This is a genomic window from Methanoculleus caldifontis, from assembly GCF_032842345.1.
In the GTDB taxonomy this organism is placed as follows: domain Archaea; phylum Halobacteriota; class Methanomicrobia; order Methanomicrobiales; family Methanoculleaceae; genus Methanoculleus; species Methanoculleus caldifontis.
In genome coordinates this window covers 1113400-1169222 of record NZ_WBKO01000001.1, presented here as the reverse complement: position 1 = coordinate 1169222, position 55823 = coordinate 1113400, and the positions used below count along the sequence as shown (strand labels likewise).

Below are 55823 nucleotides of genomic sequence, written 5' to 3'. Positions count from 1 at the left end.
GAGTTTCTGCTCCTGCTCCATGAGTTCGGTATCGGAGAGCTGCTTCACTTCCTTTGCGCGAAAGATTGCCATTTATCTCTCCTCCGCATACTCAGCACGGGCGTTCTCCTCGAGAACTTCCTCGAACTCCTCGCCGACCTCTTCAGGCTCCGGAATCTCGGCCGGAGCCTTCTTCGGCTCGGGTTTGAGGACCTCGAAGGTGTCGGGCAGCTTCGCATCCGGCGGGACGATCTTGACCTGGACACCGATGGTGCCGAGTTTCTTGATCGCGATCGCGTAGCCCTTCTCGACGATCGTCTCGCTGGGCTCGCCGGAGTGCTTGACATACCCCTCGGTGAACTTCTGGGTCCGGGCCCGGGCGCCGGTCAGCTTCCCGGCGACGATAACCTCGCAGCCGAGAGCGCCGGAGTCCATCACACGGCGGATCGTACTCGATCCGGCCTTCCGGAAGTACCAGCCGCGTTCGAGAGCGTTCGCCAGCCGCTCGGCCATGATCTGGGCGTTGAAGTTGGGGTTCTGAACCTGCTGGACTTCCACCTGGGGAGACTCGATATCGTAGGTGGTGGCGAGGTCCTGCGTCAGCTGCCGGACCTGCTTGCCACCCTTTCCGATAACGATGCCGGGCTTCTCGGCAAAGATGGTCACCTGGGTGCCGAGCGGCGTCCGGGTCATATCCATGCCGCCGTAGCCTGCCCGCTTGAGTTCCTTCGTGAGGTACTTCTCGACGCAGACCTTGCGCACACCGTCAGTGATAAATTTCTTCTCAATTGCCATTACGCCACCTCACTCACAACGATCTCGATGTTCACGGTCTCCCTGCGTTTCGGGGTGGCGCGACCCATCGCACGCGGGAAGAACGCCTTAAGGCCACGGCCGGCGTTTGCGGCGACGTGATCGATCCGGAGCTTTCCAGCGTCAAGGCCGATGTACTCGGCGTTCTTCTCGACGGAGTCGAGGAGCCTGATGTAGGCCTCGGCAGCCTTGACCGGGTACCGGCCTGCAGGCCACTTCTGAAGGCCGCGCTTGTGGGCGACGTTCCGGTTGAACCGCTTGAAGGGGATGGCCTTCTTGAGCGCCACCACGTCGTTGAGGTATGCCTTTGCCTCGACGGTGGTCTTGTTCCGGATGAATCTGGCAATCTCGATCGAGTGCTTGGGAGAGACGGGAAGCTCGTTCGCTTTTGCGCGAGCGACGTTCTCGCCCTCAATTTTTGCTGAATACTCTGTTCGTGCCATAGCCATCACTTCAGCGGTACGTACTTACTCGACCGGGTCGCACCGATACCGGCGCTTCCGTGGGAGACCCTCCTGCGGGTCAGTGCAAATTCACCGAGGTAGTGGAAGACTGCCTCGGGCTGGATCTCGACCTTCTGGAACTCTTTTCCAGTGTGGATCTCGATCGTCTTCCCCACCATCTCGGGCATGATGATCATGTCGCGGAGATGGGTGCGGATGTTGTCGCCTCCCGACCGGACGTCAGCGAGGAGTTTCTCGTGCTCCCGGGAGAGGCCGCGGTCAAATTTCCTGCGTGCCCGGGCAGGCATGAGCGGCAGCAGCTCGGAGAGAGCCATCTGCTGCAGATCCTCGACGGAGTAGCCATGATAGGTGAACTCCTCGCGCCGCCGCGGCATTCGCTTCTGTGTCTTCTTTGCCATGCTTCACCCCTCACTTCTTCCACTTACCGGTTCTCCGGGCGGCAATATGTCCGACCTTTCGCCCTGGGGACGTGCCGTGGGATACGGTCTTCGGCCGTCCGCAGTGCTGGTGGCCACCGCCGCCGAACGGGTGGTCGATGACGTTCATGCAGACACCCTTGACGCGGGGCCACCGCTCGGCGGAGGACCTGACGTGGAAAGCCTTCTTTCCTGCCTTGACGAACGGTTTTTCGCCCCGTCCGCCGCCGGCAACGATACCGACGGTTGCCATACAGACACCGTTGAACCACTTGTTCTTGCCGCTGGGCATCCTGATGCCGACTCTGCCGTCGTCTGCCTTGCCGATGACAAGGGCCTGGACGCCGCTCGAGCGGACGAACTTGCCGCCGTCGTTTGGCCTGGCTTCGACGTTGCAGACGTATACACCGACCGGAACCTCCCGGAGCGGCAGGGTGTTGCCGTTCTTCACGGCACCGCCGGGCCCCCAGGAGATCTGCTCGCCGATACCGAGACCTTCGGTGGCGAGCATGTAGACCTTCTCGCCGCTCTCGAGCTTGACGAGGGCGATCGGCGCGTGGCGAGCGGGATCGTGCTCGATATCCACGACTTTCCCGGAGACCAGAACGGTGTTCGTTCCCAGGTGCTTCAGTTCGGCCTTATACCGGTGCGACGGTGCACGGTAAGACGGGCCGCCCTTACCGCGGCTCTGTGCTATAATTCGGTGTGCCATCGTCACTCACCTTACATTATTCCCAGCCGGCTGAGGATCTCTTCAGCCGCTTTCGCGTCCGCAAACTTTACAATGGCCTTCTTCTCGCCCTTCATGGTCATCATGGTCCGGACCTCGGCCACTTCCTGATCGAAGAGGGACTCGAGTTCACGCTTGACGTCATGCTTCGTGGCGTCTCTCGTGACGATGAACTGGAGTTTGTTCTCGCCCTCGAGCATCATCGTTGCCTTCTCAGTAACGAACGGGTATTTCAGTATCATGAGAGCTCCTCCAGCCTCCTGATTGCAGACTCCGTCCAGACCGTCAGGCGTCCTGCCTGTGTGCCGGGTGCGAGCAGTTCGGTGTTCAGCTGGTCGACCGCGACGGCATCGACGCCGGCGAGGTTCCGGGCTGCCCGGAGCGGCTCGTTCCCGGTGACGATGAGGACGCTCTTGCGCTGCTTGTAGCGGCGGCCACGCATGGTTCCGCGTCCTGCACGGACCTTCTTGCTGTCCTTCGCCCGCTCGACGTCGGCATAGACTCCGAGAGCCGTGAGTGCCGCGATAACGTCGCCCGTCCGGGTGACCCCCTCGAACCGGTCCTCAAAGACCAGCGGGAGGCTGCCTGCGACCTCGTAGAGGTGCCCGCGTCCCTGGATGAGTTCGGCAGACGTGCTGGCTGCAACGGCAGAGCGGAAAGCCTTCCTCTTCTCCTTGCGGTTGATCTCCTTGACGAGGACCTTCTCGACCTTCGGGGGGTGCGCTGCACGCCCGCCGGTTGCCTGGGGCACCCGGGCCACCCTGCTGCCGTTCTTCAGACGGGGAACCTGAGCGACACCGCGCCCGCTACCCCAGGACTCTGCCGAGGTGCGGATGCCGGCGTAGGGGTCGGTCCCGTGCGGCTGGAACCGGGTGCTCTGGAGCGCGAGGACTGCCCGCTTAATCAGGTCGGGTCTGTATTCTTCCGTAAAGATTTCCGGGAGATCGATCTCGTGAGCGACCTCACCTGTCAGTGTTCGAACCTGTGCCTTCATCGCTGCTCACCCCTGCATGCTCTGCGTGCTGACGAAGTTGATCGTCGGCGCGCGGACGGTTTGTTCACCCTGCCGAATTGCGGGACGGATCCGGATCAGCCGCTTGTTCGGGCCGGGAACGGAGCCCTTGATCAGCACGTAAGGACCGCGCACAAGGCCGTAGTGGAGGAAACCGCCTGCCGGCGTGACGTCGTCGCCGTTCGTGCCGATCTTCAAGATGCGCTTGTTGAACTCAGTGCGCTGCTGGTAGCCCATCTGGCCCATCTGGGGGACCTGCCACCTGATGTGGTGAGGATTCCACGGACCGAGGGTGCCGATGTGACGCTTTTTGCCGCCGCGGGAGTGTTTCCGCTTCCGGACCTGGACACCCCAGCGCTTGACGGGGCCCTGGGTGCCCTTACCGGTAGTGACCGCGGTCACGTCGACGTACTCGCCGACCTCGAGGTTCCCGGTGAGTTCGATCTCTTTGCCGAGGATTCCCTCTGCGTACGCGATCTGCTCATCGAGGCTTCCGCCGGCGATCCGCATCTCCATCAGGTCGGGGACCTTCTTCGGGACACCGGTGAGCTCTGCGGGCCGGGTGTAGGTCAGAGCGTAGAGTTCTGCTACCTTGCCGGCGCCGATAGCGTCCCGGATAGCGAGAATAGCCGCGCTGGTGTCGTGGTTCTTCGGGACGTTGATGCGGCGGGACAACTCCTCGTCGAGGTCGGTCGTCCAAGCCTCGGTCAGCGCGTGCTTCCCGTAGGTGTCCTCGCTGTATGCGCGCACGCCCGCCACTCTCATGGGCGGGACCTCAACCACGGTCACCGGCACCATCACGTCTCTGCCTTCGGTGGGACTGCTCTTGCGGTCGTCCACCATGATGACGTGGGTCATCCCCACTTTGTACCCGGCAAATCCCTGCACAGCCGGGGCTCCCGCGTAGTCCGGCCATGAGCCGTAGCGGGGGATCGGGCTTTTTGCCCGCGTTCTCGGGCTGTACGCAAGAGATCCTCTGCGTGGCCTGTGAATGTTCGCCATGTTTCAATCAACCCTTTCGTGCATTGTAGTCTGATACGTCGACTGCAGCCTGCTGCAGAACGGTGTACGCACCGAACCCATGCCGGACATGCCGGCACGATCGGTCATTCTGGCGAACCCGTAAGGGGCGGGATATCGAACGCCACGCCGGAAAGGCATGGCGTAAGGGAAACAGTTGATGGAGGCAGCGGGGGATAGGGGAATAGAACGGTCTCCCGTCGTCTTCTCCAATTGCTCCACCCGCTACCGGCCCGGAGTGCAATCCGGGTTCATTCCAGTCGTCGCCAATAGATCCTGACTCTTTGACGCTTCCGGGGAGAGAACTCCCGAAACCGGGCGCGCTGCACTGGCGTTGGCCCAGCGTCTCGATCAGATCCAGCTCCTGTCATCCCGTTGTGACGAGCACAACTCCGTATCGACATCGGCCCTCCGTGAGGAGGGTTCGGCCTTCACTCTGTCTGGTACCCGCTTTTACCCGTGCCCCCCCGCCGCATGTCTCCGATCCGCGATTTTTGCGGAACCGGAGAGATTACGGGAATCAGAGGCACGAGACGTGCCTGAAGACTCCCGGATCCGGGCAGAGGAGTACAGAGCGGTTTCTTAAACATTGCAAAAAATGAGATATAAATCTTGTTATATGATTCCCCGGGGATTCTGGAGGGAGAGTGCCTGCTGCAGGTGCGGCACCGGTTCTGCGGCGGGATAGACCGCAAGGATGAACGAAGGGCCTTCTATGCCCCGTTTCATGTTGAGCGGCCGGAGGAGGTCCGCCTCCAGGCCACGCGCCCACCGGCCCGATATCCGCGCGGGCGCGCGCTCGATGACCCCGTCACCCGAAGTACAGGTCGCCGTCCTCGTTGATGTAGATCTCGACGTTCTCGCGGACCTGCCTGCCCCTGAAGCGGTCGGGATTCGTGTCCCTGAGCCTGTTAATGAGCGTTATCGTGTCGTATTTGACCTTCAGCCCCATCTTCTCGGCTTCACTGTAGATCATATCGGGAGCTTTGAGCAGGTCAAGGCCGCCCTGGAGGGTGCAGAGGTGGACGGCATCGAGCGTGTAGAGGAACTCGAGCGTCTCGCGTGCACGCGAGATATTCTCAAGAGCGGCCTTCTCAATGGTGCAGACGTTTGCCTTTGAGGTATGGATGATCTCTGCGATCTGTTGCTGTGTCAGCCCTTTCTTCCGGTAGCGCAGCACTTCCTTCTGGCGGTCGGTAAGCAGACCTTGTTTCATCACCCATATATTGACGGCCGAAATTTAAACACTTTTCCTTAACTCCCTCCCGGGCAGACCTTTCGGAAGGGAAGTCCGGAACCCCCCTGGACACTCGCAGCGTATCCAGAACCGGAGCGCCAATATACCGCTGCAGGAGAGATACGGAGAGGATTGCCATCCCCCGGACCCGCCGGCAGCCACCCCTGCAAGCGCCGAGGCACCGCGCGCCCCCCTCAACCCCAGGTATTTTATGCATCGCTCCGCGATCACCGGAGAACCCCATACGGGCGCCCCTCTCCCGGCAGGGATGCTCCAGGGCGACTTCCAGGGCATTTCAAAACGTTTATATGAGAACTTGGCGATACTATCGTGTTCTCAACTATTGAGAGGTGTTAAAAGTGGTTGTTAAAGTAGGAATTGCGAAACTGGGAAATATCGCCAGCGGTGTAATGGGTGAACTCCTTCTTGACGAGCGTGCCGACCGTGAGGATATGATCACCTTCATGGCGACCTCCGGTACGAAGCTGCAGCCCGAGGATATCGACCGCGTGGTCAGCAACATGAAGGCATGGGGCCCGGACTTCTGTATCGTCGTTTCGCCGAACGGCATCCTCCCCGGACCCGTCAAGGCCCGTGAGGACCTCGCAGCGGCCGGGATCCCCTGCATCGTCATCACCGACGACGTCACCACCAAGAAGGAGCAGTTCGAGGCGCTCAAGGCGAGCAACTTCGGCTACATCATCATGAAGGCCGACGCCATGATCGGCGCCCGCCGCGAATTCCTCGACCCCATCGAGATGGCTGACTACAACGGAAACCTCGTCAAGGTCCTCTCCATCACCGGCGCGTTCCGCAAAATGCAGATGGAGCTCGACAAGGTCATCGACCAGGTCAAGGAAGGCAAGAAGGGCGCAGACCTCGCGCTCCCGAAGGTCGTCATGACCACCGACAAGGCTGTCGAGGGCGAGTTCAGCAACCCCTACGCGCTCGCGAAGGCCCGTGCCGCCTACGAGATCGCACAGTCGGTCGCAGGCGTCAACGTCAAGGGCTGCTTCATGACGAAGGAATGGGAGAAGTACATCCCGATCGTCGCGAGCGCTCACGAGATGATGCGCCAGGCCATGATCCTCTGCGAGGAAGCACGCGAACTCGAGAAGGGCATGGACGCGGTCATCAGGAAGCCCCACAAGAAGACCGGCGAGATCGTCTCGAAGACTGCGCTCATCAGCAAGCCCGAGTAAACCCCAATATCACTTTCTTTTTTTAGCGTCGGAGAGCGCCTTCCATTACACTGCATCACCGCCAGTTCACGCACTGCGTGAGCAAAAGCGGATCTCGAGAAACGCGGGGCTGCGAAGCGAGCTTGAGCCACGCCAGGTGCGAAGTGCGACGGGCCGGAGCATGAGCACCGTCAGGTGCGAAGAATGGAGCATGAGAATACCAATGGCGTTTGAGGCGCAATGGAGGGTAAGCTCACGCGAAGGCGCGAAGCCGCGAAGAGGAGTTACAGGTAACCATAACACCGGTCTTCGCGTTCTTCGCGGCTCGCACCTGCGGTGCTCAAGCTCGCTTCGCTCGCACTTCGCGTGAGACCGTATCGCGCACACAGGCTCTCCGCATCTGGCGCAGGAGCGGGGCCCAATCCCCCAGGGCAGGCCTGCTGTTTTTACGGCAAAAAGACCATCATCCGCTCCTCGGTCATCTCCTCGATCGCGTACTTCGGCCCCTCGCGCCCGATGCCCGAACCCCTGACCCCGCCGTACGGGGCGTGGTCCATCCGGAAGGTCGAGACGTCGTTGACCACCAGCCCCCCGACCCGGAGCTCGGCGAAGGCCTGCGAGATCCGCCGGGTATCGTGGGTGAAGAGGCCGGCCTGCAACCCGTACTCGGAGTCGTTCGCGAGCGCGAGTGCCTCCTCAAACGTCTTGTAGGGGGTGACCGTCACCACCGGCGCGAAGATCTCGGTCCGGTTCACCTCCATCTCAGGGGTCGTGTTGAAGAGGATCGTGGGGTGGAAGAGCGGACCGTCGCGGGTTCCTCCGGCGGCAACCTCCGCACCCTTCCCGACCGCGTCCTGCACCTTCGCAAACGCCGCACGGGCGGCTTCATCCGAGATCATAGGCCCCACGTCGGTGCGGGGGTCGCGGGGATCGCCGACGGCGAGGGCACGGACGCGGTCGACGAGCAGCCCGAGCGCCGTATCGAAGATCGGCCGGTGGAGGTATACCCGCTGCACCGAGATGCAGGCCTGGCCTGCGTTCGAGAATCCACCGGAGACGATCCGATTGGCCGCAAAGGGGAGATCGGCATCGGAGTGGACGATCACGGCGGCGTTGCCGCCGAGTTCCAGCCCGACCCTCTTTCGGCCGGCGATCTCCCGAAGGTGCCATCCGACGGCCGGGCTTCCGGTGAAACTCAGGCAGGCGATCCGGTCGTCCTGCACCATCCGCTCGGCCAGCTCGGAGCGGCAGGGGACGACGCTGATCGCCTCAGGCGGGAGACCGGCCTCGATCGCCATCTCCCCGAGCATCAGCGCGGAGAACGGGGTTGCCGATGCAGGCCTGATGACGATGGAGTTTCCGGCGGCGATGGCCGGGCCGAGTTTGTGGCAGACGATATTGAGCGGGAAGTTGAACGGCGTGATCGCGAGGACCGGGCCGAGCGGGAACCGGCGGAGGCAACCTACCCGCCCCTCGCCGGCCTCGTTCCAGTCGAGGGGGAGGATGGTGCCGTCGATACGGCGCGCCTCCTCGGCGGAGACCTCGATCGTCTGCGCGGCACGCAGGACCTCGCCCTCCGCAAGCCTCCGGGTCTTTCCCGCTTCGAGGACGATCGTCTCCGCAAGCTCCGCGGAGCGGTCCCTGATCTGACCGGCAAGGGCGCAGAGGATCGCCGAGCGGCGATGAGCCGGAAGGAGCCTGGTGACCTCAAAGCCTCTCTCCGCAGAACGGAGGGCGTCCTCGATATCCGCGCTCCCGGCAAGGCAGGCCCGGCCGACCGTCTCCCCGGTGAAGGGGAACCGGACGTCCAGGACCTCATCGCTTCTTCGCCACTCTCCGCCGACCAGGAACTTGCGCGGGCTCGTCATGGTGAAGAGTCGGCGCCGGCATGGAATCAATTTTTCTCCTCAAAGAGTGCGCCCAGGTCTTCAGGGAGTGTCAGGATGACCGGCTCCAGGTGCAGCCGCTCCATGAACGCCGAGTCGCACATGGAGAGGCTGTTCGGGTTTAACCGCGCGATGATGGAACAGAAGGCCCGGTGACCCCGCCCGGCGGTTCCCGGGGCGTCAAAAAAGATCGAGACGTTGAAGGCATACGTGCCGAGATTCCGGTAGAAGGCGATGACCCGGCAGATCCCGTCGGCCAGCGGCTCGATATAGGGCTCAAGCTCGTCGAGCGTCGAGACCGGGAGGATGCCCCGCACCTCCCGCTCGCCGAGCGGGACGGGGTTTGCCGACCAGAAGACCTCGTCCTCGAAGAGGAACCGGCCTGAGCAGCGTTCGCGTTCGATCAGGTCGTCCCAGTAGGGGCGGCCGTGGTCGGCGAGGTAACGGCGGCCGGCGGAGAGGTAGAGGCCCGCGAGAAGGGTGGGCTCCACGTCGGCAATCCCCTGCAGGTGCGGGTGGACGATGCTCGCGCCTGCCGACGGGAGGCAGTTCCAGTTGATGCTCGCGTAGCCGGGAGACCGGGCCAGGCCCTCCGCTGTCCCGGAGATGGCGTCGGCGAGGCAGCGGGGGTCGAACCCGACGGGCGCGTGGTCGCGCGTGATCACCGTGACGACATGGCGCTCCGCAAAGGGGTAGAGGTTCGGGAACGTCACGCTCTCGCCCCACCGGAGACGGCTGCCGTCCGCAAACGTCGGGGTGGAGGAGCCTACGGCACCGGGGCAGAACGGGCAGCCGTCACGAGAAGAAGGCAGATTAGGAGCGGTGTCGATCCGCCGTCCGATCCGGGCGGGACTGATCCGGCACCGGAGCCCCGTGAGGGACTCCCGGCGGTACTGGAGAACCCCCCGTTCTGTCCGGATCTCACGGGTGGTGAACATGGCCTTCGTACTCCGTTTGGCGCGCCGCCCGTATAAAACCCTGTCCGGGCGTCAGGAGAGAACGGATACCTGCAGGATCGATCTCCCGCGAAGCGAGGATGGAAAAAAGGTGATGAGTGTTTTTCCTGCCTTACACGACGTACTTGCCGAGGAGGCGGATGGAGTTGGTCATGTCGGGGCCGAGAGGCGAACCGAAGATGATCTGGGTAACTCCGGACTTTGCGAGGTCCTCGCACTTCTGCTTGACCATGTCGGGGGTTCCGGCGATGGTGAACGCGTCGATCTCCGCGTCGCCGACGAGTCCGCCGACGGTCTTGAAGTCGAAGCGGCTGAGTGCTTCCTTGATCTTCGCGACGTTGTCCAGGTTGAGGTTGTGGCGCTGGAGGAGCGCGGGCGGGGAGCCTGCGGCGATGAACGCGGCCACAATCTTGGCGGCGTTCCGGGCCTTCTTCTCGTTCATGTCGATGGACATGGCGGTGTAGGCGCCGACGTCGAAGGTCTTCTTGCCGGCCTTCTCCATGGCATTCTTGATGATCGGGATGGCGACCTCGAAGTCCTTGGGGTTCGAGGCGTTGATCAGGGCGCCGTCACCGATCGTGCCGGCGAGCTCGAGGACCTTGGGCCCCTGGGCACCGATGTATACCGGGATGCCCTTCTTGCCGGGCAGGTTGACACCGGTCAGCTTGGCACCGTCGTAGTCGAAGAACTCCATCTCACCGGTCTTCTTGACCTCTTCGCCGGCGAGGAGCTTGCGGATCTGCACGACACCCTCCTGCAGGTGGCCGACGGGCTTGACGGGGTCGATGGCGAGCTTCGGGAGGGTGGAGAGGTCACCGGGTCCGATACCGAGGACGGCACGTCCGTCGGAGATCTCGTTTAAGGTAGCCATGAAGGAGGCGATGGCTGCCGGGGTGTCGGTGAACGTGTTCATGATTCCCGGACCCATCTTGATCGAGTCGGTGTTTGCCGCGATCATGGCGAGGGTCGGGTACGCGTGGCGGTTGTTGTAGTGGTTGGTGATCCAAGCGTAGTCGATGTCTTTGGACTCTGCAAGCTTGGTGTAGTTCACCACCTGCTTGACGTTGATTGGTCCGGGCACAAATTCAATTCCATATGTAGTCAAGGCTATGCACCTCATTGAGTAGTTACGTGCCGGGAGTTATATATATTATCATTTTGTGCTCCCCAAACGACACGTACCGAACAGGTAGCTCAAAACGGACGGATGTAACGGGTTCCCCAAGAGATACGGGGAATCCACCCGCTTAACCTGCAGAATGATCCTGCGCGACGGGATAATATCGAAATATTCAAATAAGAAGCGCGTCACGCAAATGCGCGCCCGGTTTCGGATTGTACAGAAATGTATATGATTGCCGGCCTCATATTCATCTGTAGTTTCAGGTGATATCCTCGCTCTTTTCCGCGGCGGAAGTCACTCCGGGCATGCGAGGGTTCACGATAGGGGGTATATACTATGCGGGTGCTGGCGATCGGGTTGGGTGGCGCCGGGTCACGGGTGGTCGACAATCTCTACGACCACGACCGGCGGAGCAGAGTCTGCTGCATGAGTACGGTAGCGATCGACGTCGACCCGAACTCCCTGGTCCAACTGCGCTCCCTCCCGGACCCCGCAAGGATCTTCTTCCCCCGGATCGACGTGGTCGATCCAGACGACATCAGAAACGTGATCGATATCGAGGAGACGATGACCCGGATCCAGCGCATGGATACGCTGGAGATAGACGCCATCCTGCTCTGCTGCGGACTTGGAGGCAGCGTCGTCGATATCGCGCCGCTCATCATCGATGAACTCCGCAAGTCTTACGTGGAACCTATCTTCGCCCTCGCCATCCTCCCGCCCTTAAGCGAAGGGAAGAGGGTCTCGGCCAAGGCCGCCGACGACCTCGATATGCTCCGGGACCTTGTCGACTCCGTCATCCTCTTCGACAACGAGACCTGGTCGCAGAAGATCCGGGCCGCCGCGGCTGCAGACGAGAAGGAGAATACCGGGATCATGGACCAGCTGCGCGGAGGCTCCCGGGAGCTCGACCCGAGAACCCTCTACAGGATGCTCAACGAGCGGATAGCCCGTCAGCTCGGTCTCCTCCTCCGCGCGGGAGAGTTCAACGAGTCCGGGCTCGAGGTCGCCGAGATCGTCCTGGATGCCGGAGAGGTTCTCAACACCCTGAAGGGCAACAGCTTCGTTGCCGTCGGCTACGCTGCCGAGCGCCTGCCTGCAGGATGGCTGGACTTCCTCCACCGGCGCCGGTCGCTGAAGTACTTTATCGAGGGATCGCACGAGAAGGCCGCCAGGATCGTCTCGCTTGCGAAGAAAGCGGTCTACGAAGAGATATCTACCCCCTGCGATCTCACGAGCGCCGACAAGGCGCTGGTCCTGATTGCAGGACCCTCGGCCGAACTCTCGATGAAGGGGTTCCAGACGGTCAGGAAATGGATCGACCGCAACATCGCCGGCCTCGAGATGCGGTCGGGGGATTACCCGGTGAAGAATACCTCGTATGTCGGGATCATCATCGTGCTCTCGGGACTCTCGAACGTCCCCCGCGTCGAAGAGATCCGGGAGATCCGGGCGGAGTATCAGCTTGAGCGCGAGGAAGAGGCATTGAAGGCCGACGAAGAGGAGCGGCTGCGCGCGGAGGAGACCGCAATGGCCGATGAGGCCGGGATGCCGGAAGAGGATGACGGGGAGTTCGCCTCCCCCTTTGAATCGGCATTTTTGGAGGAGAGCGACACCATGGCAGAGCCATCCACCACAGAGAGAGACGAGATGATCGCGATGCCGGGCAGCGGCCAGGGCACCCGGAAGAGCAAGGACGATACCATCGAGATGCTCCCGAAAGCCGGGCAGAAGAAGGACGACGGCGCCGTCATCCTCCCCCCCAGGCAGGGCGGGAGGGAGATCGATCTTGCCGGATCTGCTTCGGTCACTTCGTCCATCCCCGCGCCGAAGAACTCCGCCTTCGGCACGAAAGGAATCAATATCGCAAAGACCGCCCCGAAGGACGACGCCGTAGTCTACTCCGCATCCGTGCAACCGGTGCAGCATCCGAAGGAAGGAGCGTTCTCGGGAGACCAGGTCGCGCTCGACCGGGGGACACAACGCCCCAAGGAAGCAGCGTTCACCGGAGACCGCGTCGCGCTCGACCACGGGACGCAACGCCCGAAGGACGGGGTCTTCGACGAACCCGGTCTGCGCATGCGCGGGACGGCCGCCGTGCCGAGGGATGCACGGCCCGACCAGACCGGCCGGGGGTTCGGCCACTCCGGTCCCCGCCCGAAGGAGGTCGACCCCTCGCGCGGGAAGCTCGAGGTGATCGAGGGGGAGAAGCGATCGAAGAACCAGAAAAACGAGGAGAAGAGGTCGGACGACGACCCGGACGGAAGCGGGATCACCTGGATCCGGTAGCGTCCGCTATTTTATCGAACGGCACCGTACCGGCACCGATCTCGGTTCGGATGGGGTAGCCTCTCTCCATGGCGTTCCCCACCATGTTCATGCCGCTGAACGTGACGACCGGGAGCCGGTAGGGATGTTTCGGGAGATTGAACTCCCCGATGCCTCCCCCGGCCGGAAACCCGAACCCGCTCTCCGTCATCCGGGCGATAATCTCTGCCACCCGGTCCTGCGCGGCCGCAGGCACCGCACGGACATTTGCAAGTGCAACACCAGACCCGGTCGTCGCCAGCCGGCTGATCGAGGTGAGCCCCGCGGATATGAAGAGGTGGAGCGGGTCGACCGACGTTCCCCGGTAGCCGATGAGATCGAGGAACCCCGCAGAGCCGCTCTGGTCGATGGCGATCCTGCCGGCATACTCGAGCCTCGCCGGGATACCCGCCTTCTGGAGAACACCGTCCAGGGTGACACTGCAGGCCGTCATGATCCCGACATGACCGTCGGGTATGCGGGGATCGGCGTCAACGATCCGGTAGGTGTTCAGGAGGCCGTAGCCCGCTCTCGCCACCTCGTCGAAGGCCGCCGTGACACCGGAGAGGTCCTCCTCCCGCACGAAGGTGAGGTTGTAGGCGACGTTTCCCGATCCGGTCTCCGGGTCGAATGTGCTTCGGAACGCAAGCAGTTCAAGCTTCGAGATGATGAAGCCGAGCCGCTCGTCGACCAGTGCCCGCTCGCTCTCGGCGACGCCCGCCTCGGTGAGGATCCGGCCCCGGTTCCCGATCTTCTCCGTGAACCCCATCTCGTCGAGGTACTGGAGGTAGTACTGGACGGCGCGGTCGCTCAAGACGAAACCCCGCTCGCCCATCTTCTCGCTCAGCCGCTTGGCACCCAGGGGTTCGTGCGACTCCGTGAGGATCCGGAGGATCTCGAGATATTTCCGTTCGGAACGCATCGGCGCAGTCATCTCGAATGCACCGCGCCCCGGCTGTCCTGGTACCGGCCCTCATAGAGTCGTCCCCCGTTCAACACTTCCTGCAGGATCATCTGGACGACCCGGTCTCCCGCCGCAAGCGAGATCTCCTCAGAACCGGTGTTTGTCAGGCAGAGCGTCAGCTGGCCGCGGAACCCCGGGTCTACGAACCCTCCGCCGAGGAGGACGCCCCGGCGGGCAAGCGAGGAGCGGCACCGGAGAGTTGCCGCGAGGTCTTGCGGGAGTTCCACCCGCTCGATCGAGGGGACGAGGGTACAGACGCCGCGCGGGAGCGTCATCTCTTCGGCCACCCGGAGGTCGTAGGAGGCAGGCTGCTGGGACGCGCCGTTGTACGGATCGATGACGAGATCGCCGTCATGGAGCCGGCGAGCGATTTCGCTGGACGAAAGGATCATTGTATAGAGTAAGGGCACAAAAACGCTTAATAACTTATGATAGAAATTGATGAGGGGACCCATGGGGTAGAGGACATCCTTTTGGGCTTCGAACCCAAGGACGCGGGTTCAATTCCCGCTGGGTCCGTTCTTTTTCCCGATGCAGACGGTATGCATCCAGAAAAAAGTGTTATACAATCCGGATATATGCCGCCTGCGGCTCTCCGACCCGGATTGGTGGGAAGAGCAGCCAGGATTCAGGCGCATCCTCCGCAGAGGCGCGAACCCGGACCCGGTACTCACCCGGCGGGAGGTTCCCGACATCAAGGGAGGCGACGCCCCCGGTCACGCCGCTCCCTGCTATCGGGCGATAGAATCCTATCCAGGAGAGGCCGCCGTCATTTGAGTAGTCCACGGTCCCGGTGACCGTTCCTGACCCGGTATATGTAAGGTCCCAGGCGGCGGTAAGGAACTCCAGCACCGGCTCCGCGCAGGTGTAACGTGGGTTTGTGAGCGTGAGCGTCGTGGAACTCAGACCGGTGTCGGTGAGGCCCGGCACGGCGGTGATGAAGGTGTCGGGGAGGCCAAGTTTGGCCGCACCGTCGTTGAAGATGATAGCCGAATTCGGGCCGAAGATGTTGATGTTGCCGTCAGCGAGCATCCGGAGGCGATACGTCGCCTCCCAGGTCTGGCCGAGACGGACCGTGCCGACATCGAACTCCAGAGCGTTGTCGTCGTTCCAGTCATCGGTTTGGTTGACGACGGTCAGGGAGATGATCTCATAGCGCCCCGTCACATTGTCAACCCAGCTCCGGATGGCAGTCGAGACCTCGTCGTCAGGGATATAGGCAAACACGCCTCCCCCTTCCCGGTCTTCACCGTTGACCCGGATCGTGCTGAAGTCGAGGTCCACCCGGGTGTTGACGCCGGCCTCGGTCTTGAGCTCGCCTGCGATGCGCTCATAGATATCAGTGAGCTGGCTGCCGCTCTGAGCATGCTCATAGAACCCATCGGTCGAGGATGCAAGCACGTGCATCGTTTCGGTCACCGTCTGGCCGGGCCTATAGGCAAACGTGATCATATAGAGTTTGACCCCGTTGTCGCTGGCAAACCGGGACATATTCTGGTGGGTAAACTCACCATCGTGGCAGGTCCAATAACTCTCCCAGAAGTTCTTCTTGAGAGTACCCCCAAGACCATCGTAATATCGGTACTTATCGGGCTCTAAATTACTGCCGCTGAATGTCGGACTTGAATACGCAGGATACCCTGTCCCGTGCCCGAGCGGGCTCCCGTCGTAGTTCCAGTCGCCATCGGTCATGACGACCACAGCTTTGACGGCCTCGGGTCGATCCCGGTTCTCCGTCTGCATGAGGATGGCCTCATAGATCCCCCGCCGCAACTGTGTGGCACCGCTTGCGCTGAGGTCGTCCAGGTTTGCGGTTACCTCTCCGAACGGATCGCCCAGCCTGTTATCCACCCTTGTGGAGGAGGAGAACGAGACAAGGCCAACACGGTCCCGGTCCGGACTCATCTGGCCGATGAACGTCTTTGCTGCGGTCTGTGCAGCCTTCATCCTCATCTGGCCCACATCCCTCTCCGACATACTCCCCGATCGGTCAATCACCAGCACCACGTCGATCGGTCTCGGCTGGAGCGCCCAGCCGTCGCCCCGGAGGCGGACCGTGACGTCGACCGTCTCATTCACCGCAACCCTCCCGGAGGAGACCTCCGTCTCCACGGAGAGGTAGGGGTAGTTCATCCAGGTCAGGGCAATATCCCGGCTGACATCCCCCCATGTCGCCCGGACGGTCACTGTGCCCTTCGCAGCGGCCTGCTCTCCCGCCATCGGCCGCGCAAACGACCCGGGGCTGAACCTGGCAACAGCGTACCCGTCCTCACCGGTCATGGCTGTTGCCACGACCTGCCCCTCCCTCTCAAGGCAGGGAGCCCCGACCGGGGTCGATCCGTCGATATCGATCGAATCGATATCGATGGCGAACGTCACCCTCTCCCCCGCGACCGGGTTTCCCTTGATGTCCACCACCCTGGCCCTGAGTTCCGAGATAGAACCGGGATTGACATCCCGGCTCGGCATCGACTGCGGGCTTGCCGAGAGGAGCATCTCAACGGGACTGGTATGGGTGAACTCGATCGTCTGCGACGCGGTCACGCTCGCATTGTCCACGGCCGTCGCAGTGACGGTGAGCCTGCCGGTGCTGTCCTTCGGACCGTAGGTGAGGCAGGCGACGCCCGTGCTGTTCGTCGTCAGGACCACCTCTTCATCCGCGAGCGTTGTGAAGACCCGGAGGTCGCGGCCTGCCGCCGGGTTACCCCAGGCATCGGAGAGCCTGCAGGCCAGGGTGAAGGTGCTCACGCCGTCGGCAGGCTGGTAAGGAACCGGATCGGCGTCCGGGCTGACCGTGAGATCGATCCCGGCCGGAAGGCCGGTGGCCAGCCCGTGGATGGAGATGTAGCGGTCGATGCCGCCGGAGGAGGTGCTCATCCGGACGATGTTCTCGCCGATGGTGCGGTCGGTCCTGAGATCGGCATGGACAAATCCCGTTGCATTGACCGTCCATTCGAGTTCGCGCAACGTCGTCCCGTCGTCGCCGGCAAAGACAGCATCATCGGCGACAGAATCGACGCTGAAACGTACCGTCTCGGCGGCCCGACGGCCGTCGACCGGGTTGCCGTGCCGGTCGGCCAGCCCCACGGTGATGGTGGTGGTATCGCCTGCCGTCACCTCATAGTCGTAGTCGAGATATACAATCCGGGAAGGCAGGTCATGGTCGATCTTCTGTTCAAGCGCCCCGGTCGCCCCTCCGGCCCGGGCGGTGATCACGGCGGTGCCGCTCGTCTTGTTGGCGATGAACGTGGCGACGGCTGCCCCGGAGGTACCGGTGGTGACGGTCGCGGGCGTAAGACGACCGAAGGCCGGGTCGACCGAGAGCGCCACCGTGCAGTTCGCGAGCGGCGCCCCGCCCCCATCGAACACCCGGACAGTTATTCCTGCCGAATCGGCGCCGTTCGCCACCAGCCAGGCAGTATCGCTCGAGAGGACGATCTGCCCTGGATCGCCCGCGCTCACCGCAGGAACGATCAGGCCAAGCAGGATCATGAGGATGATTACTTTCTGAAAATTCATGCTGAGATCAGGGGGCCGTGATCCCGCATACTATATATAATTGCTTTCATCTAGCCCCATTCAGCCGACGATCATTTGATTCCTTCCAATTACCCAAATTCCCCAATCCCGGCAACTTAAGCCCAGATTTTTCTATATATCGGATAGTTGGAGATCCGCATGCCGCGCACAACGCTGATATATGAATTTGTATCAGTGTTGTTGCACATCGGATATCATACAGTGGGCGATAATGCTGCCCGGATTCAAAGATTCCCGGGGATTAGAGAGGGTGCAAATAATAACCTCGATTCTGGAGGGGCGGGGCCTTCCGCGAGATATATATACTCGCTCTTGCGGGTCACCGGGTGCGGCACCCGACCCGCAGGCAACGGAAAGAAAAGGAGGAGGGGGGGCAGTCAGAGGCCCTCGGCGGATCACCTGAGCTGGATGTAATCTTTCTGCCGGTCTCCAATCAGGATCTGCCTGCAGGTCTGCCAGGCATCCGGCGCATCCGCCGCCGTGGCATAGACCCGGACGCTGTACTCGCCTGGCAGGAAGTCGCGAACGTCGAGGGAGATCTCCATCGCCCTTGCACCGGGCGGCGAAGTCAGGGCAGCAAGCCGGGTCCACGTGTATCCGCCGTCGCCGGAACAGGAGACCTCCTGCACGGCCTCCGATGTCCCGGTGTAGTTCAGGTTCCAGGTGAGGGGGAGGAACTCTGTGGCCGGGGAGAGGCAGTTGAGGTCGGAGACACTGAGCGACCGGGTATCCAGCGTCGTGTTCTCCTCGGCGTAGGCCGTGATGTAGACGCGGGGGAGCACGACCCGGTCGTGGTCGTTGAAGGTGATGGCCGCTCCATCCCCGAAGAGGCCGATCGTGCCCTCGGCAAGGACTTTGAGCCTGAAGGTCGCCTCCCAGGTCTGGTTGAGCCGGATGGTCCCGACATCGAAGTGCAGTCTCCGGTTCGCGGCCCATGCGGCGGTGTCGTCCCGGGTATATGCGGGGGTGAAGACGGCCGTGCGGTTATAACTCCGGATCAGCGTGGAAACCCCTTCCTCGTAGACATAGTCAAAGACCTCGTCGCCGGATACCGGGGCGCTGTCCACCTCCACGTTCTCGAAGGTGACATCGACGAAGGTGTTGACGCCCGCCTCGGTCTTGAGGTCGTCGGCGATCTGGTCGTAGACCGCGATGAGGTCGGACGACGTCCGCGCGATATAATGCTTCCCGCCCGAAGTCTCGGCGATGATTCGCATGGTCTCGTTGCAGTCCGTCGAGACGGCGGAGGAGAAGGTGATGGTGTAGATCCGGACGTCGTTGTTTGCGGCATACACGGCCATGTTCTCTTCTCCGCCGGAAAGGCCGAAGGGGTACCAGTTGTTGGTCCGCTGCCCGAACTGCTCGGGGTCTTTCGTGTCCAGGTAGGCCCCCGAACGGGCGAGGGGATCCCCGTACCAGTCGTAGTCGCCGTCGACGAGAAGGACCAGCGCCCTCACGGCGCCCGGCCTGCCGTGCTCCTTCATCTCGGTGACTCCCTCGTACAGCGCCTTACGTACCGGATTCCCGCCGCTCGGTACGAGGGTGCTGATGCTGGCCCGCACGTCGCCGAAGTTGTTTGCCGCAGGAGAACTGTCTTTCGGCAGCGGGACGTCCAGGACGGCGTGGTCCGGGTAGTGCCGCCAGTGGTTGCCGGTGCCGGGATAGTGAACGATGTAGTCGCGGTCGTCGCTCTTGTCCTGGTCCACCCCGATGTCGGGGATCCTCGAGTTTGAGATCGTGCATACTTTGTTGTTCTTGGCCAGGTCGACAGACGCGGTGCCGCTATAGCCGAACGACAGCAGTCCGATCCGGTCCCACCCGGGAATCAGCTGCTCGATGAGCACGGGGGCGGCTCCCATGACCGTGACCATGTGATCGGGGTAATCGCTGATCATCGTCTCGGCCCGGTCGATGCAGAGGATCACGTCGATCGGGGTCGGCTTCATCGCCCAGCCGTCGCCCTTCAGACGGATGGTCACGTCGACGGTGTCGTTTACCGTGACGGCCTCCGGGTTGACGTCCGTCTCAGCGGAGAGGTATGGGTAGTTCATCCACGTGAGGGCGACCGGCCGGTCGATATCGCGCCACGTGGCGACGACCTCGCAGGTGCCGCTCGCAGCCGGGCTGTAGCCGGGAGCCTGGTACTCGGTCGTGAACTCACCCGGAAGGAACTCGACGGACGCGATGCCGTAGGTGTTGGTGACGGCGCTCACCGCCGAGAGCGACGGCGGCGCGGTCTGGTTGAAGTCGCCCACGAAAGCGTTCCGTATCGAGAACGAGACCGTCTCGCCCGCGACCGGGTTGCCATACCGGTCGACGACCTTCGCCCGGATGACGGCCGGGCCGGAGCCGGGCACGTCGCGGCTCGGCATCGTCTCGGGACAGGTGGAGAGGACGAGGTTCACCGGGTCGTTGCTGACGAACATAAGAGCCTGAGAGCAGGTGACCGAGGCGTTCTCGACGGCGGTCGCCTTGACGACGACGCCGCCGGTCGTCAGCCGCGGCCCGTAACTGACCTGCACCTGCCCGTAGGCGTTCGTCGTGAGCACCGTCTTCCCATCGCCGCTTGCGTCCGTGGTTATCGCGACATCTCGCCCGGAGGAAGGGTTCCCGTAGCCGTCGAGGAGCGTGTAGGTGAGGACGAACCTGCTCACCCCGTCGACGGTGGCGACAGGCGGGTCGCCCCCGGGCCGGACGTCGACCTCGATCGCGCAGGGCTCCCCGTTGCCCGCGCCGGAGATCGTCAGGTAGCGGCCGGGCAGCGGTTCGGGCAGGCTGACCTGGACGATGTTCTCGCCCGGCAGCGTATCCACGCGGAGCGTCACGGTGGCGTTTCCGGCGGCATCCACCGACGCCGTGACCCGGTCCGTGCCGCCGACGAACGTCGCGCTCCCGGAGGGGGAGCCTACGGCGAACTGCACGGTCTCGGCCGTCTTCCGGTTATCCACCGTGTTCCCGTAGCGGTCCGCCATCCGGACCGCGATCGTCGTCGTCTGCCCGACCGTCACCACCGGTTCGTACCAGAGGCCGGCGACCGCGGCCGGGGCGGCGTGGTCGATCCGCTGGTCGATGCTCCGGGTCAGGGGGCTGGCGAGCCCCTCGTGCGAGACCGTCGCCGTGATCGCCACAGTCCCGCTGGTGGTTGCGGGGGAGAAGACCGCCGTCGCCCTGCCGGCGCCGTCGGTCGTGATGACGGCGGGACTGATGCTCCCCATATTGCTGGCAAACGAGACGGCCGCTCCAGGTATGGGGGTACTGCCGTTGGTGACCAGGACGGTGACGGTCGCGGTCTCGCCGCTCCCGGCCGTCAGCCACTCGCTGCTCGTGGATATCTCAACCGTATCGGGCACCAGGGCGCCGGCCGGGGCCACCAGGAGGAGGAGCCCGGCGATGACTATGTATGCACACTTCCAGCTTCTCATGGACCTTCGCAAGGAGGTCATTTGCACCAAGATATATATAATAATATCCAATTAATTAGATCGCCATTTGATCTTTTTTCTCGATTTGTGCAAAATTTTTGACCTAATAGAAGGATTTCACCATTTTAAGATATAATAATAAATGAACTCCCCCGAAAGTGAGGGTATCCGAAGAAGTTCGTTTCCAGACGCGAATAGATCGTTCCGGGGATTCAGAAAATGCCGTCAGGGAACAGATTGTCATAGGACAGTGCTAGCCGGCATTCTCCGGCCTCTCACCTGCACGGTGAGCGTCTTTCCGGAGAGGCAGAGGCGGCTTCAATCCGATTTACCCGGCTGAGAGACATTTCAGGCCATTATTGGCCGGATGTGTCCGAAAGCATGGGACCGGCCGCAGATCACGCAAACTCATGATGCAGAGGGTACGAAAAAGGGGAGGTTATCCGATCCTGATGAACGCGCCCGAGGTATCCCCGATACGAACCGGTGTGCTGATCGTATCCATCGCCTCAGGGGTATCGAGGGCCGAGGCGACCACGCGGATCAGGTAGTCCCCCGGCAGAAGGTTGCTGGCGTCAAGCGAGGTCGAGTCCTTCTTCCAGGTGTTACCCCCCATCTCGTCATGGGGGATGGTCTTCATCAAGAAGACCGTCCACGAAAGTCCGCCGTCGCCCGAGTAGGCCAGCGCCTCATCGATATCGCAGGTGCCGTTGTAGGTGATGTTCCAGGAGAGGGGAACCGAGTCGGAGAACGCATCCTGCCCGGCAGGGAGGGGGGGCTGGTCGAGCTCCACGCTGATGGTACGGGACGTCATGCCCAGGTTCATCAACCCTTCGACGGCCGTGATGAACGTGTCGGGGAGAGGCAGCGTCTCTTCGCCACCGTTGAAGCTGATGGTCGAGCCCGAACCGAAGACGTTGATGTTCCCCGGCTTTGTCACGTTGAGGCGGAAGGTCGTCTCCCAGACCTGGTGGAGGTGGACGGTGCCGATGTTGAAGTGCAGGCACGGGCTCGCCCCCGCCCAGGACTGCCGGTCGTCGCGGGCATAGGGGTCGGTGATATTTGAACCGTTGTGGCTGAAGTAACTGTAGATCCGGGTCGAGTCGGGCTGTGCATAGACGTAGTCAAAGACCTGGTTGCCGGGCACCGGGGCGCTATTCACTTCAACGTTATCAAAAGAAATGTCCATCCGGGTGTCGACGCCGGCCTCGGTCTTGAGTTCGCCGGCGATCCGCTCATAAATATTGGTAAGCTCCCCGCTGCTCGTTGCATGCTCGTAGAATCCGCCGGTTGAAGTCGCAAGTATGCGCATCGTCTGGTTCACCGTCGGGCCGGGACTATAGGCGAACGTGATCGTATAGAGTTTCACCCCGTTGTCGCTGGCAAACCGGGACATGTTCTGATTGGTGAACTCACCATCATAGCATCTCCAATAATTCGATCCGGAATTTCGTTGGAGTGACCCCCCAAGACCATCATAATACCGATAGTTGTTGGGTTCCAAATTACTGCCACTGAAGGTATAGGCACTTGAAGAATTTTCGGGATACCCCATCCCATGCCCCACCGGGCTCCCGTCGTAGTTCCAGTCGCCGTCGCTCATGACGACTACAGCCTTGATAACGCCTGGTCGATCCAGATTACTCTTCTGCATGAGGATGGCCTCGTAGATCCCCCGCCGCAACTGCGTGGCGCCATTCGCCTGAAGAGAGTTCAGGCTTGCGTTCACCGCTGCAAACGAGTCACCCAGGGCGTTGTTTACCGTTGTGGTGGAAGAGAACGAGACCAGACCGACGCGGTCCCGGGCGGGATCCATCTTACCGATGAACGTGCTTGCCGCAGCCTTTGCCGCCGCCATTCTGGTCGGGCTCACATCCGTTTTGCTCATACTCCCCGACCGGTCGATCACCAGCACCACGTCGATCGGGTCCGGCTGGAGCGCCCAGCCGTCGCCGCGGAGGCGGATCGTCACGTCGACCGTCTCGTTCACTGCAACGGTCTCAGGGGAGACCTCCGTCTCCACCGAGAGGTAGGGATAGTTCTTCCAGGTCAGGACGATATCGCGGGTGACGTCCCCCCACGTTGCCCGGACAGTCGCCGTCCCGGTCGCGGTGGCATCCCAGCCGGGCGCTTTACGGTCGGTCGTGAACGCACCGGGGTAGAAGCCGACGACGGCGTATCCGTTATCATCGGTGGTAGCGGACGTCGTCTCCAGCGCCTGATCCCGGGTCTGGTTGTAGGGTGTTGAAGTGTTCGATACGATCTCGAACGTCACCTCTTCCCCGGCAACCGGGTTCCCTTTGATGTCCATCACCTTGGCCCGGAGTTGCGCGAGCGAGTCCGCCTTGACGTCCCGGCTCGGCATCGACTGGGGGCTTGCGGAGAGAAGCATGTTCACCGGCTCGGTGCTGGTGAACGAGACTTCCTGCGAGACGCTCACGCTCGCGTTCTCTTTGGCCGTGGCGGTGATGGTCGCAACCCCGACGGAGTCCTCGGGCCCGTAGGTGATCATCACCTGCCCCTGGGAGTTGGAGTGCAGGAGAGCGCTCTGGAGCTCCTCAGGCCGGTCCCCCCGCCTCACCAGGGCATCCACGCGAAGGCCCTGCCCGGCAACCGGGTTGTCATGCTCGTCGTACAGGGTGTAGATGAACGAGACCATCTCCTCCCCGTTGGCACGGACCGACGCGCTCGCAGGATCGACGGCCTGGGCGATACGGAACGGGACACCGTCCGCCACGCTGAGTATGGAGATATACTCGCTCTTGACCGGCGCCGGCGGCTGAATCCAGACAAGGTTCTCCCCCGCCGCCGTATCGACCCGGAGGACTGCCGTGGCGTTCCCTTCGGCATCCACCGGAACCGAGACCTTATCCTCGCAGGACGCACCGACCACGAACCCGGCCGGCGAACCCACCGTGAAGCGTATGCTCTCAGGCGTGGTACTCAGGGAGGCCTCCCGCCTGCTGTCCACCGGATTTCCGTACCGATCCACCACCCGGACCGCGATCGTCGTCGTCTGCCCGACCGTCACCTCCGGTGAGTACCAGATGTTTTTGACCAGGTAGGGAGCGGCGTGGTCGACCTGCTGGTCGACGCTCCCGGTCAGGGGCTCTCCCAGATCCCCATGCACAGCCGTCGCCGTGATCGCCGCGGTCCCGCTGGTGGTCCCCGGCGTAAAGACCGCCGTCGCTTTTCCGCTAACATCTGTCACGACGTGAGCGGGTGAAATACTACCATACGTGTTGTTTGCTGCAAAATCGACGGCAACCCCCCGAAACGAGGTATTGCCGGAAACGCTGTTCGAGACCTGCACCGTCAGGGTTGCGGTATCGGAGCCTCCCGCCGTCACCCAGCCGGAATCCGTCTCGATGGTAATTGTATCGGGCACCAGCGCCCCTGCCGGGGCTGCAAGAAGGAGCAGCCCGATGGCCAGGTACGCATACATCCACTGATTCATACGCTATCGCATCTGGTCCTACCACGTCAACAGATATAATACTTGTCATGTAATCTGAATGACAGAAGAACCCCTTTTGAAAATCGGAACTATATCACAAAGCAGGTTGGACAAATTTTTCACCAAATCGGTTCGAAAGCGAATAAAAAGTATTAATTATACTTTGTTCAGAAAAAAATCATTCCGTTGGAGGAGAAGATATTGCTTTACAACGCTCGGGGCTATGAGCACCCCGAAACCATGGAGGGGCCTGAAAAAAGTGGTCCGGAGGGCTTACAGCCCGTCACGGCCCCGCGGTTTGCTCTGGTCCCGCCCGGCCTGCCTGCGTCGCAGGACAAGCACCCCCGCGACGAGGACCACAGCAACAACCCCGATACCTGCCGCGATCATCCATACGTTTAAGCTCTGCTCCATCACGAGCGGGACGGTGAACTCGGTCGAACCGAGCGGGATCTCGACGTCGACCGAGAGGTTTTCGTAGCCGTCACGGGCGGCGGCAACAGCATAGACCCTATCCGTCACAAGCGCCGTCCGGAGACACCCGAGACCGTCGGTCGTCCCGGCAACCTGACCGTCGATGACGATCACCGCACCGGCGACCGCTCTTCGGTCGGCCCCCTCGGCGCGGATGGTCACGCTTGCCCGATCGTACTTGAGCTCGGCGACGATCTCCTCCCCTTTTCCAGAGACCTGGCGCGTTCCGGCCCATTCCTCGTACCCGGGCGCACGTACCAGGAACTCATACGTGCCGGCGTGAACCTCGGAGAGCGCGAATCGACCGTAATGGTTGGTCTTCCCCTGGAATGTTCCGTTGAGGTAGACCTCCGCCCCTTCGATGAACTTCATCGCCTCGTTCGTGGCTGTTATCGAGAGCGGGTATGTCGACTTCGAGAGGCCTACGTGAAGGAGCACGACATCCGCGTCGAGGTAACGCTCCTCCTGATAGGTCTGGTAGTCCGGTGCCGTGACCCTGAAGGAGTACCTCTTCTCCCGCTGCAGATTGAGCGGCAGCTTCCCGTCAGCGTCGGTCGTCCCGGCACGCGTACCGTCGATAAAGACTTCCGCACCTGCGATGGGAGTGGAGGTAGTGCTGTCTTTGACCTGAACCGCAAGGAGATCGCTCCTGAAGAGCCAGTACTGGACGACCTTCTTGCTGTTCTCCACCTGCACGGTCTTCGTTAACTCATAGTATCCCGACGTGCGGACTTCGACGTTGTAGAGCGCACCGGCCTTCACGGAGAATTCAGTGCTCCCGGTGCTACCGGTTGTCCCCGAAGAGGAGACCCCGTCACCCTCGATACGCACCAGGGCGCCGGCGATCGGCTTCAGGGTTACCGCATCGTAGAGCTCGAACGTAAGGATCTCATCTTTGCGCACCATATTGACAAAGACGCTGGTCCTGTCGGCATCGACATACTCCACCCAGTCCTTGTAGCCCGTCCGGACCACCTTCACGCGCAGATCTTTCTTCCCGGTGTGATAGTATGAGTACGTGCCATCGGATGCGGTGCTTCCCACATAGGTGCCGTCGATGTATACTGAGGCATCGGCGAGCGCACCACCGGTCTTCTCGTCGGCCACGCTGACCCGCAGGGTGACCGCCTGCGCCGTGCAGCAGAGGAGACAGCAGAAGAGAATCAGAGTTATGATGATACGACGCTTTAACATGCTGGAGTATACTGCGGCCAGAAATTTGAGTGCATCGGTTTATCTCTTCAGGTAGGGTTGAAGAGACAAAACGGGAAGACCTCCCGCGCGAGTAGAAGAACAGGAGCGGCACTCCGATGTCTGGTTCACGTCTGCTCCACGGGGCTATCCTTCTGCGTGCGAGGATACCCCGGACCGCGACCGGAACAGTGCGGTCAATCACGGCCCCGTGGACGGGTTACCGGACGTTCGCCGGAGATCTGCGAAAAACAGGTATGAGGGTCCCGGAGACCCAGGAGACTTGCAGGGAGCCCTCCGCATGAGAGGGAGGTAGTTACACCCAGCGCTCGGGCGGAATCCGCTCGAGGACCATCCCTTCCACGACCACCGGCATCAGCGTCCGGCCGACCTCGATCGCACGCTCAAGCCGCCATTCCCGCTCGGCATAGATGGTGAAGATGGGATCGCCCTTTTTGACGCGGGTCCCCTTCTTCGCGTGGATCTCAAGCCCGGCACCGTGATCGTACGGCGAGCCGGCAAGCCGGGCGAGCGTGACGAGCGCGCTGTTATTCAACTCGATGACATAGCCGTCGTGCGGTGCCCTCACGTCGAACCGGTACTCCCCGGCGACGATATCGTCGGCCTTCACCACCGGGTCGCCGCCCTGGATCTCGATGATCTGACGCATCTTCTCGAGAGCCTTGCCGCTCCGGAGAATCTCCGAGGCAGCCTGATACCCCTGTCCCTGCGCAGCCTTCCCGGCCATCTCGAGCGCGATCCCGGCGAGAGAGAGACTCTTCTGGATCAGGGAGTTCGGCGCGGCCGCTCCCTCGAGGACGGCAAGCGCCTCGCGCACCTCAAGGTTCGGACCAATGGTGTGACCGACGAGCGATTCCCCGTAACTCAGCGCACACTCGACCCGCATACCAAGACGTTCCCCGAGTTCGATGAACTCGCGGGCGAGTTTCCGGCCGTCCTGGACCGTCGTGATCTTCGTGTTCCGGCCGACCGGGATATCGATGACGACGAGGTTCGCGCCGACGGCGAACTTCTTGGCCATGACGCTCGCGATCATCTGGCCCCGGGCGTCGATCCGGAACGGGTACTCGTAGGTGATGATCTTGTCGTCGGCGGGAGCGATGTTCGTGGCACCGCCCCAGACGATGGCGCCACCGACCTTCTCGGTCATCTGCTGCACTTCGGTCGCAGAGAACGAGACCGGCGCAAGGACCTCCATCAGATCCGCCGTCCCGCCGGCACCGGTGATGGCGCGGGAACTGGTCTTGGGGATCAGAAGACCGCTCGCGGCGATGATCGGTGCGATCAGGAGCGTGATCTTGTTGCCGGGCACGCCACCGATCGAGTGCTTGTCGACGACAGGGTGCCGGGTGAAACGGAGGCGGTCCCCGGTATCGACCATGGCTCTCGTCAGGTATTCTACCTCGTCCATGTCGAGGCCGTTGATGTAGGACGCGGTGACATAAGCGGTGATCTCGCCGGGAGCGAGGGTTTCGCTGACGATGTCTCTGACAATATCGAAAGTCTCGTCCTTTGTAAACCGTCCCCCGTCCATCTTCTTCCGGATGTGCGAGAGAGATGCGGGCCGCTCGGCGCCCCGGACCTCGACGGGGGTGCCCTCATCGACGGCAAGCGTGGCGTTCAGCGGCCGGTAGATCCCGATGACACCGGGCTCGATGAGCGAGCCGGTGGTGTCGACATGGCCCTGGGCAGCCTTCCCGGTCACTTCGTCGGCAACCAGGACACGGTCGCCGTCGCGAATCCGCATGGCCTGTGCGTCGGTGCTGTGGAGGAGAACCCCCCGGTTTGCGATGTCAAGCAATTTCACAGTCAGTTTCATGCGAGTAACCCCATCCTATCTGAAATTGGGGCGCCATTCTACTTAAGTGCGGGGGATCTGGCGCGGCTGCAGGCGGTCCCCGTCGGGGCCAGCCGCTCTCCCAGTCTGGAGCGTAGACCAAAAATCACGAACGCCGCGATCGAGCACGCTTCGAGGGCAGGTCGCGGGACAGATCCTGGAGAGTCCACAACGCCGGGGACAGGCAGGCGAGTCTGTGCTCAAAGGGACGATAAGAGACAGACGAAACAAAAAAAATTGGGTTAGTTAGGGTTAGTTCCGGCGCAGGACCAGGAACGCAACTGCACCAAGGCCGGCAAGAGCAACGAGTGCTCCGAATCCGGGGGACTGGGTGGGGGTTGCGGTCGGGGTTGCGGTCGGGGTGACCTCACCAGGGGTCGCGGTCGGGGTGACTGCGCCCGGAGTGGTCGGGGTCGGGGTCGGCTGGCCCTGAATCACGTTGAAGGATCCAGTCGTGGTCGTGCCGGCCTCGATGGACTCGACAGTAACGATGTACTGGTCGGGTCTGAAGGCGGTCGCGTCGACTTCGAAGGACCAGGTGTTCGCGGTCTCACCCTGCTGGATGGTCACGGAGCCGGCATCGCTGGAGAAGCCGGTAGCCTGACCGGCCGTGCCGGGCTGGAACGCAGCGGAGGTCACTTCGACAATCAGCTGCTCGCCTGCTGCGAGGTTCGTGGTTCCGGAGATCGTGAACGTGCTGCCTGCAGCCTGGTCACCAACGGGGTTGATCCTGATCCAGGCGTCCTCGAGGAAGAAGGTGAGCTTGGTGTAGGCGTCGTTGACGAACGGGGACTCAAGGGCGTTGATCAGCGCGTTTGCTGCCTCAGAGGCCTGGAGGGTCACGAGGTTCGCAACGAAGACGTTCGTGGCGCCGGTCTCGTCAGCACGGTAGATGCTGTTGGGGCTCTGTCCGGCGAGAGTACCCTGTGCAACCTCGAAGTTCGCGCCCATCGGGTGCTGAACGACGACGAAGTACTGTCCGGCAACGAGGTTCTCGGTGTTGAGAATGTCGTAGTCGAAGGTGCCGTCGGACTCGACACTGACGGTCTGGACTGCTAACGCTCCGTTAGCGCCGCCGTAGTAGTTCTTGCCGAAGACCCAGATGTTCACGTTGGACGGGTTGCCCTGTGCGGTTCCGGTGATCGTTACGTCGTCGCCCTTCGCAACAGTCGCGCTGCTCATGGTCGCGGTGATGAAGCCGGGCCGGAGCTGGACGGTGCGGGTGGCGTACTCGACGTTAGCGAGGTTGTCCCGGTCCCTGGGGGCGGAGACAGCGTAGACAGTGTAGCCGCCGGAGTCGAGCGACCTGGTGATTCCGCTGGTGTCCCACCGGTAGGACCAGGTGTCGTCGGCCTCGACGTCTACGTTAACGAAGCTGGTAGCGGTGCCGTTGACGACCGGGTTCAGGGTACCGAGGAGGTTAACGCCCCGGGTGCCGAGGTTCGGACCGGTCATGAAGAGGTAAACGGTGTCGCTGTCAGTGTTGGTTCCGGAGAGCGTGATCTCTTCGCCGACGTAGAAGGTGCCGGTGCCGGAAGCGGTGATGGTGACCGAGCCGGTCTCGACCCTCACGCGGACCTCGTCGTACCTGCTTGCGTCACGCGGGTCGGTGACACGGACGGTGTAGCTTGCTTCTCTGGTAGCCGTGGTGGTGAGCAGTTCGACAGACCGGGTGCCGGCTGCCGTGGTCCTGACGGTCGCGTTGGTAGCCGTGTTAACGGTCACGCCGACCTGGTTCGCGCGGAACGTCGGGGGCTGTGCACCGGGGTTCTGGAGGGTCAGGAAGTAGTCCTGCTCGGACTCACCGGTGATGGTCACGGTGAACGCGTTGCCACGAACAACAGTGTCCTTGTTCGAGGTGATGCCGACCGCTCCGGAGGAGACCTGGAAGGTCACGGCGTTGGTGTTGTACTCCGTGCCGAGGCCGGCTGCAGTGGGCCAGACACCTCTCGCGGTGTACGTGCCGGCGGTAGCGCCGGTCAGGTTGATCGGGGCAGTCTCGGTCCACTGACCGGTGAGCTGGAGCCTGAGGCTCTGGGCGGGGTTGCCGAACTGGGTGACCGTACCGCCGCCGGGCGTGGTCAGCCGAACCTCAATCGTGTTGTAGTTGGGGTCAGCCGTGCCGACGCCAAGGCCTGCAAGGTTGTGGTCAACCCGGAACCGGATAGCGCTCGAGCGGGTTACGCTCTGGCCGTCAACGGACGTGGTGCCGGTGTTTCCCAGGAGAACGCGAAGGTTCGTCGAGGGGGTCTCGGCGAGAACGGTCCCGACAGCCGCTGACGGGTCGGTGAACGGGGGAGCATTGAAAGCATACCAGGTCCCGGTCGAGGATCCAACTGCGGATGCGGTCAGATCAAAGTCCGAGGTGTTGGTAACTGAGATTGTCCTCCCGACAGTGCCGGCAGTCGCAGATGCGATGTTGCTGTAGTAAACCAGGTGTCCACTAGTCCCGGCGTACAGCGCGCTTAGGTCGAGGTTGTCCTCACCTACATAGATAGTATCGCCATTGCCTACAGTCCTCTGTGCCGCAACCGGTGCAACGACCAGCGCAGCCACGAGGAGCATGGCGACGACCATCAATTTTGTCATACTCTTCATACTATACCTCCATTGTGATGACATGAGGGAATGTGAACGCGAGGTACTCGACAGACGTCGAATACGGGTTCACCACGCTCTATACTCCGAATTACGGAATATGTCACAATATTTGTGGAACACTTAATATATCCTTTGTGGTCGACCGGGGATCTGGCGTCCTTAAAAGGCACCACATCACTGGAAAACGCTCTAAATACGTCAGGATTCCACTCCATTCCCGGATCACCGGGACCAATGCATGCACGAGAATAAAAACCTTACTCCGGGCAAACCGGAGAGCGCCGGACGCTCTCGGCGCTCCAGGTCCCCTGTAGTTACGTTTCTCCCTCAAAGGCCCTACCACCGTGCACCCCCATCCCGGACAGGCAGCGCCTCGAGTGCCCGACCCCCGCCGCCAACCTTCGGAGCATCTATATACCGGACCAGCCCTAGTGGGGAGACTTTTCTCTCACGCCTGCCAACTACTCTCCATGCGGATCATTCGGGCCCCCACGCTCGCACGGGCACACGAACTGGCGGTCAGGACCGTCCTCGAGAAAGGATGGGTACTGGAGACCGAGAACGACGAGGCGACGATCGAGTGCGAGGAACTCGCGTTCGAGGTGGAGTCGCCGGAGAGCGAGCCGATGGTAAGCCCCGCCTCCCGGTTCCAGCAGAGGTTCCTCGATGCCTACGCCGAGAACCTCCTTCACGGCTCCGACGCGAAGTTCGAGTACGACTACCACCGGCGGCTCTTCGATTGGGGCGAGCGGATCAGTGCAGAGGGTGAAGACGTCCACGTCGACCAGATCGCCTACATCGCCCGGAAGATCGCCGCAGCCCCGAATACCCGGCGGGCCGTCGCGGTCACCTGGAACCCGGTCGTCGACGAGGAACTCGACGACTGCCCCTGCCTGCAACTCGTCCAGTGCGTCCTCCGGGACGGAAAACTCCAGATGAAGGTTGTGTTCCGGAGCAACGACATCCTCTCCGCCGCCGGAGCAAACATGTATGCGCTCGTACGCCTTCAGAAGGCGATCGCCGACCGGATCGGCGTGCCCTGCGGGCGCTACACGCACATCGCGCTCGTGCCCCACGTTTACTACAGGCGGGATCTCAACGATATCGAGCCGTTCTGCAAAAAGGGTGCCGAAATACAGCCCGTTGCCGAAGTCTGCCGGGCCTGCGGGAAGTGCCCGAGGGCGACGCGGGCATGACCTTCAGCCGTCAGGTTAATTAGGGACTACAAACAACATTTTAGAGCCCAATAGCCCGGTAGTGTAGCGGTCAATCATGTGAGACTCTGGATCTCGCGACAGCAGTTCGAATCTGCTCCGGGCTATACAGTCTTTTTCTTCCGGCACTGCAACACCATACACCGGAGGGTGGTTTATGGCTGGCTACAACCTCGGCTGCACCGTGCGGCTCGACGATCCCGGGACGCTTGCTCTGCTATCGAAACTCCATGATAGCGGCGCAATCCACCATATCCAGATCCAGGCCGTCCCCCTGCCCCGGCCGCTCTTCCGGCAGCACCTTGAGGAGGTCGCCGCGACCGGCATCCCCACCGTCATCCACGCGCCCCACCACGGCCACGGCGTCAACCCCTGCGCTCCGCAGGCTTACGACGACCGGCCGCTCCCCGAGATCGAGGCATACATAGAGGAGGCGATCTGCCAGACCTTTGAGGCCGCCGATACACTCGGTGCGGAGACGATCGTCCTCCACGCGGGGAGGTACGAGCCCGGAGGTCGGTCGGAGGCAGCGGAGAGGTTCACCGGGTTCCTCGACCGCCACAACGATCCCCGGTTCACCCTCGAAAACCTCCCTTCGGTCTACGCCGGCTACCCTCTTCTCGGCAACACCGCCGGAGAACTCACGGCTCTCGCGGAGAGAAAGATCACCCGGTTCTGCCTCGACTTCCCCCACCTCGCCTGCACCGCAAACCATCGCGGCCTCTCGTTCGCGGAGGAACTGGAGCGGTTCGAGGGTATCAACGTGACCTACCACCACCTCTCGAACCTTCGGCGCGGCTCGATCACCGACGAGCACATCGAGCTCGACCACCCCGACGGCGGCCTCGACCTTGCGGCGGTCTTCTCCCGGCTCCGGCGGCATGCGACCGTCCCGACGGCACTCGAGTACAAGCAGGACTCTCCGGAGGTCTACGCCCGGCAGGTCCGGGTCTTTGCCGGCCTCTGGGAAGGTCCGCACCGGGGGTGAATCGCGCCCCGACAGCCCCCACCGCGGGAAACGTTAATGTGAGAGCGATCCCCATTTAAAACCTGAAGAACTTCCGGGCGCGTCCCGGGAAGTGAGGGCGAATGAATCGTTTTGTCCGGCATGCGCTTGAGCGGCTCAAGAACCTCGAGGGGTTCGAGAAGGTCCGCTTCATCATTCTCTACGGCTCCGTTGCCGAAGGGCGGGCGAGGATAGGGTCCGATCTCGATCTCTGCATCTACTACGACGGGGATCGCGAGGAGGCAGCCCGGTTCCGGTTTGCGGCGCTCTCCGAACTCGCCGACGACCGCTACGACATCCAGATCTACTCTCTCCTGCCGCTCTATGTCCGGACGGAAGTCCTCCGCGGAGAGGTAATTTACTGTCCCGACGAGCGGTTCCTCTACGACGTCGCATATCAGACAATCAGGGAATTCGACGATTTTAAACACCGATTATACGACTACATCGGCAAGGAGGCGATGGTGTGACGCGCAAGGTCCGGGATGCGGCGATCCGTATCAAGCTCCAGGAGATGACCGAGAGTATCGATATAGTCAAAGAGCACCTCCCGAATTCGGTCGATTCGTTCAGGCAGCTCGGCATCGTAAAAGACGGCATATACAAACGCGCCGAATACGCCATCGAGAACGTCTTCGACATATGCGCTATCTTAAACGCTGACCTCCACCTCGGCGTCCCCGGTACCGATGAGAACATCCTCGAGAACCTCGTGCAGCACGGGGTGCTCGCCCCCGCGACGCGGCAGAACTTAAAAGCGATGAAGGGGTTTCGGAACATTGTCGTGCACCGCTACGGGGCAATCGACGATGCGCTTGTCTTCTCAATCCTGGAGGAGCATATAGGCGACTTTGCTCTCTTCAGACAGGAAGTAGAACATTTTCTGCAGTCGATGAACGGAGAGTGAAAGGGCCCATGCCGCCCTCCCGGGGTCAACCGCACAGCAAAGTCGCGGCACGCCCGGGCACCGCAGCACTCCGGATTCCCGCGGCCCGGTAATCACGACCGGTCGATGACTATTTCATGCAAGCAGCGCCGCGATGATCCCGGTCAGGAAGATGCCGTCGAACGTTCCGGCGCCTCCGATGCTCGCCATCGGCGCACCGAGACTCGCGATATGGCGGAGGTTCAAGAGGTCCGCTCCGATCAGGGTGCCGAGCGTCCCGCTGACGTAGGCGATGATCACCGCCGCAGCCGGGACGCCGCCTGCAAAGAGCGAGAGGACCAGCGCCGCAAAGAGCGCCGCGAGCGGCGGAATGAAGAACGGCGTCGCGATCCCGAGGCCCGGCACCGGGCGGGCGACGATCTTCGTCACGACGGTCACGACCGCGACCCCGATGAGGACGAGCGCCACGAGGAGGTAACCTCCGCTGAGCATGACCGATTCGTAGATCAGGTAGAGCGATATCATGACCGGGATGAGAGCTCCGCCGACGTTGATCGCGAGGACCGTCCGTTGCGCCGGCTGCGGGATGCGGTAGAGTCGCCCGTACATGGAGACGTAGCGGTCAGGGGCCGGTGTGCACGGACTGCATGTGAGTGTCTTCACCGGTATGTTGACGAAACTCCCCACCAGCGTCAGGACGAGGATGAGGAGCGCCTGCCACCAGGAGAAGCCGAGCCTCGCGAACGTCGCCCCGATCGCCGTCAGAAAGAGGATCGGGAAGACGATGACGGCGAGGAGGAAAAGGCCGAGCATCCCGAGGAGGAGAAGGAGCATCAGAGGGGAGAAGGGGTTGAAGACGACCCGGTCCATATGAAGGAGTCACCCTCCCGTCTAATATATACTACGGCGGGTGCAGACGATCGCGGCGTGGTCGTGGTGGTAGGGTTCGAGCCACCGGACATCCACGATCTCGAGACGCCGCTCGAGCCTCTCCCTCGCCTCTTCAAGCACCCCGGCCGGGTCGCGCCTGACGTCCACGCTCCGGGTCTTGAGCATCAGGACGAGGTACCCTCCCGGCCTGAGGAAGACGAGGTTTTTCTCCGCGATCTCGACCTGGTTGGGCTGTGCCACGTCCTGGTAGAGGAGGTCGACCGCCTCCATGAACGGGGCATACTCGTCAGGCCGGTTCGCGTCGGCCATGATCGGGATGATATTCTTCCTACGGCGCGCCACCTCGAGGAGGTCCTGCATCGGCCGGGGCGCAAACTCCACCGCGTAGACGGTTCCGGCATAGTCGGCGACGTGCGAGACCGTGGTCCCGTTCGCCGCACCGAGGTAGAGCACCTTCATACCGGGGGTGAGTTCCATCCCGCCGCCGAGCGTATAGAGCGCCGCAAACTTGCTCCGGTGGGGGTCCCAGACCCGGTAGCCCTCGAGCGTCCTCTCACCGTAGACCCCGCCCTCGCCGGGCGAGACCAGGACATTGCCGACCCGTATCATGCCGCGACCCCCGCTGCGTCGATCTTCGCCTGGGCGTCTTTGAGGAACTCCGGCACCGCCTCGCCCCGGTAGTAGTCGAGCCGGGCGGCGATGGCGAGTTTCGCCGCGAGGACCCGTGCCACCCTCCCCCGCACCTCGCGGGGGGCGTTGTGGACCCGCCGGTGCTGGAATATGATCCCGTGCTTCGGCGGCGGCGTCCCGCCCCGGAGGTGCGAGAAGAGCGCCTGCTCGGAGCCGATGACCTGGATGGTGCTCCCCGGCATCCTCGCGAGCGCGGGAAGCCCCCCAGCCCGCGAGAGGAGCCGCGCCGCGACCAGCCCGCCGATGAGGGCGCTCGTGTTCGGCAGCACCTCGTCGGCCCGGGCCGAGACCTCCCGCATCAGGCGGGTCCTCGTCCCGGCGAGCCGGTCGATCTCGTCGGCAACGTCGCCAAGGCCGCCGCGGGCTCCTTTCCGGATGAGGTCGAGCATCTTCTTTGCCGGGAGGCTCCGGTACTTCCGCGAGAACGACGGCGTCGTGACCTGATACCACTCCGCGGCCCGTTCCTGGAGGAGGTTGATGACGTTGTCGAGCTCGTCGAGCATCCTGACCATCTGGAGGAGTTCGACGTCTCTCGCCCGGTAGGACTCGGCGATCTTCTCCCTCGCCCGGGCGATGCAGACCGCACGGAGCAGGTCGATGTACTCCTCCCGGCTCCGGACGACGCCGCAGCCCCGGGCGACCTCCCAGTCGATGGGGACGTACGACTCCATACCGGTACGGAGGGTCGCTGCCCGCTCTGCGAGTGCGGCGGGATCGGTGCCGGTGGGCCGGCATCCCCCCTCGTCGACGTCTCCGAACCAGTAGCGCTGTAGCATGGTACGGTATTGGGGCTCTGCCGATATAAGAGAACCGCGGACGCAGGTCAGGCAAGGCCGAAGGAGTAGGCCATCACCGGGACCATGATCGCCCCCATGCAGTAGACCCGGCGGATGTTGACGAGCGACGGAACGTAGCCGACCGCCGTCGCGAGGATGAGGACGAGCCCCCCGAACGGGCCGCAGAGGAGGAGGGAGAGGAGGACGACGAATGCGATGACGGCATAGTTGAGGCCCTTGATGTCGATGCCCGAGAACCGCCAGGCCGCCCGCGAGAGGAGGACGGTCAGGAGGTAGGCACCGACCGCGGCTATCGCACCGGCAAGGAGGACGGCGGTGGCCGGCGGCATCTCCTCGAACGCGGCGATCGCCGCCATCACCCCGTTCCGCGTCCGTGCTATGGCATAGAATGCCGCAAGCCCGAGAAAGGCATTGACGGTGTTCGCGGCGCTGGTCGCGAGGATGTATTCCCGGGGGTTCGAGTCGTAGCCGACGACCGAGGTTAGGAGGGCGTTTGCCGTGGCGTTCGAGAGGCCGGGGAGCCAGCCGACCAGGGCGCCGGCGGCCGAGCCGAGGAGGGAGCCGCGCCGGAGAGCGCTCCGGGGGAGGTCGAGCCCCGCGAAGTCCTGTGCGGGCATGGCCCCGTGCGACGCTTTGAGGAGGACCGCGATCCCGAAGAGCCCGGAGAGGAGGGGCATCAGCACCCCCGACTCACCGGCCGCCGGCCAGGCGAGGAAGGCGTAGCCGAGAGAGAAGAGGCCGAGGATCCCGGATACCGCAAAGACCGCGAGCGCCCACCCCGGCGACTCGGAGACGACGATGAGGTAGCCGGCCACCGCGAGGATGACGAGGCCGATCCCCCAGTCGATAGCCGACTGGAGAGCCGGGAGGGCCAGGATGAACGCCGCCGCGAGCGGGAGGGAGAGGGCGACCCCGGCGGCGCTCCCGAGCGCCGATATCCTGACGGCCTCCTCCCCCCGGCCTTCGAGGCAGAGAGTGTGCGCGGGGAGGACCGCAAGCGAGGTGTCGGCGTCGGGGATGCCGAGGAACGTGCTCGGGACGCAGTCGAGGAACGTGTGCGTAACGAGGGTGGCAAACATGGCCGAGGCGATGACCACCGGGTCGAACCAGGCGAGCAGGATAGCCTGGAGCGAGAGGAGGAGGCCTGCCACGGTGTTTGCGTGGATGCCGGGGATGAGGCCGCTCACGACGCCGCAGCCGATACCGACAGCGGCGCCGAGCACGATACTCGCGAGCACGTCAGTTAGCGGTGGGAGCCGCCGGGGATAAACCAACCGAATCGTGCCGCCGATACAGTCATATTCCACCGGGGCGAAGGTTCTTGGAATGAAGATCGCCATCACCCGGCTCGAAGACAAGGCGGCGGGAGACCGTAGCCTCTGCGCCTCTTACGGCCACGACTGCTACACGGTATCGCCGCTCAGGTCGGAGGTGCGGATGGAGAAGGTCGCCGCGTTCGTCGAGGCCGTCCACCGCGGCGAGTTCGACTGCCTCTTCTTCTCAAGCGCCCTCCCGGCGGCGATCGTCGGGCCGAGGCTTGAGCGGTGGCCCCGGGTTGTCGCGATCGGTCCGAAGACCGCCGAGGTTCTCGGGGAGGCGGGGATCGAGGCGGAGGTCCTCCCCTCGTTCTACTCCCGCGACTTCGTCCCCTACCTCGGCGACTGGCTCAGAGGGAGGACTATCGGGATCCCGCGGGCGGACGTCCCGAACCCGGCTCTCCTCGACGCCATCGCCGGAGCGGGGGGCGTGGTCCGGGAGGAGCGGATCTACGCCCTCACTCCCACGGGGACCGAACTCGCCCTCGACGACGCCGACGCCGTCCTCTTCACGAGCGCCATGTCCTACCGGGAGGCCCGGTGGCGGCCCCGCGACGGTCTCCTCCTCGTCGCCATCGGGGAGATCACCGCGGATGCCATGCGGGCCGGGGGACACCCCCCGGCGGTCGTCGGAGACGGGTCGCTCGCAGGAACGCTTGAGGCCTTGAAGCGCCACGGGCAGGTGAGACCATGACCGAAGACTTCTCCATCCCCGATTCGGGGATCGTCGTCATCGACAAGCCCCGGGGGCCGAGCAGCCACCAGGTGACCGCGTGGGCCGGGGATCTCCTCGGCCGGCGGGTGGGCCATGCCGGGACACTCGACCCGCAGGTATCAGGAGTGCTCATCGTCATGTTCGGCGGAGCCGTCAGGCTCGCCCCGGTCCTCCTCTCGCACAACAAGGAGTACGTCTGCCTGATGAGGCTCCACGGCGACGTATCCCGCGAGGACGTGGACCGGGTGGCGGCGGAGTTCACCGGCCGGATCTACCAGCGGCCGCCGAAGAAGAGCGCCGTGAAGCGGAACCTCCGCATCCGGAAGATCCAGGAGATCGAGATCCTGGATCTACAGGAGAGACTCGTCCTCTTCCGGGTCAGATGCGACGCCGGAACCTACATCCGGACGCTCTGCGTCCACATGGGTTACGCCCTCGGCGTCTGCGGCCACATGCAGGAGCTCCGGCGGATACGGTCGGGCGCGTTCGACGAGAGCACCGTGGTCTCGCTCCACGAACTCGCCGACGCCGTTGCCGCGGCAGAAGAGGGCGATCCCGCCCCGCTCCGGCAGATGATCCTCCCCCCGGAGACCGCGGTCGGCGATCTCCCGAAGGTCGTCATCCGCGACACCGCCGTCGACGCCGTCTGCCACGGCGCGGTGCTGGCCGGGGTGGGAGTCACGGAGAAGGTTGGCGGGTTTGCGAAGGGCGAGACAGTCGCGATCACGACGCAGCGCGGCGAACTCGTGGGTCTCGGCCAGGCGCTCGTCAGTTCGTCGGCCTTGAAGCCCGGGGAGCCCGGATTCGTCGTCGCCCCCACCACCGTCCTGATGCGCCCCGGCACCTACCCCCGGGGCTGGAAGACGCACGCAGGGACGTAAATGCGTGTGCCCCGGCCCCATGCCGGGGGATATTATTAATAGAATATGCCGCCAACTAATGATGCACATTCTGTGCTGAGGTAGTCTAGACCGGTAGGGCGCGGGCCTGGAAAGCCCGTGGGGCGTTGAGCCCCTCGGGAGTTCAAATCTCCCCCTCAGCGTTTTTGAAAACAAGTTCCGGTCCTTTTATCGGTTACGTCCCGTCGCTCCGGTGTTTTATCGCGCGTCCGATCGTCGGACTGAAAGATCGTTGCTTCATCTCTCAAACGAGCGGTGCGACCGCTCCGTGCACCATCCGCCATGCAGACAGACTCCGGATGGTGGACGGGCCTGCCGGGACCCCGCAGCAGATAGAGTTGCAACCCCGGACCCATGCTATTTTATCTGGTGAGCGACGTGAGGCATGACGCTACCATCCCGTGTCCATGAGTACCGAAAACAGCCACCATCTCTTTCATACAGAGAAGAAGAGTGATCCACCGCAAAAAGCGCAGGAGAAGATGCCATGAAGATCCAGGTGAGCAAAAACGGCCCATACATCGTGACCGGGGGCGTCCCGCTCATGGTGATGGAGATCTCCCACGACGACGAGGGCAACTGCCACGGATGGCAGAAGGTGCGGGAGTATCCTCTGCAGGAGCGGTATGCCTTATGCCGCTGTGGGCGGTCAAAGGACAGGCCCTTCTGTGACGGGACGCATGCGGCGATCCGCTTCGACGGCACCGAGACAGCCGGGGACGAGCCGTACCTCCTCGACCCGGCCGTCATCAGAGGACCGGAGCTGGAACTGACCGATTACAAAGAACTCTGCGTGCACGCACGGTTCTGCCTGCGGGCCGGTGGGATCTGGAACCTCACACAACGGTCCGATATCCCGGACGCCCGGAAGACGGCGATCGATGAAGCGTGCAACTGTCCTTCCGGCCGGCTCGTCCTCCGCGACCACAGGACCGGCGAGACGATCGAGCCCGTCCTTGAGAGATCCATCGTCGTGATCGAGAACCCGGCCAGGGGCGAACACGGGCCGCTCTGGGTCCGCGGCGGGATCCCCGTCCTGTCCGCTGACGGAAGACCCTACACTGCCAGGAACCGGGTTACGCTCTGCCGGTGCGGGAGATCCTCGAATAAGCCGTTCTGCGACGGGAGCCATATCGGAGATTGAGCAGCAGATCGGTGTAGAGGTCGGTCACCGGCAGGAAGTATACCGGAAATACCGACCCGTTCACGGAGAACTCACCACTGCATCCCGACCATCAGCATCGAGAAGAGGACCAGGTCGTAGACCGTGTGCGTGATCGCAGACGTCGTGGTGTTCGAGTACCGCCGGATGTAGGCGAAGACGAGCCCCGCAAGGAAGACCGATATGAGGCCGTCCCAGCTGTATTGGAACGCGTGGAGCGACGCGAAGAGGAGCGCCGGGAGGAGGATGCCGAACCGGGGCTGGAGCAGGCCGCGGATGCTCACCTCCTCGCCGAAACCCGCCGCGATCGAGGCCACGATGATCCCCGGCAGGGTGAGCGTTCCGGCAAAGAGCCGATTGACGGCCTCCATATCGGTGACGGGCAGGCCAAGGAACCCCACGAGCGCCGCGAGCCACTGGTCGATGAAGTGGAAGGCGAGGACGAGCGCAAATGCCGCGGCAACGGCAAGAACGACCTGCCTGACCGTCGGCCGGACGAGGCCGAGACGCTCCAGGGCCTCGCGGGGGGTGCGCCGGACGAAGGCCCCGGCGATGAGGAACGAGCCGACGAGGGTCCAGAAGAGCGTGTAGGCGTTCAGCGTGACCGTCTCCGCGAGGAGGTCGCCGGACTCGGTCAGGAGGTCGAGGAACTGCGGCGAGAGGTAAGGCGGACCCCCCGATACCAGGAGCGGCACGGGGGGGATGAGGATCATCGCCAGGATGACCACGAGCGCCGCCGTATGGAGGAGCGAGTCGGGGTCGAACGGGAGGTAGCCTGAGAGCCAGACCCTGAACCGGCGGGAGAGCCCGATGAGGCTCGCCACCCCCGCGATGAAGACGCCGAGGAGGAGGAGAGCCGTCTCGGCAACCAGGCCAAGGTCGACCGTCTCAGGGTCGAGATCACCGGCCTCGAACACCTCCGCGGGCAGGATCGCTATGAACCCGAAGCCCGCCGTGGCGGCGGCAAGCCCCCCGACGAGGACGAAGAGCCAGAGGATGGCGGCCCACCGGAACGCGGGATGCCGGTTCGCGGCAAGGTAGATGAGCATCGCAAGGATGACAAAGAGCGCTACGTCCAGTGCGGCGACAAGGAACGATCCCGCTTCACCGCCGACGAGCCCCGAGGCCGCAACGATGAATATGAGGCCAAAGAGAGCGATCAGCAGTTCGGGGGCGCGGTGATGGAGGAACTCGTCTGACATGGTATCCCTGGTGTGACTTTTGGAGACGGAATACCCATTCGCATGCGGGGACGAAGAAGGTAGCGCAGGCTCACCGCCAGCCAAGCCTCCCGACGGCAAGCCAGCCGAGAAGCCCCACGACCGCGAGGGCTCCGGCCTGCAACAGGAATATTGCCGACAGCGGCCACCGGCCGGAGAGAGCGGCGACCGCGAACGGCCCGGCCGCAAGGCCCAGGGAGTAGAAGGTGTTGTAGAGACCGTATGCTGCCCCCTGCGAGCCCCGGCCCCGGTAGAGCCCGGCGAGGATCGGCATCACCGGGATCAGGGCGCAGGAGAGCGCGACCCCCAGCACGAAGACAGCAGCGGTAGCGAGGGCGAGGGTGGGGGCCTGCATGGCGGCGGCGATCGCGAGAGCCGAGAGGAGGAGCCCGCCGCCGATGAGGTAGCGGCTCCCCCCGCGCCGGTCGTAGATCCGCCCTGCAGCGGGGTGGGCGATGATGGCGGCGAGGGCGAGCACCGCGAAGACGAGCCCGATCGTCGCCGGGGATGCCGAGAAGGCGGCGTGGAGGTGGACCGGCAGGTAGGGATCCACGACGCCGTAAGTCCCGGCGACCGCGACGACCGCGACGGCGCAGGCGGCGAGGGGGAGGAGGCTTCCCCCCGGCAGCATCTTCGCTCGCTCCTGCCTGCAGATGCGCACGGGGACGGCGAGGACCGCAAGGCCGACCGCGGCCACCAGCACCGCCGGGAGGACGAAGGTCGCGGTGTAGCCGAGGTATTCAAAGAGGAGGCCGCCGATGACCGGCCCGACGACGGTCCCGAGCCCGACCGCCGAGAGGGCGATCCCCATCCTCTCCCCGAGCCTCTCAGGCTCGCATGTCTCGGCGAGGAGGGCGAGCCCCACGGACCAGGTGGCCGCGGCCGATATCCCCTGGACCATCCGGGCGGCGATCAGGTGCTCGACCGTGGTCGAGAACCCGAAGAGCGCCGTCGCGAGAGCGAGGAGGAGCATCCCGGCGGCGATGAGCGGCCGGCGCCCCACCCGGTCGGAGAGGAGGCCCATCGGGATGGAGAAGAGAAGAAGCATCGCAGCGTAGACCCCGAATATCACTCCGATGACCGATTCGTCCACCCCGAGCCGGGGGGCGTACTCCGGAAAGACCGGGATGAGGAGGCCGTAGATCATCATATCCATGAAGATGACGAGCACGACCAGGGCGAGGACTGCGTCCGGCGATGCGGCGATACGGGATCGATCCGGGAGTCTGAGTGTCATGACGGGTTCCTGCGGCACGCGCCTTTCCTCCGCAGGTTGGCCCCGTCAGGATATATGGGTTACCGGGGGCCCCGGTAGTAGGCGAGCTCGCGGACGTAGGGGCGGAAGGCCTCGACGAGCGCCGCCGCTTCGTCGTCGGAGAGCGGCCCGCTCCGCCCGGCGGCGGCGAGCGCTTGCACCTCGGCGGGCGTCGAGCAGCCGACGATCGCGACGGAGATCTCCTGAGCGAGGGCGTAGCGGACGAGGGTCTCCGGCGTCACGCCGGCATCGGGGGTGATGTAGTTCGACCCGCCGAGGACCTTCATCCCGATGACCGCGATCCCCTGCTCCCTCGCAATGTCGAGCGTCGTATGGAGGAACCCGCCCGGTCCCCCCTCCACGGGGTTTACGGGCATCATCACGGCGTCGACCGGCCAGGTCTCGACCGCGTGGGAGAGGACGTCGGGGTCGTGGTGCCCGGTCACCCCGATGCTCCGGACGATGCCCATCTCCTTCGCCTCGACGAAGGCCGCAAGGGCGCCGCCCTCCCCCTCGATATCCCGGATATCGGCAAACGTCCGGACGTCGTGGATCTGCCAGAGGTCGAGGGTCTCGATCCCCATCCGCCGGAGCGTCTCCATGAGATCCGTCTCGGCGCCCTCGTGGCTCCGGCTCGCCGACTTGCTGGCCTGGAATACAGGCGCCCGGAGATCGGGATGGGGCACCCAGACCTCGCCGTAGTAGTCCTCGCTCCCGGCGTAGGCCTTCGCCGAGTCGAAGTAGGTGATCCCCTGGTTGAGAGCCTCGGTGATGACGGCATTCGCCTCCGCGTGCCGCCCGTACGTCCTGAGGACCCCCTCGCCGCCGAGTCCGACGCACGTAACTTCCCGTCCGGTCTTTCCGAACCGGCGCATCTCCAGTCCCGCCATGGGCCACCCTATCCGCGCCGGGTTATAAAAAGGTTCAGACGGGGAAAGGGTTATCCGCGGCGGGCCCCACCGGGGGCACATGCCGATGCCAATCGTCTGGTTCAACGTCCCGGCCGCCGATCCCGGCCGGGCGCGGGAGTTTTACGAGGAAGTCTTTGCCTGGACGGTGGAGCCGTTCCAGGGCATGGACGGCGCCTTTGAGCTTACAACAGGAGGGATCGGCGGCGAGATCTTCCCGCAGGCTTACCCCGGCGAGCCGATCACGGTCTTCGTCGGCGTCCCCTCGATCGAGGAGCACGTCGGCCGGGTGGAGCGGGCCGGAGGAACGGTGGTGGTCCCGAAGACGGCGGTGGCCGGGCGGGGCTACTTTGCTGTCTTTGAGGACACGGAGGGGAACCGGCTGGGGCTGTGGGAGGAGGGGACAGGGTGAAGGGAACTGAACCCGGCGTCCCTACAGTTCTCCCCTCACTCCACCGCCCGGATCACCGCCACGCGCCACTCCGTCCCGTGGAGCCCGGCCGTCGTCCAGACGATCTCCTTCTGCACCCGCTCCCCGCCGGCCAGGAACTCATAGGCCGCGGTGCCGTAGCGCTCGACGGCGGTCCGCCGGGCCGTAGCCAGCAGGTCCGGGTAATCCGCATACAGCGGGTCCTCGAGCGTCATCCGCCCGACCTGGGTCTGGTCCGTGTCGTAGAGCAGCCGCCCGTCTGTCTGGATGACCATCACCTGAAGCGAGGTGCCGTTCGTCAACGGGCCGGCGACGCTCCCGATCAGGACTTCCGGACGGACGACGGCTGCGGCGAACCCGGCAAACCGGCTCTCGTTCGTGAAGATAGGCGCGGCGATCACCACCGCCGGGAACCCCTCCGCGACCGTGATCATCTCGCTCATGATCGGCCGCTTCGATGCGAGGATGTGCCGGACATGGGCCTGGCCCCGGATATCCGCGCCCTCGGCCTCGTGGTAGGCCGCCGGCTCGGCGGCGACGATCCTGCCGTCTGCATCGGCGACGACGCAATCGACGATCGCAGGATCGGTTTCACTCAGGTTGAGGAGGATGGCGCGGGCGGCATCGTCGGTGAGACCCGTCTTCCCGAGGTCGGACGCCGCGTACGCCAGGCTGCCATCAAGGGTCTCGAGCGCCACGGTGATATCGGACTGCAGGCGGATCAGCGCTGCCGATGCATCGGCGCCGCTCCCGTCCGGGGGTGCTGCGGCCGCAGGCGGGTTCAGCGCCGCAAACCCGGCGACGGCGGCGACCAGCACCGCCACGGCAGCGATGATCCAGGGATATGGTAAAGATTTCATCAGACTTCCCTTTCAGGGGAGAAGGAGGGCGGGAGATTTAAGGCCTGCGAAATTGCCACAAAAACCGGACAGGCGTCCGGGAACGGCGTGCCCTCACCGGGGAGTCCGCTCCCGGAGCCTCTTCTCGTGCATCCGCCACCCCACGACCCCGGCGAGGATCACGGCCACGACCGCGACGAGGAGGCCGATCCCGAGGGTGGAGTCATGCCGGTAGACGTCCAGGAGCACATCGGCGCCGAGAGCGATGATGAGGCTGGAAGCGAGCGAGCCGGCACAGATACACCCGACGACCCGCCCGTTGCTCAGGCCGAGCAGCCGGCCGAGGATCGCTCCGTTCATCGCCCCGGTCCCCTGGAGAGGGAAGAAGACGAAGAGAGCGAGTCCGACCGTCGAGAACCGCCGAAGCCAGGGCTGACTATCGGTGTAGTTCCGGCCCGCCGTCATCCCGGCCTCGAGCAGGCGACCGACGAGCGGGATCCTCAGCGCGAGATCGAAATTCCAGACGACGAAGAGGGAGACGGCAACGTCAAGGAGGAAGATCACGAGCGTGACGAGCCACCAGGGGTAACCCATCATGACCGCGATAGGGATGATCGACTCCTTCCCGGCAGGGGGGACGAAGTAAGCGGCGAGCAGCCCGGATATGACGAGGAACTGCTGGTAGGGCTCGATCAGGTAGAGCCCCGCAAACACGCCGGTAACGACGGCGAACGGGAGGACGAACTTTATCGGGCCGGCAAGGTAAGGATTTGCGAGAAGAGTCTTCCAGCGGTCGGGTTCGGAAGTGCCGGCAGTGGGGTCAACGGTCATGGGTCGGACGTCCCGGTATATACGGTTCAGGTTTGAGGGTTCCGGAATAATACGTTGTCGGACGGGATCCGGCAGGTTCAAGTCCCCCAGAGATGAGGATAGGGGGTATGACCCCGGCTCCTGCCCCCCGGCCACCCCGCACCCTCCCTGCCGTCGAGACCGGCACGCGGGAGAGCGCGCTCTGCACCATCGCCAACGTCGGGACTGCGCTCGAGACCCTGCGCGAGGTGAGGAAGCACGTCCGTGGGGACCACAAGCGCCGCCTCGACAGCGTCGCGGTCATCCTCCGCGCGGTCGCGTTCGACGCCCAGGCCGCCTACGCGATCAGTGATGAGGAGGCCCGGGCCTTCATCCAGGAGTGCCGCTCGCGGTGACGTTCCCGACGGGCACGAAATCCACGCAGCGGTCAGGCATCCCCCTTCGCGTTCTTCGCGGCTTCGCGTGAGCTGTTCTCTCATTGCCATTCACGGAGCCGCAAAGTCCGTAACACTGCCGGTAATCATGGTTTCTCCTTCGCACCTGCCGGCGTTCACGTTCGCTCGCGGGGACTCCGGGGGCCGGGACCAATGAGTATTCCTGAAGCATGAAGGTGCGCGGCCCTGCGGGTCCCAACAGACCGGGCCGACCTGCAGAGGGTTTAACCGTTCCGGCGCTTAAACCGGGTACGATGCACGAATCGCTCCGGCAGCTCGTCCACCTCGTATTCGGCCTCGGGATCGCGGGGTTCGTCTTCCTCGCCGACCGCGATCTCGTCTTTGCCGCCCTCGCCCTCGCGCTCTTTGCGGGGTTCATCCTCTCCGACGCCGTCTCGCGGGGTTACACCATCCCCGTCGTTTCGCCGGTCATCGCAAACCTCGAGCGGCGGGATGCGGCACCGGGCAAGGGAGCGCTCTTCTTCACGCTCGGTGCCCTCTTCTCCCTCGTCTTCTTCGACAAGGAGATCGTCTTCCTCAGCCTCGTGGTCCTCTCGCTCCTCGACAGCGTCACCACCCTCGTCGGCATCCGGTTCGGCAGGACCCGGATCTACAACCACAAGAGTCTGGAGGGGACGGTTGCCGGAATTGCGGTGACGGCGGCCGCCCTTGCCCTCTTCGTCCCGCCGGCCCCCGCCCTCGTCACGGCTGCGGCCGCGGGCCTCACCGAACTGGTAAGCCCCGTCGACGACAACCTCGTCATACCGGTCGTGGCCTGCCTCGTCCTCACGGTACTGCTCTGAGGGCATTGAACCGGCGGGTTCAACTATTGTATAAAGGCCCGACCCGGATCTTCCATCATCCGAAGGTGAAGAACAATGAAACGCATCATTGCAGTCGTCATGACACTCTTCCTCATCCTCCCGGGGTTCGCGGCCGCCGCCGCCCCCTGGGGAGAGCAGGCAGGGAGTGATAACCCGGGGCCCGGTGACCAGGAACGGGTGAGAGCGGAGGAGAACAGCACCGCTGGCGACCGGGTACAGCAGCGGATCGCGGAGAACGCAACCCCCCGCGGGGAAGAGGGCGCTCCCGACCGGGACCGGGTCAGGTCCGCGGTCCATGCCCTGCTTGCCGCAGAGAATCGGATCGGCGGCATCGGTGCGGACGTCTCCGCCGTCGCCCGCGAGATCGAGAACTCCGTCCGGGCAACGACCCCGGCCGAGGAGCAGATCCGGACCCGAAACCACTTCATCCGGTTCCTCCTCGGCGGGGATAAGGAAGCCGCCCGGATGATCGGGGAAGAAGCCCGGCAGAACCTCGAACGGACCGCAGAACTCCGGCGCGCAATAGGAAACTGCACCTGTGACGATGAGGCCCGGACAATGCTCCGGGAGCAGATCAGGGCGATAGAGTGGGAGCAGAAGCGCCTCGAAACCCTCGCGGAAGAGGAACTGCAGAACAGGGGTCTTCTCAGCTGGGGATAGAGATCCCCGATACCTTTCCCTACTTTTTCTCAGAACCCTTATCGCAGAACGTCAGCCGGTCGCACTCCGGGCAGGTGGTGAAGATCCCGCACGCGGGGCAGTCCTCGCCGGTGCAGGGCTGGACCCGGACCGTGACGCTCATCCGGGGGAGCTCCCGCCGAAGGTCGGCCTCAACCTCCCTGGCGATACCGTAGGCCTCCTCGATCGTCGCGGTCCGCGGGACGACCAGGTGAAAGTCCACGAACCGGTTCGGGCCCGACCGGCGGGTCCGGAGCCGGTGGAAACTGATCGCCGCCGTGCAGTGAGCGGTGATGACCTCACGGATGCGTGCCTCCTCTTCGGGGGGGAGGCTCCGGTCGACGAGGTCCTCAAGGGACCGCCGGATGAGGTCGAAGGCCGCCCGGAGGATGATGACGGCGACCACGAGCGCGATGAGGGCGTCGAGGATGACGAGGCCCGTCAGCCGGATCAGGACGAGCCCGACGACGACCCCGGCAGAGGTGTAGACGTCCGTCCTGAGGTGCCAGGCGTCGCTCTCGAGCGCGATCGACTCGGTCGCTTTTGCCACCGTCATCAGCCGCGAGGAGACGTAGAAGTTCACGACGGCCGAGAGGAGCATGACGGCGATGCCGAGGCCGAGCGCTTCGACGTTCAGCCCTCCCTCCCCGCCGCCGAGGAGGGTTCCCGCCGCTTCGTTGATGATCAGGACGGCGGCCACGAGTATCAGGACCGCCTCCAGAAGCCCGGAGATGCTCTCGTACTTTCCGTGCCCGAACGCGTGGCACTCGTCCGGGGGCCGGGCCGACTGCCGGACAGAGAAGTACGCGACGACCGCAGCGACGAGATCGATCGCAGAATGGATGGCCTCGGAGATGATCGCGACCGAGCCGATGGAGATCCCGACCGCCAGTTTTGCCGCGACGAGGAACGTGTTCGAGACGACCGAGAGGCGTGCGGTCTTCTGTTTCAGCGCTCCATCCCGATCCGGGGCATCCCGTTCACCCGGAACGACCGATCCCATGATGAATGAGTATTCGCGCTCCGCCGGGATAGGGTTTTTGTCTCCCGGCGGAGGGAAACCGTCTCAATCGACGGTCAGGATGATGAGTGAATCGGTCCCCTCGCGCCCGGGCGAGACCCCCTCGGTCAGGACCACCCGCTCTCCGGGCCGGATCAGTTCCGAGTCGCGGATCGAGTCGAGGATCGCCCCGTGCCAGTACTCCTTCTCGCTCCGGATCAGGAACGGGCAGACCCCGTAGGAAAACGCCAGGAACTTGAGGGTGCCCGGGTTCCGGGTGAAAGCCAGGATCCAGGCTTCGGGCTTGAACCGGGAGATGTTCCGGGGCGTGTTGCCCGAACGGGTCGGGGTCAGGACGAACCGGATACCGAGCGCGTCCAGCGCCTCGATGACATTCAAGGAGACGACGTCGTTGATGGTGATCTTCTCCCGGCCCCGCCCCACCCGGAAGTAGTCGAGCAGGTTGCACCCCGTCCCGACGCTCGTGCGCTTCATCTCCGTCGAGCGGGCGATCTTCGCCATCATCGCGACCGTCTCGACCGGGTACTTCCCGATAGAGGTTTCCTCGGAGAGCATGACGGCATCCGTCCCGTCGAGGATGGCGTTTGCGACGTCGGTCACCTCCGCACGGGTGGGCCGGATGTTGTCGGTCATCGACATCAGCATCTGGGTCGCGGTGATCACGGGGCGACCGAGGATATTTGCCTTCTGGATGATCTGCTTCTGCGCCGAGGGAACTTCCTCGATGGGGATCTGGACGCCGAGGTCGCCCCGCGCGATCATGACCCCGTCGGTCTCCCTGAGGATCTCGTCGAGGTGTAAGAGTGCCTCCTGCCGCTCGATCTTTGCGATCACCCGGATGGACTTCCCGGACCGGGCTGCATACTCGCGGGCCTTCCGGATATCCTCCGCCCGCTCGATGAAGGATATGCTGAAGGTGTCGAGTCCCTCGGCAAGCCCGAACTCGATGCATTCCAGATCCCGGTCGGTCAGAGCGCTGACGGCGAGGATCCCTCCGCCGCCCACGAGGCTCAGCCCCTTGCGCGAGAGAAGAGGACCACCGACGACCACCTGCGCCCGGACCTCGTGCTCGGCGACCTCATCGACCCGGAGCTGGATGAACCCGTCGCTGAGAAAGATGATGCTCCCCGGCGAGACGAGCTGCGGAAGCTGCTCGAAGTCGACCGGGATCAGGGCAGGGTCGTCCGTCGCCGGGGCGGAGACCAGCGTGACGGTCTCGTCCTTCTGGAGCATCATGGGTTCCTGTGCGAGGGTGCCGATCCGGATCTTCGGGCCCGGCAGGTCGAGCAGGATCGTGACCGGGAGCCCGGCATCCTCTGCGGCGGTCCGGATGCTCCGTATGTTCTCCCGGTGCTCGTCGAACGTACCGTGAGATAGGTTGAGCCGGGCGACGTTCATGCCTGCGAGGATCATCCTGGCAAGCACCTCCCGGGAGCGGGATGCCGGCCCGATGGTACAGACAATCTTCGTTTTCTGGCCGGGCAGGGTCATCCGTTTCCTTCTTGCCTGCTCCGAGATCTGCTGCAGCACCTCTTCGAGCATCATAGGTACTTCTCGGGTACCGGCACCGGATTAACCTTCGCCCGGAGGGAGAAGGCCGCGAGAGAGAAAAGGTATGCGGGGTTTATCGGTCGATCGAAGGAGCCGCACACCCGGTGTCACTCCGCGACGCGCTCCCGGCAACGCCCGGTGATCCCCGGCTCCCCCACCGGGGTCACCGCGAGCGCCCGCCCGCTCTCGGCGCTGTACTCCCCGATACGGTGGCGGACATGGTCGAGCATCCCCCCGGTGGTGATGATGAGTGAGTTCTCCCCGATCAGCGCCTTCAGGATGCACTTGTCGATGACCCCGTAGGTGTAGTCGAGGAGGATCCGCTCCCGGTTGGCGAACTCCTTCGCGCGAGTGCCCATCGCACCGACATGATCGACCCGTCCCTCCTCGGCGAGCTGCCGGATCGCATCGCCGCCGGTCCGGTCGGCGTCGCAGAGGTAGATCGTCCCGGTCTCGTCCCGGGCCGGGACATGGCCGTGCAACGTCCGCTCGATCCGGTCGGTGAACTCGAGCACGCTCTTTGGCGGGACCCCGCGGGCGACGATGCCCCGGAGATCGAGCTCGTTGTAGAGGTCGAGGAGGGCGGGGGGTTTCAGGCGCGCGGCCGCGAGGAGGCCGTGGTCCGAGAAGACCTCTTCGGGCGGCCCCCGGGCGAGGACACTTCCTCGCTCCATCAGGATGATCGAGTCGGCCCACCGGTAGGCGAGCTCGACGTCGTGCGTGGATATGAGCACCGTCCGGCCGCCTGAGGCGAGCTCGTCGAGGAGTTCCATCACCTCCTCGGAGCTTGCGGGGTCGAGGGTGTTCGTCGGCTCGTCGAAGACGAGGACCGCAGGCTCCATCGCGAGGATCCCCGCGATGGCGACCCGCTTCTTCTCGCCGCCGGAGAGATGGTGGGGCGGCCGCTTCTCGTAGCCGTGAAGCCCCACGTAGCCGAGCGCGTCCCGGACCGCCCGGCGGACGGCGTCGGGAGGAAGGCCGAGGTTCACCGGTCCGAAAGCCACGTCCGCCTCGACGGTCGGAGCGATGATCTGGACGTCGGGGTTCTGGAAGACGAACCCGACCCGGCGGCGGAGGTCCCGGAGGCTCCGGGTATCGTAGGCGAGCGGGCGGCCGTCGAAGCGGACTGTACCCGAGGCGGGCCGGAGCATGCCGTTGAGCATCAGGAGAAGCGTCGACTTCCCGGCACCGTTCGGGCCGACGAGGGCGGTCTTCGAGCCCGCGGCGATCCGGACGCTCACTCCGGCAAGGGCGGCGGGACCGTTCGGGTAGGCATAGGTGACGTTGTCGATCTCAAGGAGTGGTGTCGTCATGCGAGTGCAATACCTCCGGTGGAGAGTGAGACGCCGAGGACGGCGGCAAGGTAGAGAAAGGCCGTTGCGAGCGCGGAGAGCGAGACCGGCCGGGCTTCGCCGGGGATGCCGAGCCTGCCGTCGTAGCAGCGGGCGTCCATCGCGAGAACCAGGGATTCGCCGCTCTCCCAGGTCCGGAGGAAGAGCGCCCCGGCAAGCATCCCGAAAGATTGGACGGACTCGCGGAACCGCGAATAGCCGAGGCGCATCACCTGCGAGCGGTAGATCTGGCCGGCCTCCTCGATGAAGATGAAGATGAACCGGTAGGTGAGCATGGCAAGGTCGATGAAGACGGCGGGCACCCGGAGCTTGCGGAGGATATCAAAGACTTCGGCCATCGGCGTCGTGAGCGCGATGAAGTAGAGCGAGCACATCCCCCCGAAGACCCGGGCGAGGAGAAGGGCGGCGAGGCTCGCGCCGCCGGCGGTTATCGTGAGGGGGAGGCCGGGGACCTCGAAGAGCACCGCACCGCCGGGGGTGATAAAGAGGATCACGGCGATGCTCATCGCGGCGAACGAGACCGGGACGAGGAGGAGGCGGGCGTAGAAACGCGCCGGGATCCCGGCAAGGAGAAGGATCGCCGCGCTCATCGCGGCCGCGACCAGCAGGGGGGCGGCAGGGCCGGAGGACGAGACGCAGAGGAGGATGCTCGCGAGCCCGAGGAAAAGTTTGAGGCCCGGGCTCGTCTCCCGGAGGCCATTTACCTGGGCAAAGTCATCGAGCATCGTGTGCACTGCAGTCCCGTCCTCTCATCTGGTTTGCCGGATCACCACAAAAATCAGGCGGTTTTCCTGCTGCCCTGCCAGTAGCCGAGGACGTAACCGATGACTACCGCGCCGATGGCGGCCTGCAGGGCAAAGAGAAGGGACTCGACCTCGCCGCTCGGGGGCTCCCAGAATGGTTCCGCCCAGGGCTCGTAGCCCGAGGCCTCGATGAGGTCTGCGGCCGCGCCGTCCGCCCCGCCCCAGGCCTCCTCCCCGGAGGCGCGGATCGCGGCGTCCTGCAGGAGGAAGACTGCGGCAAAGACGACGATGATCAGGACGACCGCGATCTCGAGACCGTACTTCATGCTGCGGCCTCCCGGAGTTTCCGGACGGTGCTCTCGGAGAGGAGGTTTAAGCGGGTGAGGATCTCGGGTTTGAGCTGGACGATATACTTGAAGACCAGCGCGATGACCGCTCCTTCGACGATGGCAAGGGGGACCTGGGTGACGGCGAAGATCCCGGCAAAGGCTACGAATGCCTCGACAAACCCGCCGCTACCGGGGAAGGCGAGGGCGAGCTGAACCGAGGTGACGACGTAGGTGGTGAGATCGGCGAGTGCCGCGGCGACGAAGACCGTCGCGTAGGTGTTCGCGCCCGCCCGGGTCCCGGCCTTGTAGATGAGGTAGGCGACGGCGGGGCCCGCGATCCCCATCGAGAAGACGTTCGCCCCGAGGGTGGTGATCCCGCCGTGCGCGAGGAAGACCGCCTGGAAGACGAGGACGATCAGGCCGAGGACCGCGGCGATGCAGGGGCCGAAGAGGATGGCCCCGAGCCCCGTCCCCGTGGGGTGCGAGCAACTCCCGTTGAACGAGGGGAGTTTGAGCGAGGAGAGGACGAAGACGAACGCGCCTGCGACTGCAAGGAGCGGCAGGGTCTCCCGCTTCTCCCGCACGAGATTATTGAGCTGGTACAGTCCGACGATGATGAATGGCAGGGAGACGAGGAACCAGATCTCCCACCAGGGGCCGGGTAAGAATCCTTCCATGATATGCACGATGATCACCTGGCCGCCGTCCCGGCGGCAAATCCAAATTAATTTGTTTTAGGGAAAGTTATTCTGACATATGCTGGTTATCCCCGGTCATATTTATCTTCTGCGGTATTCAACACTGTAGGAAGGTTATGCGCCCGATCCCACGAATCGTCGTCGCCGGAACCCAGAGCGGCTGCGGCAAGACAACACTCGCAAGCGGCCTGATGGCGGCGCTCGCCGCTCGCGGGCTCGCCGTCCAGCCCTTCAAGGTAGGCCCGGACTTCATCGATCCCACGCACCACTCGGCCATATGCGGCCGGACGTCGCGCAACCTCGACCCCTTCATGATGGGTGAGGCGGGGGTGCGGGAGACCTTCCAGCGGGCATGCAGAGGGGCCGACATCGCCGTCGTCGAAGGGGTGATGGGGCTCTACGACGGCCTCGACGGCACCGATATGGCGAGCACCGCCCACGTCGCGAAGATCCTCGATGCTCCGGCCCTTCTCGCCGTAGATGCAAAGGGCGCGTCGCGGAGCGTCCATGCGACGGTCCGGGGGTACGCCGGGTTCGACCCGGAGGTCCGGGTCGCCGGGGTCGTCTTCAACCGGATCGGAAGCCCCCGCCACCGGGCGTTGATCGAGGCCACGCAGAGCCTCCCGGTCTACGGGTGGATTCCCCGGCGAAGCGATCTCGCGGTCGCGAGCCGGCACCTGGGGCTCGCGATGGCCGCCGAGACCGACGCGCTCGCACAGTTCGGGCCGGTGGTGGAAGAGGTCTGCAACGTCTCCGGGATCCTGGACCTCGCGCGGTCCGCCCCGCCCCTCCCGGCGGCGCCGGAAGTCCCGGATCGCCGGGAGGTCGGGATCCGGATCGGCGTCGCCGATGACGCGGCGTTCTGCTTCTACTATCCCGACAACCTCGACCGGCTCAGGCGGGCCGGGGCGGACCTGATCTCCTTCTCCCCGGCATCCGACCGGCTCCCGGACGTGGATGCCCTCTACCTCGGCGGGGGCTACCCGGAACTCCATGCGGCAGCGCTCGCGGCCTCCCGGTGCCGGGAGGACATCCGGTGGGCGGTCGACGACGGCATGCCGGTCTATGCCGAGTGCGGCGGGCTCGTCTACCTCGCGGAGAAACTCGCCACCGGCGATGGCGACTTTCCGATGGCCGGGGTCCTCCCGGCAGACGCCGCAATGACGAACCGTATCCAGGGCCTCGGCTACGTGGAGGCCCGGGTAGTCGGCGGTGGACCGGCCCTCGCGCCCGGCTCCCTTGTCCGGGGCCACGAGTTCCACTATTCAAGACTCGACTGCGCCCCGGACGCCCGGTTCGCCCTGGAACTTCTCAGGGGTCGCGGGATCGACGGCGGCAGGGACGGGCTCGTGGTCCAGAATACGATAGGGCAGTACACCCACGCTTATTTCACGGAAGGATTTGCTGAAGGGCTCGTAAGGGCAGCCACAGCATACCGGCGGTCGTAGGGGGTTTGACGCCCCCCATGACCTGCCAGCATGAAAAAGGGATCAGGATGTGTTAACAGTGACGATGATCTCTCCGGCGAACCCTGATGTCTGTGACGTGTAGGTGTAGTTGCCCGTTGCGGTGAAGGGGTAGGTGAACGAGTCACCGGGCGCGAGCAGGCCGGAGTCAAAGAAGCCCATAGTCCCGGTCGCCGTGACGGTCTGGTTTGTGCTGGCATCGTTGGTCCAGCCCACCGTGGTCCCGGAAGGAACGGTGACCGAACTCGGCGAGAATCCGCCGTCCGTGATGGAGATGAGCTCGTCAGCGACCACGGCTGCCGGTGGTCCCGGCGGGGTCTCCGTTACGCCCGCGGGCGTGGCCGCAGGTGTCTCATTCCCAACCGGCGTCGTCATCGGCGTCTCTACCGGTGTTTCAATCGGTGTCTCAACCGGTGTCTCAACCGGTGTCGTCATCGGCGTCTCGGCCTGCCCCGGTGTAGTGAATACCGGGGTCTCGGCCGCCAGTGTCGGTGTAGGGGTTGCGCCGGGAGTCCCCGTCTCGTTGCCCGCAGGCTGCACACACCCCGCGATCATGAGGCTTGCGACCACCATGAGCGCAAGGATACCAAACATTCTCTTCATGCGGTGGACGATGCTTCTTGGCGTAAATAAAGTTTACCCCGGACCAGAAAATGGAAATTTAGGGTTTAAATCGGCCCGGGACCGGCTACGCCGGGCATCCAGATGATCACCTGATTCTTGCAGCCTTCTTAACCAGATAGCCTTCCCCGAGCAGAGCTTCAGCGCTGTAGCCAGCGGTATGCCGGAATAACCGGCCCCCACCCACACCGCCGGTTCCGGGAGGACCGTCCGGGATCGGGCTCATAACAGGGCGGAGAACTCGCTCAGGAACACCGCGATGGGTCCGGCGGATGGGGTGCCGCACACGTATGGCAAACTGCCGGTGCGGCGACGCCCGGCAATGCCGGAGGAAAGAAGTCCAGGCACGTGGCTGCACGGGTCCGGGAGGTAGCCCGGAAGATCGCACTGCAAACGATCGCCTTCAGGCGCAAAAAAAGGGTTGAGCGGATTACTTC

At 63.8% G+C, this 55823-nt stretch carries 51 protein-coding genes and 3 tRNA genes (2 of these 54 only partly in view); 17 read left to right on the top strand and 37 right to left on the bottom strand.

Features of this window, described 5'->3' with window-relative positions:
* The 9 genes from rpmC to F8E02_RS05925 all read right to left on the bottom strand — a co-directional run.
* Positions 1–72, bottom strand: the start of a protein-coding gene (gene rpmC, locus F8E02_RS05965) for a 50S ribosomal protein L29 (protein ID WP_317064571.1). Its footprint begins 132 nt before the window's first position; 72 of the gene's 204 nt are visible here — the first part of the coding sequence; its start codon is at positions 70–72; its stop codon lies beyond the left edge, outside the window.
* Complete coding sequence (locus F8E02_RS05960) at positions 73–774, bottom strand: 30S ribosomal protein S3 (RefSeq protein ID WP_317064570.1); 702 nt, start codon at positions 772–774, stop codon at positions 73–75.
* Positions 774–1235 carry a 50S ribosomal protein L22 gene (locus tag F8E02_RS05955; RefSeq protein WP_317064569.1) on the bottom strand — a complete coding sequence of 154 codons (462 nt, stop codon included), beginning with the start codon at positions 1233–1235 and terminating at the stop codon, positions 774–776. The genes F8E02_RS05960 and F8E02_RS05955 overlap by 1 nt, the downstream gene beginning before the upstream one ends.
* A 5-nt stretch (positions 1236–1240) precedes the next feature.
* Positions 1241–1654, bottom strand: coding sequence for a 30S ribosomal protein S19 (locus tag F8E02_RS05950; RefSeq protein WP_317064568.1), 414 nt, complete (start codon positions 1652–1654; stop codon positions 1241–1243).
* 10 nt (positions 1655–1664) lie between these two features.
* Positions 1665–2384 carry a 50S ribosomal protein L2 gene (locus F8E02_RS05945; RefSeq protein WP_317064567.1) on the bottom strand — a complete coding sequence of 240 codons (720 nt, stop codon included), beginning with the start codon at positions 2382–2384 and terminating at the stop codon, positions 1665–1667.
* An 11-nt stretch (positions 2385–2395) separates the two neighbouring features.
* Positions 2396–2644, bottom strand: coding sequence for a 50S ribosomal protein L23 (locus tag F8E02_RS05940; protein WP_317064566.1), 249 nt, complete (start codon positions 2642–2644; stop codon positions 2396–2398).
* Positions 2641–3396 (bottom strand): 50S ribosomal protein L4, encoded by a 756-nt coding sequence (gene rpl4p / locus F8E02_RS05935; protein WP_317064565.1) that lies wholly within the window; start codon positions 3394–3396, stop codon positions 2641–2643. The genes F8E02_RS05940 and rpl4p overlap by 4 nt, the downstream gene beginning before the upstream one ends.
* Positions 3397–3402: 6 nt before the next feature.
* Positions 3403–4416: a 50S ribosomal protein L3 gene (locus tag F8E02_RS05930; RefSeq protein ID WP_317064564.1), complete on the bottom strand. Its 1014-nt coding sequence runs from the start codon at positions 4414–4416 to the stop codon at positions 3403–3405.
* A gap of 829 nt (positions 4417–5245) precedes the next feature.
* Positions 5246–5650, bottom strand: a complete 405-nt coding sequence (locus F8E02_RS05925) for a Tfx family DNA-binding protein (RefSeq protein ID WP_317064563.1) — start codon at positions 5648–5650, stop codon at positions 5246–5248.
* A gap of 380 nt (positions 5651–6030) precedes the next feature.
* Here F8E02_RS05925 and F8E02_RS05920 point away from each other — a divergent pair, with 380 nt between their 5' ends.
* Positions 6031–6873, top strand: coding sequence for a F420-dependent methylenetetrahydromethanopterin dehydrogenase (locus F8E02_RS05920; RefSeq protein WP_317064562.1), 843 nt, complete (start codon positions 6031–6033; stop codon positions 6871–6873).
* Positions 6874–7298: 425 nt separating this feature from the next.
* On the opposite strand, the gene F8E02_RS05915 is transcribed toward F8E02_RS05920, so the two are convergent.
* The 3 genes from F8E02_RS05915 to F8E02_RS05905 form a co-directional block, all read right to left on the bottom strand.
* The gene (locus F8E02_RS05915; protein ID WP_317064561.1) at positions 7299–8720 is read right to left on the bottom strand and encodes an aldehyde dehydrogenase family protein; all 1422 of its coding nucleotides are present in this window, start codon (positions 8718–8720) and stop codon (positions 7299–7301) included.
* A gap of 26 nt (positions 8721–8746) precedes the next feature.
* Complete coding sequence (locus F8E02_RS05910; protein WP_317064560.1) at positions 8747–9676, bottom strand: galactose-1-phosphate uridylyltransferase; 930 nt, start codon at positions 9674–9676, stop codon at positions 8747–8749.
* 130 nt (positions 9677–9806) lie between these two features.
* Complete coding sequence (locus F8E02_RS05905) at positions 9807–10814, bottom strand: 5,10-methylenetetrahydromethanopterin reductase (RefSeq protein ID WP_317064559.1); 1008 nt, start codon at positions 10812–10814, stop codon at positions 9807–9809.
* Positions 10815–11153: 339 nt separating this feature from the next.
* On the opposite strand from F8E02_RS05905, the gene F8E02_RS05900 reads away from it, so the two are divergent.
* Positions 11154–13106, top strand: coding sequence for a tubulin/FtsZ family protein (locus F8E02_RS05900; RefSeq protein ID WP_317064558.1), 1953 nt, complete (start codon positions 11154–11156; stop codon positions 13104–13106).
* Here F8E02_RS05900 and F8E02_RS05895 read toward each other — a convergent pair.
* Complete coding sequence (locus tag F8E02_RS05895; protein WP_317064557.1) at positions 13090–14058, bottom strand: DUF128 domain-containing protein; 969 nt, start codon at positions 14056–14058, stop codon at positions 13090–13092. The two genes, F8E02_RS05900 and F8E02_RS05895, sit on opposite strands and share 17 nt — an antisense overlap.
* Positions 14055–14480 carry a dCTP deaminase gene (locus F8E02_RS05890; RefSeq protein ID WP_317064556.1) on the bottom strand — a complete coding sequence of 142 codons (426 nt, stop codon included), beginning with the start codon at positions 14478–14480 and terminating at the stop codon, positions 14055–14057. Before F8E02_RS05890 ends, F8E02_RS05895 begins: the two co-directional genes overlap by 4 nt.
* A gap of 55 nt (positions 14481–14535) precedes the next feature.
* Here F8E02_RS05890 and F8E02_RS05885 point away from each other — a divergent pair.
* A tRNA-Arg gene (locus tag F8E02_RS05885) sits at positions 14536–14607 on the top strand.
* A 42-nt stretch (positions 14608–14649) separates the two neighbouring features.
* Here F8E02_RS05885 and F8E02_RS05880 read toward each other — a convergent pair.
* From F8E02_RS05880 to F8E02_RS05855, 6 genes are all read right to left on the bottom strand, one after another.
* Positions 14650–17607 (bottom strand): Ig-like domain-containing protein, encoded by a 2958-nt coding sequence (locus tag F8E02_RS05880; protein ID WP_317064555.1) that lies wholly within the window; start codon positions 17605–17607, stop codon positions 14650–14652.
* 416 nt (positions 17608–18023) lie between these two features.
* Positions 18024–21050: a hypothetical protein gene (locus tag F8E02_RS05875; RefSeq protein ID WP_317064554.1), complete on the bottom strand. Its 3027-nt coding sequence runs from the start codon at positions 21048–21050 to the stop codon at positions 18024–18026.
* Positions 21051–21489: 439 nt separating this feature from the next.
* Positions 21490–24507: a VWA domain-containing protein gene (locus tag F8E02_RS05870; protein ID WP_317064553.1), complete on the bottom strand. Its 3018-nt coding sequence runs from the start codon at positions 24505–24507 to the stop codon at positions 21490–21492.
* A 273-nt stretch (positions 24508–24780) separates the two neighbouring features.
* Positions 24781–26175 carry a PEGA domain-containing protein gene (locus F8E02_RS05865; protein WP_317064552.1) on the bottom strand — a complete coding sequence of 465 codons (1395 nt, stop codon included), beginning with the start codon at positions 26173–26175 and terminating at the stop codon, positions 24781–24783.
* Positions 26176–26488: 313 nt separating this feature from the next.
* On the bottom strand, positions 26489–28012 hold the full coding sequence (locus tag F8E02_RS05860) for an AMP phosphorylase (RefSeq protein WP_317064550.1): 1524 nt from the start codon (positions 28010–28012) through the stop codon (positions 26489–26491).
* A gap of 270 nt (positions 28013–28282) precedes the next feature.
* Complete coding sequence (locus tag F8E02_RS05855; protein ID WP_317064549.1) at positions 28283–30628, bottom strand: MEMAR_RS02690 family S-layer glycoprotein; 2346 nt, start codon at positions 30626–30628, stop codon at positions 28283–28285.
* 473 nt (positions 30629–31101) lie between these two features.
* Between F8E02_RS05855 and F8E02_RS05850 the strand changes: the two genes are divergently transcribed.
* From F8E02_RS05850 to hepT, 5 genes are all read left to right on the top strand, one after another.
* Positions 31102–31827 carry a thymidylate synthase gene (locus tag F8E02_RS05850; protein ID WP_317064548.1) on the top strand — a complete coding sequence of 242 codons (726 nt, stop codon included), beginning with the start codon at positions 31102–31104 and terminating at the stop codon, positions 31825–31827.
* Between the two features lie 52 nt (positions 31828–31879).
* Positions 31880–31952 (top strand) — tRNA-Gln (locus F8E02_RS05845).
* 50 nt (positions 31953–32002) lie between these two features.
* On the top strand, positions 32003–32833 hold the full coding sequence (locus F8E02_RS05840; protein ID WP_317064546.1) for a TIM barrel protein: 831 nt from the start codon (positions 32003–32005) through the stop codon (positions 32831–32833).
* Between the two features lie 101 nt (positions 32834–32934).
* On the top strand, positions 32935–33321 hold the full coding sequence (locus F8E02_RS05835; RefSeq protein ID WP_317064544.1) for a nucleotidyltransferase domain-containing protein: 387 nt from the start codon (positions 32935–32937) through the stop codon (positions 33319–33321).
* On the top strand, positions 33318–33758 hold the full coding sequence (gene hepT, locus F8E02_RS05830) for a type VII toxin-antitoxin system HepT family RNase toxin (RefSeq protein ID WP_317064543.1): 441 nt from the start codon (positions 33318–33320) through the stop codon (positions 33756–33758). Before F8E02_RS05835 ends, hepT begins: the two co-directional genes overlap by 4 nt.
* A 114-nt stretch (positions 33759–33872) precedes the next feature.
* On the opposite strand, the gene F8E02_RS05825 is transcribed toward hepT, so the two are convergent.
* Genes F8E02_RS05825 through F8E02_RS05810 form a run of 4 tightly spaced genes read right to left on the bottom strand, consistent with a single transcriptional unit; the run spans position 33873 to position 37353 of the window.
* The gene (locus tag F8E02_RS05825) at positions 33873–34607 is read right to left on the bottom strand and encodes a DUF1614 domain-containing protein (protein ID WP_317064542.1); all 735 of its coding nucleotides are present in this window, start codon (positions 34605–34607) and stop codon (positions 33873–33875) included.
* A 21-nt stretch (positions 34608–34628) separates the two neighbouring features.
* Positions 34629–35237, bottom strand: coding sequence for a fibrillarin-like rRNA/tRNA 2'-O-methyltransferase (locus tag F8E02_RS05820; RefSeq protein ID WP_317064541.1), 609 nt, complete (start codon positions 35235–35237; stop codon positions 34629–34631).
* Positions 35234–36094 (bottom strand): NOP5/NOP56 family protein, encoded by an 861-nt coding sequence (locus F8E02_RS05815; protein WP_317064540.1) that lies wholly within the window; start codon positions 36092–36094, stop codon positions 35234–35236. Before F8E02_RS05815 ends, F8E02_RS05820 begins: the two co-directional genes overlap by 4 nt.
* A gap of 47 nt (positions 36095–36141) precedes the next feature.
* Positions 36142–37353, bottom strand: a complete 1212-nt coding sequence (locus F8E02_RS05810) for a tripartite tricarboxylate transporter permease (RefSeq protein ID WP_317064539.1) — start codon at positions 37351–37353, stop codon at positions 36142–36144.
* A gap of 88 nt (positions 37354–37441) precedes the next feature.
* On the opposite strand from F8E02_RS05810, the gene F8E02_RS05805 reads away from it, so the two are divergent.
* The 4 genes from F8E02_RS05805 (at position 37442) to F8E02_RS05790 (ending at position 40189) form a co-directional block, all read left to right on the top strand.
* Complete coding sequence (locus tag F8E02_RS05805) at positions 37442–38125, top strand: uroporphyrinogen-III synthase (protein ID WP_317064538.1); 684 nt, start codon at positions 37442–37444, stop codon at positions 38123–38125.
* Positions 38122–39027, top strand: coding sequence for an RNA-guided pseudouridylation complex pseudouridine synthase subunit Cbf5 (locus F8E02_RS05800; RefSeq protein ID WP_317064537.1), 906 nt, complete (start codon positions 38122–38124; stop codon positions 39025–39027). The genes F8E02_RS05805 and F8E02_RS05800 overlap by 4 nt, the downstream gene beginning before the upstream one ends.
* A 74-nt stretch (positions 39028–39101) precedes the next feature.
* A tRNA-Ser gene (locus F8E02_RS05795) sits at positions 39102–39188 on the top strand.
* A 344-nt stretch (positions 39189–39532) separates the two neighbouring features.
* Positions 39533–40189, top strand: a complete 657-nt coding sequence (locus F8E02_RS05790) for a CDGSH iron-sulfur domain-containing protein (RefSeq protein ID WP_317064535.1) — start codon at positions 39533–39535, stop codon at positions 40187–40189.
* A gap of 71 nt (positions 40190–40260) precedes the next feature.
* On the opposite strand, the gene F8E02_RS05785 is transcribed toward F8E02_RS05790, so the two are convergent.
* From F8E02_RS05785 to F8E02_RS05775, 3 genes are all read right to left on the bottom strand, one after another.
* Entirely contained in the window at positions 40261–41409 is a 1149-nt protein-coding gene (locus F8E02_RS05785; RefSeq protein ID WP_317064534.1) for a CPBP family intramembrane glutamic endopeptidase, read from the bottom strand.
* 70 nt (positions 41410–41479) lie between these two features.
* Positions 41480–42664 (bottom strand): MFS transporter, encoded by a 1185-nt coding sequence (locus F8E02_RS05780; protein ID WP_317064533.1) that lies wholly within the window; start codon positions 42662–42664, stop codon positions 41480–41482.
* 59 nt (positions 42665–42723) lie between these two features.
* Positions 42724–43572 carry an aldo/keto reductase gene (locus F8E02_RS05775; RefSeq protein WP_317064532.1) on the bottom strand — a complete coding sequence of 283 codons (849 nt, stop codon included), beginning with the start codon at positions 43570–43572 and terminating at the stop codon, positions 42724–42726.
* A gap of 79 nt (positions 43573–43651) precedes the next feature.
* On the opposite strand from F8E02_RS05775, the gene F8E02_RS05770 reads away from it, so the two are divergent.
* Positions 43652–44002, top strand: coding sequence for a VOC family protein (locus F8E02_RS05770; protein WP_317064531.1), 351 nt, complete (start codon positions 43652–43654; stop codon positions 44000–44002).
* A gap of 35 nt (positions 44003–44037) precedes the next feature.
* On the opposite strand, the gene F8E02_RS05765 is transcribed toward F8E02_RS05770, so the two are convergent.
* Both F8E02_RS05765 and F8E02_RS05760 read right to left on the bottom strand, forming a co-directional pair.
* Complete coding sequence (locus F8E02_RS05765; protein WP_317064530.1) at positions 44038–44880, bottom strand: cache domain-containing protein; 843 nt, start codon at positions 44878–44880, stop codon at positions 44038–44040.
* 93 nt (positions 44881–44973) lie between these two features.
* Positions 44974–45690 carry a small multi-drug export protein gene (locus F8E02_RS05760; RefSeq protein WP_317064529.1) on the bottom strand — a complete coding sequence of 239 codons (717 nt, stop codon included), beginning with the start codon at positions 45688–45690 and terminating at the stop codon, positions 44974–44976.
* A gap of 107 nt (positions 45691–45797) precedes the next feature.
* On the opposite strand from F8E02_RS05760, the gene F8E02_RS05755 reads away from it, so the two are divergent.
* The 3 genes from F8E02_RS05755 (at position 45798) to F8E02_RS05745 (ending at position 47587) form a co-directional block, all read left to right on the top strand.
* Positions 45798–46064: a hypothetical protein gene (locus F8E02_RS05755; RefSeq protein WP_317064528.1), complete on the top strand. Its 267-nt coding sequence runs from the start codon at positions 45798–45800 to the stop codon at positions 46062–46064.
* 293 nt (positions 46065–46357) lie between these two features.
* The gene (locus F8E02_RS05750; protein ID WP_317064527.1) at positions 46358–46906 is read left to right on the top strand and encodes a diacylglycerol/polyprenol kinase family protein; all 549 of its coding nucleotides are present in this window, start codon (positions 46358–46360) and stop codon (positions 46904–46906) included.
* A gap of 75 nt (positions 46907–46981) precedes the next feature.
* The gene (locus F8E02_RS05745) at positions 46982–47587 is read left to right on the top strand and encodes a hypothetical protein (RefSeq protein ID WP_317064526.1); all 606 of its coding nucleotides are present in this window, start codon (positions 46982–46984) and stop codon (positions 47585–47587) included.
* A gap of 19 nt (positions 47588–47606) precedes the next feature.
* On the opposite strand, the gene F8E02_RS05740 is transcribed toward F8E02_RS05745, so the two are convergent.
* The 6 genes from F8E02_RS05740 to F8E02_RS05715 all read right to left on the bottom strand — a co-directional run bounded on the left by F8E02_RS05740 (position 47607) and on the right by F8E02_RS05715 (position 53287).
* Complete coding sequence (locus F8E02_RS05740) at positions 47607–48608, bottom strand: cation diffusion facilitator family transporter (protein ID WP_317064525.1); 1002 nt, start codon at positions 48606–48608, stop codon at positions 47607–47609.
* 63 nt (positions 48609–48671) lie between these two features.
* Positions 48672–50171, bottom strand: coding sequence for a pyruvate kinase (pyk, locus tag F8E02_RS05735; RefSeq protein WP_317064524.1), 1500 nt, complete (start codon positions 50169–50171; stop codon positions 48672–48674).
* 113 nt (positions 50172–50284) lie between these two features.
* Complete coding sequence (locus tag F8E02_RS05730) at positions 50285–51490, bottom strand: energy-coupling factor ABC transporter ATP-binding protein (RefSeq protein WP_317064523.1); 1206 nt, start codon at positions 51488–51490, stop codon at positions 50285–50287.
* Complete coding sequence (gene cbiQ / locus F8E02_RS05725; protein ID WP_317064522.1) at positions 51487–52254, bottom strand: cobalt ECF transporter T component CbiQ; 768 nt, start codon at positions 52252–52254, stop codon at positions 51487–51489. The genes F8E02_RS05730 and cbiQ overlap by 4 nt, the downstream gene beginning before the upstream one ends.
* Positions 52255–52307: 53 nt before the next feature.
* On the bottom strand, positions 52308–52598 hold the full coding sequence (locus F8E02_RS05720) for an energy-coupling factor ABC transporter substrate-binding protein (RefSeq protein WP_317064521.1): 291 nt from the start codon (positions 52596–52598) through the stop codon (positions 52308–52310).
* The gene (locus tag F8E02_RS05715; RefSeq protein WP_317065157.1) at positions 52595–53287 is read right to left on the bottom strand and encodes an energy-coupling factor ABC transporter permease; all 693 of its coding nucleotides are present in this window, start codon (positions 53285–53287) and stop codon (positions 52595–52597) included. Before F8E02_RS05715 ends, F8E02_RS05720 begins: the two co-directional genes overlap by 4 nt.
* Positions 53288–53415: 128 nt before the next feature.
* Here F8E02_RS05715 and F8E02_RS05710 point away from each other — a divergent pair, with 128 nt between their 5' ends.
* Complete coding sequence (locus F8E02_RS05710; RefSeq protein ID WP_317064520.1) at positions 53416–54747, top strand: cobyrinate a,c-diamide synthase; 1332 nt, start codon at positions 53416–53418, stop codon at positions 54745–54747.
* A 42-nt stretch (positions 54748–54789) separates the two neighbouring features.
* Here the strand turns inward: F8E02_RS05710 and F8E02_RS05705 are convergent, their stop codons facing one another.
* Together F8E02_RS05705 and F8E02_RS05700 are read right to left on the bottom strand one after the other, a co-directional pair.
* Entirely contained in the window at positions 54790–55368 is a 579-nt protein-coding gene (locus F8E02_RS05705) for a cupredoxin domain-containing protein (protein WP_317064519.1), read from the bottom strand.
* A 448-nt stretch (positions 55369–55816) separates the two neighbouring features.
* Positions 55817–55823 carry the final stretch of a PEGA domain-containing protein gene (locus tag F8E02_RS05700; protein ID WP_317064518.1) on the bottom strand. Its footprint extends 3236 nt past the window's final position, so 7 of the gene's 3243 nt are visible here — the last part of the coding sequence; the start codon falls outside the window, past its right edge; the stop codon is at positions 55817–55819.

Coding starts and splice junctions, on each gene's coding strand:
- F8E02_RS05960 (WP_317064570.1), bottom strand. CDS start 774: ATGGCAATTGAGAAGAAATTTATCACTGACGGTGTGCGCAAGGTCTGC.
- F8E02_RS05955 (WP_317064569.1), bottom strand. CDS start 1,235: ATGGCACGAACAGAGTATTCAGCAAAAATTGAGGGCGAGAACGTCGCT.
- F8E02_RS05950 (WP_317064568.1), bottom strand. CDS start 1,654: ATGGCAAAGAAGACACAGAAGCGAATGCCGCGGCGGCGCGAGGAGTTC.
- F8E02_RS05945 (WP_317064567.1), bottom strand. CDS start 2,384: ATGGCACACCGAATTATAGCACAGAGCCGCGGTAAGGGCGGCCCGTCT.
- F8E02_RS05940 (WP_317064566.1), bottom strand. CDS start 2,644: ATGATACTGAAATACCCGTTCGTTACTGAGAAGGCAACGATGATGCTC.
- rpl4p (WP_317064565.1), bottom strand. CDS start 3,396: ATGAAGGCACAGGTTCGAACACTGACAGGTGAGGTCGCTCACGAGATC.
- F8E02_RS05930 (WP_317064564.1), bottom strand. CDS start 4,416: ATGGCGAACATTCACAGGCCACGCAGAGGATCTCTTGCGTACAGCCCG.
- F8E02_RS05925 (WP_317064563.1), bottom strand. CDS start 5,650: ATGAAACAAGGTCTGCTTACCGACCGCCAGAAGGAAGTGCTGCGCTAC.
- F8E02_RS05915 (WP_317064561.1), bottom strand. CDS start 8,720: ATGACGAGCCCGCGCAAGTTCCTGGTCGGCGGAGAGTGGCGAAGAAGC.
- F8E02_RS05910 (WP_317064560.1), bottom strand. CDS start 9,676: ATGTTCACCACCCGTGAGATCCGGACAGAACGGGGGGTTCTCCAGTAC.
- F8E02_RS05905 (WP_317064559.1), bottom strand. CDS start 10,814: ATGAGGTGCATAGCCTTGACTACATATGGAATTGAATTTGTGCCCGGA.
- F8E02_RS05900 (WP_317064558.1), top strand. CDS start 11,154: ATGCGGGTGCTGGCGATCGGGTTGGGTGGCGCCGGGTCACGGGTGGTC.
- F8E02_RS05895 (WP_317064557.1), bottom strand. CDS start 14,058: ATGACTGCGCCGATGCGTTCCGAACGGAAATATCTCGAGATCCTCCGG.
- F8E02_RS05890 (WP_317064556.1), bottom strand. CDS start 14,480: ATGATCCTTTCGTCCAGCGAAATCGCTCGCCGGCTCCATGACGGCGAT.
- F8E02_RS05880 (WP_317064555.1), bottom strand. CDS start 17,607: ATGAATTTTCAGAAAGTAATCATCCTCATGATCCTGCTTGGCCTGATC.
- F8E02_RS05875 (WP_317064554.1), bottom strand. CDS start 21,050: ATGAGAAGCTGGAAGTGTGCATACATAGTCATCGCCGGGCTCCTCCTC.
- F8E02_RS05870 (WP_317064553.1), bottom strand. CDS start 24,507: ATGAATCAGTGGATGTATGCGTACCTGGCCATCGGGCTGCTCCTTCTT.
- F8E02_RS05865 (WP_317064552.1), bottom strand. CDS start 26,175: ATGTTAAAGCGTCGTATCATCATAACTCTGATTCTCTTCTGCTGTCTC.
- F8E02_RS05860 (WP_317064550.1), bottom strand. CDS start 28,012: ATGAAACTGACTGTGAAATTGCTTGACATCGCAAACCGGGGGGTTCTC.
- F8E02_RS05855 (WP_317064549.1), bottom strand. CDS start 30,628: ATGAAGAGTATGACAAAATTGATGGTCGTCGCCATGCTCCTCGTGGCT.
- F8E02_RS05850 (WP_317064548.1), top strand. CDS start 31,102: ATGCGGATCATTCGGGCCCCCACGCTCGCACGGGCACACGAACTGGCG.
- F8E02_RS05840 (WP_317064546.1), top strand. CDS start 32,003: ATGGCTGGCTACAACCTCGGCTGCACCGTGCGGCTCGACGATCCCGGG.
- F8E02_RS05835 (WP_317064544.1), top strand. CDS start 32,935: ATGAATCGTTTTGTCCGGCATGCGCTTGAGCGGCTCAAGAACCTCGAG.
- F8E02_RS05825 (WP_317064542.1), bottom strand. CDS start 34,607: ATGGACCGGGTCGTCTTCAACCCCTTCTCCCCTCTGATGCTCCTTCTC.
- F8E02_RS05820 (WP_317064541.1), bottom strand. CDS start 35,237: ATGATACGGGTCGGCAATGTCCTGGTCTCGCCCGGCGAGGGCGGGGTC.
- F8E02_RS05815 (WP_317064540.1), bottom strand. CDS start 36,094: ATGCTACAGCGCTACTGGTTCGGAGACGTCGACGAGGGGGGATGCCGG.
- F8E02_RS05805 (WP_317064538.1), top strand. CDS start 37,442: ATGAAGATCGCCATCACCCGGCTCGAAGACAAGGCGGCGGGAGACCGT.
- F8E02_RS05800 (WP_317064537.1), top strand. CDS start 38,122: ATGACCGAAGACTTCTCCATCCCCGATTCGGGGATCGTCGTCATCGAC.
- F8E02_RS05790 (WP_317064535.1), top strand. CDS start 39,533: ATGAAGATCCAGGTGAGCAAAAACGGCCCATACATCGTGACCGGGGGC.
- F8E02_RS05785 (WP_317064534.1), bottom strand. CDS start 41,409: ATGTCAGACGAGTTCCTCCATCACCGCGCCCCCGAACTGCTGATCGCT.
- F8E02_RS05780 (WP_317064533.1), bottom strand. CDS start 42,664: ATGACACTCAGACTCCCGGATCGATCCCGTATCGCCGCATCGCCGGAC.
- F8E02_RS05775 (WP_317064532.1), bottom strand. CDS start 43,572: ATGGCGGGACTGGAGATGCGCCGGTTCGGAAAGACCGGACGGGAAGTT.
- F8E02_RS05770 (WP_317064531.1), top strand. CDS start 43,652: ATGCCGATGCCAATCGTCTGGTTCAACGTCCCGGCCGCCGATCCCGGC.
- F8E02_RS05765 (WP_317064530.1), bottom strand. CDS start 44,880: ATGAAATCTTTACCATATCCCTGGATCATCGCTGCCGTGGCGGTGCTG.
- F8E02_RS05760 (WP_317064529.1), bottom strand. CDS start 45,690: ATGACCGTTGACCCCACTGCCGGCACTTCCGAACCCGACCGCTGGAAG.
- F8E02_RS05755 (WP_317064528.1), top strand. CDS start 45,798: ATGACCCCGGCTCCTGCCCCCCGGCCACCCCGCACCCTCCCTGCCGTC.
- F8E02_RS05750 (WP_317064527.1), top strand. CDS start 46,358: ATGCACGAATCGCTCCGGCAGCTCGTCCACCTCGTATTCGGCCTCGGG.
- F8E02_RS05745 (WP_317064526.1), top strand. CDS start 46,982: ATGAAACGCATCATTGCAGTCGTCATGACACTCTTCCTCATCCTCCCG.
- F8E02_RS05740 (WP_317064525.1), bottom strand. CDS start 48,608: ATGGGATCGGTCGTTCCGGGTGAACGGGATGCCCCGGATCGGGATGGA.
- pyk (WP_317064524.1), bottom strand. CDS start 50,171: ATGATGCTCGAAGAGGTGCTGCAGCAGATCTCGGAGCAGGCAAGAAGG.
- F8E02_RS05730 (WP_317064523.1), bottom strand. CDS start 51,490: ATGACGACACCACTCCTTGAGATCGACAACGTCACCTATGCCTACCCG.
- cbiQ (WP_317064522.1), bottom strand. CDS start 52,254: ATGCTCGATGACTTTGCCCAGGTAAATGGCCTCCGGGAGACGAGCCCG.
- F8E02_RS05720 (WP_317064521.1), bottom strand. CDS start 52,598: ATGAAGTACGGTCTCGAGATCGCGGTCGTCCTGATCATCGTCGTCTTT.
- F8E02_RS05710 (WP_317064520.1), top strand. CDS start 53,416: ATGCGCCCGATCCCACGAATCGTCGTCGCCGGAACCCAGAGCGGCTGC.
- F8E02_RS05705 (WP_317064519.1), bottom strand. CDS start 55,368: ATGAAGAGAATGTTTGGTATCCTTGCGCTCATGGTGGTCGCAAGCCTC.